This window comes from Mycobacterium sp. NGS24 (genome assembly GCF_059813065.1).
Window position 1 is genome coordinate 57,672 of record NZ_JCALDW010000011.1, and the last position, 56,855, is coordinate 114,526.

Sequence of the window (56,855 nt, forward strand, 5' to 3'; positions counted from 1 at the left end):
AGCAGAGTACGTACAACGACCTCACAGGAATCTTACAATGATCAACCAGCAAGTGCACAGGATCCGGTTCGGGGGCCGTTGGTCATGACGCGAAGTACGAATGGTCCCACCCCGCCGGAGGCGCGCATCCTTGTCGTCGACGACGAAGCCAACATCGTTGAACTGCTCTCGGTAAGCCTGAAATTCCAGGGTTTCGAGGTGCACACCGCATCCAACGGTGCGCAAGCGCTGGACCGGGCGCGCGAAGCCCGCCCGGATGCGGTGATCCTGGACGTGATGATGCCGGGCATGGACGGCTTCGGAGTGCTGCGCAGACTGCGCGCCGACGGCATCGAGGCTCCGGCACTGTTCCTCACCGCCCGAGATTCGTTGCAGGACAAGATCGCCGGGCTGACCCTGGGCGGCGACGACTACGTGACCAAGCCGTTCAGCCTCGAAGAGGTGGTCGCCCGGTTGCGGGTGATCTTGCGCCGCGCCGGCAAGGGCCGCGACGAACCCCGCAATGCCCGGTTGTCCTTCGCCGACATCGAACTCGACGAAGAGACCCACGAAGTGTGGAAGGCCGGTGAGCCGGTGTCGTTGTCTCCCACCGAATTCACCTTGCTGCGGTATTTCGTCATCAATGCGGGCACCGTGCTGAGCAAGCCGAAGATCTTGGATCACGTGTGGCGCTACGACTTTGGCGGTGACGTCAACGTCGTCGAGTCCTATGTGTCCTACCTGCGCCGCAAGATCGACACTGGCGAGAAGCGGCTGTTGCACACCCTGCGGGGGGTCGGCTACGTGCTGCGGGAGCCGCGCTGAGCGTGGCCGGTACCGAGACCGCCAGACGATATCGACGCGCAGTGCCGCTGCGGGTCGGTCTGGTCGCGGCCACCTTGGTGCTCGTGCTCTGCGGTCTGCTGGTGTCGGGTGTGGCGGTGACCTCGATCCTGCGCCACAGCCTGATCAGCCGGATCGACGCGACGCTGATGGATGCGACGCGGACCTGGGCACAGGCACCGTGGAAGCACACCGCGCCGATCGGAGAGGGGCCCGACCCCGCCCGGCCGCCGTCGAAGTTCTACGTGCGGGCAGTGAGCCCCGAGGGCAAGACCATGACAGCGATCAACGACCGCAATGCCGAACCGGCGCTGCCGGCCGACAACGACGTCGGCCCCAATCCGACGACACTGCCATCGGTCAGCGACTCCGGCATCGAGTGGCGGGCGGTCTCGGTGCGCGGACCGCAAGGTGGCCTGACCACGGTGGCCGCGGATCTGTCCGACGTCGACCACACGCTGCGCTCGCTGGTCCTGCTGCAGGCCGGCATCGGGGCCGCGGTGCTGGTGGTGGTCGGCATCGCCGGGTCCGCGGTGGTGCAACGCAGTCTGCGCCCGTTGGGTGAAGTCGAGCAGACCGCCGCGGCGATCGCCGCCGGTCAGTTGGATCGGCGCGTCACCGAACGTGACTCCCGCACCGAGGTGGGCCGACTTTCGTTGGCGCTCAACGGAATGCTGGCTCAGATTCAGCAGGCGCTGGCCGCCTCGGAAGCCTCGGCCGAGACGGCTCGCGGTTCCGAGGAGCGGATGCGGCGGTTCATCACCGACGCCAGCCACGAATTGCGGACCCCGTTGACCACGATCCGCGGCTTCGCCGAGTTGTACCGGCAGGGCGCCGCGAGCGACGTCTCGATGCTGCTGTCCCGGATCGAAAGCGAAGCCGGCAGGATGGGCCTGCTGGTCGACGACCTGTTGTTGCTGGCCCGGATGGACGTACAACGTCCGCTGGAGGCCAACCGGGTGGATCTGCTGGCACTGGCCAGCGATGCCGTGCACGACGGGCGTGCGATGGACTCCACGCGCAACATCGCGATGGCAGTGCTCGACGGCCCGGGCACCCCCGAAGTGGTCGGTGACGAACCTCGGTTGCGTCAGGTGCTGAGCAACCTCGTCGCCAACGCCATCCAGCACACGCCCGGCAGCGCCGACATCACCGTGCGGGTCGGCACCGAGGGCGACGACGCCGTCCTGGAGGTTGCCGACAACGGTCCCGGCATGAGCCGCCAGGATGCCGAGCGGGTCTTCGAACGGTTCTATCGCACCGATTCCTCGCGCGCCCGCGCCACCGGCGGCAGCGGGCTCGGGCTGTCGATCGTCGACTCCGTGGTCAAGGCACACGGCGGCAGCGTCACCGTGACCACCGCCCCTGGTCAGGGCTGCTGTTTCCGGGTCTTGCTGCCGCGGGTGAGCGACGTGCCCGCCCCCGTCGGTTAGCGCACGCCGGTTCCGAGAGTCCAATGGCCCTGCGCTGAGGGTGACGACATCTCGTACGACTGCGCCCTGGACGCAGCGTCAGCGCGGACTCAGCCCAGCTTTTCCAGTGCCGCCTTGATCTTGGCCTGCGCCTCGTCCAGGGATTCCTCGGACGGATTGCGGTCGACGTTGGCGAACCCGAAGTCGCTCAGGTTGCGGGCGGGGAACACGTGCACGTGCAGGTGCGGCACCTCCAGCCCGGCAATGATCAACCCGGCGCGTTCCGCCGAAAACGCCTTGGTCACCGCCCTGCCGATCAGCTGGCTCACCGACATCACGTGGCCGAACGCCGCACTGTCCACGCCCTGCCACTGGTCGATTTCCGCGCGCGGCACCACCAGGGTGTGCCCTTGCGTCATCGGCTCGATCGTCAGGAACGCGACGACGTCGTCGTCCTCGTAGACGAAGCGGCCGGGGAGTTCTCGATTGATGATCTTGGTGAAGATCGATGCCATCGCCCAAGCATAGGTGCGAGCCCGCGGGTGGCTGCACCCATTGACGTTCCGGCGCCGAGCCCGCGGGATGCGCCAAACTCCTGACGCCGAATCGTTAACGCACCGTTGCGGTGTCGTTCCCGGCGATCGCCACACTGCGATGTGACCCGATCCCTGGAGGGCACCTTGGCGCGAAGTCCCAAGACGCTGCTGACGATTCCGCTGGCAGTGCTCACCGCTTGCGCTGTGTCCCTGGTCCCCCTGATCACCCCAGCCCGGGCCGCCGACCCGTTTGGTCCGCTGGGGCCGCCCAACCCCTTCATGGCGCCCAACGGCATCGCGTCCATGCACAACGACGCCGGCTCCGCGGATGCGGGACCGCTGCCCGGGCCCGGTGCCCGGCTGGTTCCGATCTTCGCCTTCCCGCTGCTGGCGGCCTGTCCGACGATCACGCAGGGCACCGACGGCCTGGTGCTGGCGTTGTGCACCACCATCACCGCCCAGTCCCCGGTGCTGCATCTGCTCAACCCTGACGGCGTGCTGCCCCAGATCATCCCACTGGCCAGCATGGATATCGCCAAAGGCGGCCTGTTGGGCGGCGTCTATGCCTACGTGGACAACAACAACCAGATGGTGCTGGTCGACGGGACCAACCATCTGCTGCGTATTGCGCACAGCAAAGACGAGCGGGGTCGCTGGCACTTGTCGGTCACCGAGTCCACCGACCTGTCCACCGCGATAGCGCCGGGCGACAGCTCCGTCGGCGTGGTGCCCGACTATCAGGGCAATGTCTGGTTTGCCACCGCCAACGGGGTGGTCGGTGTGGCGAAAGCGGGCGGTGGCGTCGCCAGCATGCAGTTGCCCGCGGGAGAGCAAGTGGCGAACAGCATTTCGGCATCACCGCAGAACCGCGTCGCGGTGGCCACCACCCATGCGCTCTACGAGATCATCCTCGGTGGCGGCGGTACCCCGCAGCAATTGTGGCGGCAGGCCTATGACCGCGGCTCGGCCCGCAAGCCTGGTCAGCTGAGCTGGGGAACAGGTTCCACCCCAACGTATTTCGGGCCCACCGGCGCCGAGTACCTGACCATCGTCGACAACGCCGAACCCCAGGTGCACGCACTGGTCTACCAAGCCGGCAGCGGTGCCCCGATCTGCCAGCAGACGGTGCTGACGCTGGGCGGTCCGGGTAGCGAGAATTCGCCTATCGGCGTGGGCAATTCGATGTTCATCGCCAGCACGTACGGCTATCCCTACCCGCAGGTGCCGGCCAACGCCGGCCCGGCAGTTCCGGCGACGGCGCCGTTCGTCGGCGGCATGACCCGGGTGGACATCGACAGCCCCGGCCCGGGCTGTCACACGGTGTGGGAGAGCAAGGTCCGCAGTGCCGCGTTGCCACACCTGTCTACCGGGGACGGCCTGATCTACACCATCACCCGCGTCGGCCTCGACCAGACCACACCGGCTGACCTGTTCGCGTACTCGGTCATCGACCCCAATACGGGCAATCTCATCTACCAGCAACTGAAGTCGGCCACTATTCTCAGCGACCCGATTCAGACGTCGTCAATGGTGTTGATGGGCAACAAGATCATGCAGGGCAACATCACCGGACTCGGCCGTATCGGCTGAGCCCGCGTCACTCCTGACCGAACGTCATCATCTCCAGGTTCCAGTACCCGCGCATGCTGTCGATCAGCCCCTCGGCGTTGACGCGATAGGTGAACACCCCGCGCACCGAACTGGTCAGGCCGCCCTCGAACTTACTGTCCAACACCAGGATGTGGGCGATCTCGTTGGGCGAACTCGACGGAAACGTCTCTTCGCAGGTGATGGTCAGGTTGTTGGCGGCGATGTTGGTGTCGTAGAACGTCGCGACACCCGCTTTGCCTTTCACCCCGGTGCCGTCGGGGTTCGTGACGGACTTGCCGATCGGGTCCTCGACGACGACGTCCTCGGCCATCAGCGCCAGCCAGCCCTCCCGATCGTGGGCCTGCACGCAACGCCACGACGACTGCGAGGCGGTCAGGGCCGGGGATTGGGCAGTCTGGGTCATCGCACGGTCACCGATCTGCGTCGGTGTACCGGATGACACCGCGAATGTTCTTGCCGTCCAACATGTCCTGGTAACCGTCGTTGATCTGCTCCAGGCGGTACTGAGTGGTGACCATGTCGTCCAGGTTCAGCTTGCCGGCCTTGTACATCGACAGCAGCTGCGGGATGTCGTACTGCGGGTTGCCACCGCCGAAGATGGTGCCCTGCAGGTTCTTCTGCATCAGGGTCAGCATTGCCAGGTTCAGGGTCACGTTGGTGTCCAGCAGGCTGCCGATCGCGGTCGCGACACAGGTGCCGCCCTTGGCGGTGATGTTGAGGTAGTTGTCGATGTCGGCGCCGTGCAGTTCGCCGACGGTGACGATCACCTTGTGTGCCATCAAGCCGTAGGTGACTTCGGCGATGCCCATCAACGCGGCGTTGATGTCGGGGTAGACGTGGGTGGCGCCGAACTTCAGCGCCTGGTCGCGCTTCCACTCCACCGGGTCGATGGCGAAGATGTAGCGGGCTCCGGCGGCCACCGCACCTTGCAGTGCGGCCATGCCGACCCCGCCGACGCCGACGATCGCGGCGTCCTGACCCGGCCGGATGTCGGCGGTGCGGACGGCCGAACCGTAGCCGGTGGTGACGCCGCAACCGACCAGCGCGGCCACCTCGAAGGGCACCGACGGGTCGATCTTCACCACCGAGCTGCGGTGCACCACCATGTACGGCGAGAAGGTGCCCAGCAGCGTCATCGGGAAGACGTTCTGGCCACGGGCCTGGATCCGGAAGGTGCCGTCGGACACCGCGGCGCCGCCCAGCAGCCCGGCGCCCAGGTCACACAGGTTGCGCAGGCCGGCCTGACAGGTCGGACACTGCCCACAGGACGGGATGAACGACAGCACCACGTGGTCGCCGGGGGCGAGGTCCTCGACGCCGGGGCCGACCTCGGTGACGATGCCCGCACCCTCGTGCCCGCCGAGCACCGGGAAGCCCGCCATGGGGATGCCGCCGGTCACCAGGTGGTGGTCGGAGTGGCACATCCCGGCCGCTTCCATCTGGATCTTGACCTCGTCCTTGACGGGGTCGCCGATCTCGATCTCCTCGATGGACCACGGCTGGTTGAATTCCCAGATCAGTGCGCCTTTTGTCTTCACGATGGACCTGACCCCATTTCGCCTTTGAATTGAGTGTGCCTGGCTCCAGGCCCGGCACTAGTGGGTGACGAGTGCCACACGGGCACCCCTGACGGTCAGCATAGCGCGTGCAACAAAACAAATGCTTGGTTGGGTGCCCGCGGCCACCCCTGGCAGGGCTTTCACCAGATCGGGGAGGGCGCCTTACCCAGCGGGTAGTAACCCGGCAGCTGCTCCCCGGCCAGGCTGCGCTCGATCCGCTTCTGCATGCCAGGTGACAATTTGCCGGCCTTCATCAAATCCAGGTACAACGCCTGCACGTGGCCGAAGTCGAAGAAGTCGCGCTGCCATTCGATCTTGGCGTCGGCGTCGAGCCGGAACCAGCTGCCGCCGATGCCGTAGATCTCCGACGTGGTGCCGTCCGAATCGGTCGCGATCTGCTTCCAGAAACCGACGATCTCGCCCTGCTTGTCGTCGATCAGCACCTTCTGGTATGGGTACTGCCAGTTCTCCAGGCCCTCCATCTCCAGGCCCAGTGCGATGTCGCGGATCTCGTTGACGCCGACGCACATCACGTCTTCTTTGGGTCCGATGTTCCAGCCGTAGGTGGCGTCGTCGGCGTAGAAGTCGGCCAACGGTTTCCAGTCGCCTGCACGCTCGGCCACCCGGTTGGCCTCCAGCCAGCGCTCGACCCAGTCTTCCAGTACCTCGCGGGGATGTGCGGCCATCAGTCTTCCTTCTCTGTGATGAATAGTGCTTGGGTAGGGCACATTTCGACCGCGCGTTCGACTTCGTCGCGGGCGTCTTCCGGGGGTTCGTTGTCCAGGATCTCGACCTTGCCGCGTTTGGGCACCCGGAAGTAGTCCGGCGCCTCGAGTTCGCACATGGCGTGGCCCTGGCACAAGTCCAGATCGACGTCGATCCTGAATGAGCCCATCGGGGTCAGCCCCGGGCGCGCTTGCGGTAGCGGACCCTGGCCGGCCGGGCCAGCTGCACGACCATCTTGGAATGGTCGTTGTGGTAGCTGTCGGCGGGCTGGGCCATCTCGAACTCGTACTCGCGCAACAGAACCGAGAAGATCGCCTTGATCTGCATCTGCGCGAACGCGGCGCCGACGCAGCGATGCCGGCCCGCACCGAAGGGAATCCAGGTCCACCGGTTGGCCATGTCGGCCTGTTCGGGTTTGTTGTAGCGGTCCGGCTTGAAGGCGTCGGGATCGGGAAAGTCCTGCGGGATCCGGTTGGAGATCGCCGGGGACGCGGCGACGAAATCGCCGTCGTGGATCGGGAATCCCTGCACCTCGAACTCGCCCTTGGCGACCCGCATCAGGATGATCAACGGGGGATGCAGGCGCAGGGTCTCCTTGACCACGTTGTCCAGCTTCGGAATCTGGCGCAGCGCATGGAAACTCACTTCCTGGCCGTCGGCGTAGAGTTCCTCGAGCTCGGCCAGCACCTCGGCGTAGACGTCGGCGTGGCGGATCAACTCGATCAGCGTCCAGGCGGAGGTGCCGGAGCTGGTGTGGTGCCCGGCGAACATCAGCGAGATGAACATCCCGGTGACCTCGTCGGCGGAGAACCGTGGATTGCCCTCCTCGTCCTTGATCGACACCAGCACGTCGAGCATGTCGCGGTCGCTCTTGTCCTTGGGCGGGTTGGCCAACCGCTGGTTCATGATCTCCTGCACCAGCGCCACCAGGTCTTTGCGGGCCTGGTCGCGACGTTGGAAGCTCTCGATCGGCAGGTAAGGATCGACGTAGCACAGCGGGTCGGTGCCGCGTTCCAGATCGTGGTAGTACTCGGCGAACCGGTGATCGAGCTGCTCGCGGAACTTCAGGCCGATCAGACACGCCGTCGAGGTGTAGATGGTCAACTCCGCGAAGAAGTCCAGCAGTTCTATTTCACCTTCGTCGCCCCAGTCGGCGATCATCTTCTTGACTTCGCCTTCGATGGTGGCGGCGTGACCCTTCATCTGCTCGCCCCGCAGCGCGGAGTTGTGCAGCATCTCCTTCCGCCGCTCGGGGCTGGCGTCGAACACCACCCCCTTGCCGAAGATCGGCGTCATGAACGGGTAGGCCTCGGCCTGGTCCAATTCCTCGTCGGCAGAACGGAAGAAGAACTCGTTGGCCTCCGCGCCGGACAGGAAGATGACGTGCTTGTCGACGAGTTGGAACCAGCCGACGTCACCGCACTCCTCGCGGATGCGCTTCATCAGCCCGATCGGGTCGGTGCGGAATTCTTCGAGGTGGCCGTGTTCCTCTTCACCGCCGGAGACCCGGGGAACCACTGCTGTCGTCATTTCGGCATCCCTTCTTCGCCGAGCGCGAGCTTCTGGCGTTCTGTGGTGGCGGCCAGCGGCGCCTCGGGCTGGAGCTCCATGTTCGCGACGAAGCCACCGCGCGGCGTCTCGGCGACGAAGGTGATCGCCCGCGCCAGATCGGCTGCCCGCAGGAAGTAGTCGTGCCGGGCCTGACCCCATTTGGCCCAGTCCTCCAGGGCGGGGCCGATCTTCTCGGCGGGCAGGCTCCAGCCCATCGACGTCTTCGTCGGGCCGGGGTGCACGATCGAGGCCCGCACCCCGGTGCCCTCGAGTTCCATCTGGAAATTGGTGACCATCGCGACCAACGCGGCCTTCGCCGCCCCGTAGGCGCCCATGTGCGGCCGTTGCCGTAGGGCCACATCAGAGCCGACGAAGATCAGGTCGCCGCGCTGGCGGTCGAGCATGCCGGGCAGCACCGCGGCGGCCAGCCGGTTGGCGCCGACGAGATGAATCTGTAGCTGCGACTCGAACTCGTCGGTAGTGATCTCGGCCAGCTTGCCGAAGTACGTGTCACCCGCACCGGCGACCAGTACCTCGATGTCGCCGAGGGCATCGACCGACTGTGCGACAAAGGTTTTCACCGAATTCGGGTCGGTGACATCCAGGTGGAAGCCGACCGCCTCACCACCCGCGGCGTTGATCTTGCCGACGATGTCGTTCAGTTTGTCTACCCTGCGCGCTCCCAGGGCGACCGGAAAGCCGTGCGCCGCAAGTTCGATCGCGGTAGCTTCTCCGATGCCGGAGGAGGCGCCGGCGACGATCGCAGGTCGACGGGCGGGTAGCGGATCGAAGCGGGGCATCAGGCGACCTCCACGGACATCGGCAGCTGCGCGAAGCCGCGGACATTGCTGGAGTGCACGCGGACGGAGTTGGCTTCGTCGACTTCGTATCCGCGGATTCGCTTGAACAGTTCGGTGAGCGCAACGCGGGCTTCCATCCGGGCCAGATGCGCGCCCAGGCAGAAGTGCGCGCCACTGCCGAAACTCAGTAGCTTGGAGCCGATCTCGCGTCCGATCAGGTAATCGTCGGGGTTGTCGAAGACCCGCTCGTCGCGGTGCCCCGAGCCGGGCAGCAGCAGCAGCACGTCGTTCTCCGGAATGGTCGTGTCGTAGAGGGTGAGCGGGCCGGATACGACGCGGGCCAGGATCTGGCTGGAGGTGTCATAGCGCAGGGTTTCCTCGACCCACAGCGGTATCCGGGACAGGTCGGCGTACACCGGGGTCAGCTGGTCGGGATTGCGGTGACCCCAGAACGCGGCGTTGGCAAGCAGTTTGGTGGTGGTCTCGTTGCCGGCGATCACCATCAGGAACATGAAACCGAGGACTTCCTCGTCGGTGAGCCGGTCGCCGTCGATCTCGGCTTGCAGCAGCGCCGAGGTGAGGTCGTCGGTGAGCTTCTTACGACGCTCGGCGATCATCTCCTGGTAGTAGACGATGAGGTTGATCGAGGCCTCGATCGCCGATGCCGGAACGTCGTTCACGCCGTCCTCGCGGTGCATCACACCGTCGGCCATGGCGCGGATGCGGTCGCGGTCGGGCTCGGGCACACCCATCAGCTCCGAGATCACGTCCATCGGCAGTTTGCCGGCGAATTCGGCGACGTAGTCGACGGTGCCGCGATCGGCCTTGTCCAGCATCACGTCGAGATGCTGCCCGGCCAGCTCGGTGACCCGTGGTTCGAGTTCGCGAATCCGGCGCGGCGTGAAGCCTTTCGAGACCAGCGTGCGCAACCGCAGGTGCGCGGGATCGTCCATCGCGAGGAACGACATCGTCTTGGACGCATGTGGGCCGCGGGAAATCGGGTCGAGTGCCACGCCGTCGCGATTGGACAGGGTGGTGCTGTTACGGAATCCCTGATGCACGTCGCTGTGCCGCGATAAGGCCCAGAAGCCGAGTTCCTCATTGTGGTAGAGCGGCGCCTCGTCACGCAGTCGCCGGTAGTAGGGGTACGGATCTTCGTGGAAGTCGTAGTCGTAGGGATCCAGGATCAGTTCGGGGTCGTTGACACCAACAGTCATGCCTTACCGCTTTCGGGAGTACCTGGGCTGGTTGATCGTTCGGCGCCGGTGAGGATCAGGTTCACCACGCCGCCCAACCGGTCGGCGATCTCGTGATAGGTGAACTCCCCGCTGCCGGCCTGCACCAGAGCGCCGAAGAATGCCATCTGCAGCGCGGCCACGGTGTCGGCCTCGGCGCCCGGCCCGATCGCCGAGGCGATCCGCCGGTGGATCTCCGCACCGATTCGGTCGCGGGCGGCGCGCACCGCGCCATCCGCATTTCCGCCGAGTAGGGCCGCCGTGCACGCAGCCCCGACTTCGGGCTCGTCGGCGACCACCAACGCCAGATGGCGCAGTGCCTTGTCGACGCGGGTGCGCATGGGTTCGTTGACATCGGTGAAGTAGGGGACCTGGCGCACCAGATCGAGATAGACCTCGGCGATCAGGTGGTTCTTCGACGAGAAGTAGGTGTAAGCAGTGGCCGGAGCCACCTTGGCCCGGGCCGCCACCATGCGCACGGTCAGGTCGGCGTAGGAGTTCTCCCGCATGGTTGCCATCCCGGCGGCCAGCACCTTGCGGAACGTCTCTTCCTGGCGCCGGTTCCGCGGCATTCTCCCGGCCGTTTGCTGGGCCGGGCCGGGTGCCGACACCAGTGCATCGCTGGACACATGTCCAAACTAGTGGATGGGCGTGGCCGGAAGCAAGCCCCGACAATAAACCGGCACGTCAGCGTCGGTTGTCCGGGGCTATCCGGCTGACCTGCGGGATCGGCTCTTGCACCGGTAGGGAGTCGGGAGTTATGGTTCCTGGCAGAGTTATCGGACAGCTGTCCATTCAACTGAGTTTCGGGAGACTATCGATGGCCCTGTTGGCCGACGGCGCAAGCGCACTATTCATCGACGGCAAGGCGTGTGACGGCGGCGCAGGCACTTTCCCGACCGTCAACCCGGCCACCGAGGAGGTGTTGGGCGTCGCGGCCGATGCCGATGCGCAGGACATGGGCCGCGCGATCGAAGCCGCGCGCCGGGCGTTCGATGACACCGACTGGTCGCGCAACACCGAACTGCGCGTGCGCTGCATCCGGCAGCTGCGCGAAGCGATGCAGCAGCACGTCGAAGAACTGCGGGAGTTGACGATTTCCGAGGTCGGCGCACCGCGCATGCTCACCTCCATGGCGCAACTCGAGGGACCGGTCAACGACCTGGCGTTCGCCGCAGACACCGCCGAATCCTATGAGTGGAACCAGGATCTCGGCCAGGCCGCCCCGATGGGCATTCCCACCCGGCGCACGATCGCTCGTGAGGCGGTCGGCGTCGTCGGCGCCATCACGCCCTGGAACTTCCCGCACCAGATCAACCTCGCCAAGCTGGGTCCCGCCCTGGCCGCGGGCAACACCGTCATCCTCAAGCCCGCACCCGATACGCCGTGGTGCGCGGCCGTGCTGGGCGAACTCATCGCCGAGCACACCGATTTTCCGCCCGGCGTGGTCAACATCGTCACCTCCAGCGACCACAGCGTCGGGGCCATGCTCGCCAAAGACTCACGGGTGGACATGATTTCGTTCACCGGGTCCACCGCCACCGGCCGCAGTGTGATGAGCGACGGCGCGGCGACCATCAAGAAGGTGTTCCTGGAGCTGGGTGGTAAATCCGCGTTCGTGGTACTCGACGATGCCGACCTGGGCGCAGCCGCCGGGGTGGCGGGTTTCTCGGTGTGCATGCACGCCGGGCAGGGTTGTGCCATCACCACCCGGTTGGTGGTGCCCCGGGCCCGGTATGACGAGGCGGTCGCCATCGCCGCCGCCACCATGAGCGGTATCCGGGCCGGCGACCCGGCGAACCCGAAAACGATTTGCGGACCGTTGATTTCGGCGCGCCAGCGGGACCGGGTGCAGGGTTACCTCGACTCCGCGGTCGCCGAAGGGGGTACGTTCGCCTGCGGGGGCGGCCGTCCGGAGGGACGGGATGTCGGATTCTTCATCGCACCGACCGTCATCGCCGGCCTGGACAACAATGCCCGCGTCTCACGGGAGGAGATCTTTGGGCCGGTGCTCACCGTGATCGCGCACGACGGGGACGACGACGCTGTCCGCATCGCCAACGATTCCCCATATGGCCTGTCCGGCACCGTGTATGGAGCCGACCCGGACCGAGCCGCGGGCGTGGCGTCGCGGATCAGGGCCGGCACCATCAACGTCAACGGCGGCGTCTGGTACTCCGCCGATGCGCCGTTCGGCGGGTACAAGCAGTCCGGGAACGGCCGCGAGATGGGCCTAGCCGGATTCGAGGAATACCTCGAAACCAAACTTATTGCAACAGCCGCGAATTGACAGGAGACCCGGGTGGGACAGTTCGAGAACAAGGTCGCGATCGTCACCGGGTCCGGTGGCGGCATCGGGCAGGCATACGCCGAGGCGCTTGCTCGGGAGGGCGCGGCCGTGGTGGTGGCCGATATCAACGCCGAGGCCGCCGCGGGGGTGGCCAAGCAGATCACCGCCGACGGCGGCACGGCCATCAGCATTCCGGTCGACGTGTCGGATCCCGCTTCCGCCAAGGCGATGGCCGACCGCACACTGGCCGAGTTGGGTGCCATCGACTATCTGGTCAACAATGCGGCGATCTTCGGCGGCATGAAGCTCGACTTCCTGCTCACGGTCGACCCCGAGTACTACAAGAGGTTCATGAGCGTGAACCTCGATGGCGCGCTGTGGTGCACGCGCGCGGTGTACAAGAAGATGGCGAAGCGCGGCGGTGGGGCGATCGTGAACCAGTCGTCCACCGCGGCGTACCTGTACGCGAACTTCTACGGTCTGGCCAAGGTCGGTATCAACGGTCTGACGCAACAACTTTCGCGGGAACTGGGCGGACAGAACATCCGGATCAACGCGATCGCACCCGGCCCCATCGACACCGAGGCGAACCGCACCACCACGCCCAAGGAGATCGTCGACGACATCGTCAAGGGACTTCCGTTGTCGCGCATGGGTACGCCGGATGACCTGGTCGGCATGTGTCTGTTCCTGCTCAGCGACCAGGCTTCCTGGATCACCGGCCAGATCTTCAATGTCGACGGCGGACAGATCTTCCGGCCATGAGCGAGCACGTGAAACTCGGCTACATCGGGCTGGGCAATCAGGGTGCGCCGATGGCCCAGCGGTATCTCGAATGGCCCGGCGGACTCACGGTTTTCGACGTACGCGACGAGGCGATGGTCCCGTTCGTCGAAGGCGGCGCCACCGCGGCCACCAGTGTCGCCGAAGTTGCCGACGCCGACATCATCAGCGTCACCGTGCTCAACGACGAGCAGGTCCGTGACGTCATCACCGGCGACGGCGGATTGGCTTCGCGGGCAAAGCCCGGCACCATCATCGCGATTCATTCCACGATCGGTCACACCACGGCCGCCGAACTGGCACGCGAGCTCGAACCGCGGGGAATTCACATCGTCGACGCCCCGGTCAGCGGGGGCGCGGCAGCGGCAGCCAAGGGCGAGCTGGCCGTCATGGTGGGTGCTGAGGACGAGACGTTCCAGCGCGTCAAGGAACCGTTCTCCCGGTGGGCTTCGGTGGTGGTGCACGCCGGGAAGCCGGGTGCGGGTACGGCCATGAAGTTGGCACGCAACATGCTGACCTTCGTCGGCTACGCCGCGGTCGGCGAGGCGCAGCGGCTGGCCGACGAGGCCGGCATCGACCTGATGGCGCTCGGCAACGTGGTGCGGCACAGCGACGCCCTCACCGGCGGCGCCGGCGCCATCATGTATCGCAGCGATGCCAAAGACCTTGCGCCCGACCACTTCCTCTACCAGCCGTTCCAGCACACCGTGGGGTTGGGCGAGAAGGACCTGGGTTTGGTGCTGGAACTGGGCAACGCTCTCTCGGTCGACATGCCTATCGCACGGTTGGCGCGCGAGTTGCTGGCGGCCAACCTGGGGGTTCCGCACATAGAGAAAGAGTCGTGATGGACGAACAGCGCCGTAAGGGCCTGGAGAAGATGAACGAGGTCTACGGCTGGGAGATGCCCGACATCGAGGGCGACCCCTATTTCGACCTGACCGTCGACCACCTGTTCGGCTCGATCTGGACCAGGCCGGGTCTGTCGATGCGCGACAAGCGCATCATGACGCTCACGGCGGTCACCGCGGTGGGCAGCCGCGACCTGGCCGAGATCCAGATCAACGCCGCGCTGCTCAACGAGGAACTCACCGAGACCGAACTCAAAGAGATGGCGGTCTTTCTCACCCACTACCTGGGCTTTCCGCTGGGTTCGGCGCTCAATGGGGCAGTCGACACGGTGGTGCGGCGACGCAAGAAGGCAGCGGCCAAGGGCGCCGGGGAGGACAAGAAGGCCAACGTCGAGGGAGCGCTGAAGATGCACTCCGGCGGCGAGCGCGACTGACCCCGCCGAGCAGACACACAATCGCACCGGACACGGCCACTTTGTGCGATTCTCCGTCTGCTCGCGGGCAGGCTAGTGTGACGTGTCGTGCGCATCCTGGTGATCGGTTCCGGTGCCCGTGAACACGCCCTACTGCTGTCGCTCAGCAGAGACCCGCAAGTCACCGGCTTGTTCGTCGCGCCCGGCAACGCCGGCACCGCCCGGCTGGCCGAGCAGCACGACGTCGACATCACCTCCGGTGACGACGTCATCGCGCTGGCCCGCAAGGTGGCGGCCGACCTGGTGGTCATCGGTCCCGAGGTGCCGCTGGTGCTCGGCGTGGCCGACGCTGTACGCGCCGCCGGCATCACCTGCTTCGGGCCCAGCAAGGGCGCAGCCCTGATCGAGGGCTCCAAAGCGTTTGCCAAGGACGTGATGGCAGCGGCCGGAGTGCGCACCGCCGCCAGCGAAATTGTCGACAACCCGGCACATTTGGACGCAGCGCTGGACCGGTTCGGCCCTCCGGCGGGCGACCCCGCCTGGGTCGTCAAGGACGATTCCCTGGCAGCCGGCAAGGGGGTGGTGGTGACGCCGGACCGCACCGCCGCCCGCGCGCACGCCGCCGGTCTGCTGGAGGCCGGGCACCCGGTGTTGCTCGAGTCCTTCCTGGACGGTCCCGAGGTGTCGTTGTTCTGCGTGGTCGACGGCGCGACCGTGGTGCCGCTGTTGCCGGCGCAGGATTTCAAGCGGGTCGGTGACGGGGACACCGGCCCCAATACCGGCGGCATGGGCGCTTATTCGCCGCTGGCCTGGCTGCCCGACGGCATCTACCGCGAGATCGTCCATCAGATCGTCGAACCCGTTGCGGCCGAAATGGTTCGGCGTGGCAGCCCGTTCACCGGGCTGCTCTATGCCGGCCTGGCGATCACCTCCAACGGCCCGGCGGTCGTCGAATTCAACTGCCGCTTCGGCGATCCGGAGACCCAGGCGGTGCTGGCATTGCTGGAATCCCCGCTCGGACAGCTGCTGTACGCCGCGGGCAGTGGCAAGCTGGCCGATTTCGGCGAGTTGCGGTGGCGCGACGGTGCGGCCGTGACGGTGGTGCTGGCCGCCGAGAACTATCCGGGGCGCCCGCGGGTCGGTGACGTCGTCGTCGGCTCGGAAGCCGACGGTGTGCTGCACGCCGGAACCGCGCGACGCGCCGACGGGACGATCGTCTCCTCCGGCGGCCGGGTGCTCTCGGTGGTGGGGACCGGCGCCGATCTCGCCGAAGCCCGTACCCACGCGTACCGGATCCTCGCCTCAGTCAAGTTGCCCGGCAGTCATTTTCGGACCGACATCGGCCAGCGAGCGGCCGAGGGAAAGATCAACGTCTGAGCCGTCCTAGCGCTGGTACTGCGGGCAGTACACGGTGATCGCGGCGTTGACGCCGGCAGCGGCTTGCGAAGGGGTGATTCCCTCGTTGCTGTTCACTGTCGCGTTGGCGGCCTCACCGGGGCTGACGCCGTTCTGCAGCACCGTGCACAGGTTGCGGCCACTGGCGACCGCGACTGACGGGTCGGTGACGGTGACGCCCGGGATCCCCGATACGAGATCGAGGTAGGTCTGGTCGGGGCCGGGGGGCGGTTGCTGCGGGGCGGGTGCCGCAACTGGTTGCGGGGCCGGCGCCGGTGCTTTGGACGCAGGCGCAGGTGCGGGCGAAGCCGGCAGCCGTGGCGCGGCCGCGGGTACCTGCGCAACCGGCGGTCGCGGCGGCGCGGCGGGTGTGCTCGGCGCTGCGGCGGGGGCGGGCGACGGCGGTGCCGCAGGCGACGGGAGTGCCGCAGGCGCAGCCCCATTCGGTACCGGAGCCGCTGATGGTGGTGCAGCCGGAGCTGCTTGCGGCAGTCCCTGCACCGGTGCGGCCGGTGGCGCATCCTTCGCCGCGGTGGTCGGAGCAGTGCCCGGGTAGCCGCTGGCACCCACGGCGGTCAGCCCGATCACCGCGAATGCCGCCGCCACCGCCGCCCATCGGCGTCGCGACTGGTCGGTCGGTGCGGCGGCAGACGACGCCGCAGTGCTCCTGGCCGGCCGGATCGCCAGCGGTCGGGGCATGGTCGACGCCGCGGTGCCCGGGTGCCTTCTGGTGCGCGCGGCCCGCGCGAACGCCTCGGCGAACTCCGAGCACCGGGCGAATCGATCGGCCGGATCCTTCGCGAGAGCCACCGCGAGCACCGGGTCGAACACCCTGAGCATCGGGTGGGTCTCCGCCAGTTTCGGAGGTGGCGAGCTCAGGTGGCGGCTGATCACCACGGCCGGATTGGTGTGCGGGAACAGCGGCGACCCGGTCAGCAAATGGTAGACGGTGGCCGCCAGAGCGTACTGGTCGGCGCGTCCGTCGATGGGTTCGTCCGTCAACTGCTCGGGTGCGGCATAGGGGAAGGTGCCGATGGTCATGTTGGTCGCGGTCAGGCCGCTGGTGTCGCCGACGGTACGGGCAATTCCGAAGTCGCTCAACAGGGTTCGCTGATCGCCGCTGTCGGGTTTGGCCAACAGGATGTTGGCCGGGCTGACATCACGGTGCATCACGTCGTGGTGTTCATGGGCGTAGTCGAGGGCGCGGGCGATGGCTTCCAGGATCGGCAACACCTGATCTGCCGGCATGCCGACCGGGTAGTGGTCCCGTACCAGGGTCGCGGCGTCGGTGCCGTCGACGAAATCCATGGCGAGCCACAGTTGGCCCTCGCATTCGCCGCGGTCGTTGACGCGCACGATGTTCGGATGCCACAGGCCGGCCGCCAGGTCGGCTTCCCTGATGAACCGCTGTCGGTAGTCGTCGTCCGCGGAAACAGCACTACCCAAGATCTTGAGCGCCTCGAGTCGCGGCAACCGAGGATGCTGGGCGAGGTAAACCTCTCCCATTCCACCGGCGCCCAGGAACCGGACAATCGTATAGCCAGCAAACTCGGTGCCGTCGGCCAATCCGCTGCCGGGGACCATGTCAGCCATCCCAACCATGGAACAGTCTCCTGCGATAGACATGGGCCAGCCTCGTTGCTGGCCTGCGAGTAGTGTATGGCCTTCATTTTAGATTTACTACCGAGCCACTCCCAGTTCACCTTTTGTTCACCTATGAATTCAACCAGAGGCCAGCTGCCGCCGCAGTATGCGGCAAAGGTGCCGTCAGAACGCCGCGGCCTGCCCGTCCCGCCGCGGATCGCTGACCGCGAGATAACCGTCGTCCAGCCGCCAGATCGCCTGACAACTGCCGAACGAGTTGTAGTCGTCCACCGCGAGCAGGTCGTGTCCGCGCCGGCGCAGCTCGTCGAGCGTCGAGGACGCGAACCCCCGCTCGCAGCTGACCTGTAGTCCCTGCACCCAACGGAACCGGGGGCCGTCACAGGCCGCTTGCGGGTTCTGTCCATAGTCGGCGATACGGACCAACACCTGCACGTGACCCTGCGGTTGCATCGGTCCGCCCATCACCCCGAAGCTCAGCACCGGTGCGCCGTCCTTGGTGACGAAGCCCGGGATGATCGTGTGGTAGGGACGCTTGCGGGGGCCGACATAGTTCGGATGTCCTTGCGTTGCAACGAAATCGAACCCGCGGTTCTGCAACGCTATCCCGGTGCCCGGTACCACCACTCCGGAGCCGAAGCCCATGTAGTTGGACTGGATCATCGAGACCATCATTCCGGAGGCGTCCGCGGCAGTCAGATACACCGTGCCGCCGCGGGGCGTCCCGGCGCCGGCCGGCTGGGCGCGGTTCGGATCGATCAAGGCCGCGCGCGCCTGCAGGTAGTTGCGGTCCAGGAGTTGGTCCGGGCGCACTCCCATGTGGTCGACGTCGGCGATGTACGCCAGCGCATCCGCGAACGCGAGTTTGAGCGCTTCGATCTGCAGGTGCACGCTATCCGCGGAATCGACTGGCAGGCTGGACATGTCGAAGTGCTCGAGGATGCCCAGTGCGATGAGCGCGACGATACCCTGGCCGTTAGGGGGTATCTCGTGGACGGTGTAGCCGCGGTAGTGGCCGCTGATGGTGCCGACCCAGTCGGCTTGGTGTGCGGCAAGGTCGCCGGCCAGCATCGCTCCGCCATGGGCCCTGGAGTGCGCCTCCAATTGCTCCGCCAGTTCGCCGCGGTAGAAAGCCTCGCCGTGGGTCGCGGCGATCTTCTCCAGCGTGGCCGCGTGATCGGGGAAGCTGAACAATTCCCCGGGCCGTGGTGCGCGTCCGTCGGGCATGAAGGCGTCGGCGAAGCCGGGTTGGAGTGCGAACAGTGGCACCTGGGCAGCCCACTGCGCCGCGACAGTTGGCGAGACCGGAAAACCGTTGCGGCCGTATCCGATAGCTGGTGCGAAGAGCCGCTCGAAGGGCAGCTTGCCGAACCTGGCGTGCAGTTCGGCCCAGGCTGACACCGCCCCGGGTACCGTCACCGCGTTCCAGCCCAGCGCTGGAACTGGTTGTCCGGCAAAGTATTCCGGTGTCCAGGCGGCTGGGGAGCGACCCGACGCGTTGAGTCCGTGCAGTTCTTTGCCGTCCCACACGATGGCGAACGCGTCCGATCCGATGCCGTTGGACACCGGTTCGACGATCGTGAGCGTGACGGCGGCGGCGATCGCCGCGTCGACGGCATTGCCGCCGTCGGCAAGCATTCGCAGCCCGGCCTGAGCGGCCAGCGGTTGCGACGTGCACACCGCGTTGGCGGCCAGGATCGGCATGCGTGGCCAGGTATACGGGAAATCCCACCCGAACGGCGCGTTCACGATCGCGAGCGTAGCGCCGCCGAGCGTAGCGCCGCGAGCGTCACGCTGGCGTGGCATTCACCGCCGAGTGTCACGCTGGCGTGACGGCTGGGCGATCGGCGAGGGTGGCGCCGCCGAGCGTCACGCTGGCGTGGCATGCACCGCCGAGTGTCACGCTGGCGTGACGGCTGGGCGATCGGCGAGGGTGGCGCCGTCGAGTGTCACGCTGGCGTGGCGTTCGCCGTCGAGTGCCACGCTGGCGTGACAGACAAAAGAGTCAGTCAGGTAGCCCGCGGCGTACCCAGCCCATTACGCCGTCAGCAGCGGCGCCATCCACGTCAATTCGGCCGGCAACTGCGAGCTCCAGAATCCGCCGTTGTGCCCGCCCGGCGAGAAACCGCCTGCCGGCGGGTTGGGCAACTGGGCGATGAACTGCTTGGTCGCAGCATAGAACGGGTCGCTGTCGCCGCAGTCGATCCGGATCGGGATCGACGCCAGCGCCGGCATGCCCCACACCGAATTGGCCGCGTAATCCTCGGGTCCGTCGAACGCGCCCGGCGCGGCCGCCCCCGGCGAGGTCCATAAGGCCGGGCTCACCGCACAAATCGCCGCGGTGCGCCCCGCTCCCAATCGCCCGCCGAGCAACAGCGCGCCGTAGCCGCCCATGGACCACCCCAGGAATCCCACCCGCGAGGTGTCCAGTCCCTGCGCGTCCAGAATCGGCATCAGCTCGTTGAGGACCATCGCCCCGGCATCCTCGCCGGAGGCCCGCTTGTGCCAGTAGCCACCGCCGCCGTCGACCGCGACCACCGCAAACGGCGGCAGGCCGGCGTTGACCGCCTGCGCCACGCCCTGCTCGACGCCTCCGGCCATCACCGTGGCGGCGTCATTGCCCTTGCCGTGCAAAGCGATGATCGGCCGCAGCGGCTTGGTCTGGCCCGGCGGCCGGGCGATCGCCCAATTCGTGGACACCCCACCGCGCGCGGCCGACACGAACGACCCGGTCGTCATCGTCGGAGCCACCTGTCCGGACGGCGCCGGATCCAGCGGCCGTGCCGGGGCCAATGGAACGTTTGTCCCAGTCTGGGCGATCGGTGCAGCCGCGGACTCACCAGCCTGAAACAGCATGTCGAACGCATATGCGCCGACTGCGCCGCCTACCGCGCTGACGCCGAGGCCCAACACGGTCCGACGGCTGATGTCAGGCATGCGGGCCATCATGCCATGTCCGTTTCGCGAAAATGGCAATGCAGTACCACTTTGACTGGCAGCATGGGTGGACGTGACAGCAGCAGTTACTCCAAAAGGAGAACGTCGGCGGTACGCGCTGGTGAGCGCTGCCGCCGAGCTGCTCGGCGAGGGCGGGTTCGAAGCGGTACGTCACCGGGCCGTCGCCCGGCGGGCGGGCCTGCCGTTGGCGTCGACCACTTACTACTTCTCCTCGCTGGATGATTTGATCGCCCGCGCGGTCGAACACATCGGGATGATCGAGGTGGCGCAACTGCGCGCCAGGGTCAACGCCCTGTCGCGGCGCCGCCGGGGGCCCGAGACCACCGCCGAAGTGCTGGTTGACCTGTTGGTGGGTGATGTGTCCGGCCCGGGACTCGCGGAGCAGCTGATTTCCCGGTACGAGCGTCATATCGCCTGCACCCGCCTGCCCGCGCTGCGGGAAAGCATGCGCCGCAGCCTGCGGCAGCGCGCTGAGGCGGTCGCCGAAGCAATCGAGCGGTCCGGCCGGTCGGTGCAGATCGAGCTGGTGTGCACGTTGATCTGTGCGGTCGACGGGTCGGTGGTCTCCGCGCTGGTCGAGGGTCGCGACCCGCGAGCGGCGGCATCGGCGACGGTGATCGACCTGATCGACGTGCTCGCACCGGTCGACCAGCCGCCGGTGCGGATCAGCCTCGCGGCCCCGGAGCCAAATCCGCCGGTAGCGACGGCGTAACAATGTGCCCGGTGGCCGCGTCCCCGTAGATGGTGATGTCGGCCGGGCGCCGGCTGGCATACAACGCCACATAGGCACAGACGACGGCGTCCACCGGATCCTCGGCCCGCCGTAGTTCGCTTTTGCGTTCGGCCGCAATGACTCCGCGTCGCAATGAGGTCCACTCGACGTTGCCGGTGACGTGCAGCGGCACCGGCGCGGTCGCCAGCGACTCGACGGCGTCCATCAGCCGCAGCAGTTCGGACTTCAGACCCTCGACGTCGCGCCCGGGCTTTGCCTTGTACTTCAGCGTCCGCGGCAGCCGAAACAACGCCACCGTCGCCGCGTGCGGGTAGACCTCGATCGCACGCCTGGCAGCTGTTGAGTACGGATCCAGGTCCAGCTGCAGCGCCCCGGCCAGGCGCGCCGCGCGCGGACCGTTGGAGAACTCCGGCTTTCCGGTGTTAGCCGGATGCGCACCCGCCTCGAACCTGCGGAAATCCCGGTTGAGTGCGGTCTCGGCGGGGCGCTGGCCCGTCGGGTTGGTCACCACCAGGGGCGCGTCGAAACCGACCAGGCAGTCGGCCTGAACGCAGCGCCCCAGCGCCGCCAGCACCTGCGCGTCGTCGCGGACAGCACCGACGCTCAGCAGGACACCGTCGTCGTCCAGCACCGCCACACCGGTCGGGTTGCGGCCCGCCCAGGCCAGGTCCACGCCGGCGAAGAACATGGTTAGAGGTAACCAGCACGCGTTGGCGCTGCGTTCAGGGTGGCGCTTACTCGAACTTTTGCGCCACCAGCGCAGAGTCAGCCACGAGGCCGAGCGGCCGGCGCCATCAGCGCAGGGTCAACCCCGCACGCGCCACCAGCGCAGCGTCAACCGGGCAGGCGAACCGTAAGCTGTGTGCCTGTGAGCATTCCGAATGTGCTGGCCAGCCGCTATGCCAGCGCCGATATGGTGGCGATCTGGTCGCCGGAAGCCAAGGTGGTCGCGGAGCGGCGCCTGTGGTTGGCCGTGCTGCAGGCCCAGGCCGAGCTGGGGGTGGAGGTTCCCGCCGAAGCGATCGCCGACTACCAGCGGGTGCTCGAGGTCGTAGACCTCGTCTCCATCGCGGAGCGCGAACGGGTGCTGCGCCACGACGTCAAGGCCCGCATCGAGGAATTCAACGCGCTGGCCGGTCATCAGCAGGTGCACAAGGGGATGACCAGCCGCGACCTGACCGAGAACGTGGAGCAGATGCAGATCCGGCAATCGCTGGAACTGGTGTTCGCCCACGGGGTGGCGGTGGCGGCCCGGCTCGCGGAGAAGGCGGTGTCCTACCGCGACCTGGTCATGGCCGGGCGCAGCCACAACGTCGCCGCCCAGGCCACCACCCTGGGCAAGCGGTTCGCCTCGGCCGCGCAGGAGACGCTGATCGCGCTGACCAGACTGCGGGAGCTGATCGACCGCTACCCGTTGCGGGGCATCAAAGGGCCGATGGGCACCGCGCAGGACATGCTCGACCTGCTCGACGGCGACGCGGCCAAGCTCGCCGAACTGGAACGGTCCGTCGCCGCGTTTCTCGGCTTCTCGACCGTGCTGACCAGCGTCGGGCAGGTCTATCCGCGTTCGCTGGACCACGACGTGGTCTCCGCGCTGGTGCAACTGGGTGCCGGACCGTCGTCGTTCGCGCACACCATCCGGTTGATGGCCGGCCACGAGCTGGTCACCGAAGGCTTCGCCGAGGGCCAGGTCGGCTCCTCGGCAATGCCGCACAAGATGAACACCCGCAGTTGCGAACGGGTCAACGGACTGCAGGTGGTGCTGCGCGGTTATGCGTCCATGGCCGCCGAGCTGGCCGGCGCACAGTGGAACGAAGGCGACGTGTTCTGCTCGGTGGTGCGCCGAGTCACCCTGCCGGACAGCTTTTTTGCTGTCGACGGCCAGATCGAGACGTTCCTGACGGTGTTGGACGAGTTCGGTGCCTACCCCGCGGTGATCCAGCGTGAGCTGGACCGGTATCTGCCGTTCCTGGCCACCACGAAAGTGTTGATCGCGGCGGTACGCGCCGGGATGGGCCGCGAGTCGGCCCACCACGTGATCCGCGAACATGCGGTGGCCACAGCGCTGGCCATGCGCGAACGCGGCGCCGAACCCGACCTGCTCGACCGCTTGGCGGCGGACCCCCGACTACCACTGGACCGGCCCGCGCTCGACGCGGCGCTGGCCGACCGGAACGCATTCACCGGCGCCGCCGCTGACCAGGTCGGCGAGGTCGCCGGACTGGTGGACCAACTGGTCGGGCGTTATCCGGAGGCGGCCAAGTACACGCCGGGGGCAATTCTGTGACTGCTACTCGTGCCGACGCGCTGTCCGCGATCGATTTCACCGATCTGGACAACTTCGCCCACGGGTTCCCGCACGAATTGTTCGTCGTACACCGCCGCGAGGCGCCGGTGTACTGGCACGAGCCGACCGATAACACCCCGGACGGCGAAGGCTTCTGGTCGGTGGCCACCTACCCGGAAATCCTTGAGGTGCTGCGAGATCCAGCCACCTACTCGTCAGTGACGGGTGGTGACCGGCCATTCGGCGGCACGTTGTTGCAAGACCTGGCCATCGCCGGCCAGGTGCTCAACATGATGGACGATCCGCGGCATGGGCAAATCCGCCGGCTCGTCAGTTCCGGACTGACGCCGCGGATGATCAGGCGCGTCGAGGACGACCTGCGCGCCCGGACCCGGCGACTGCTCGACGCGGTAGTGCCGGGTGAGCCGCTCGACTTCGTCGTCGAAATCGCCGCCGAACTGCCGATGCAGATGATCTGCATATTGCTGGGAGTGCCGGAGTCCGAACGTCATTGGCTGTTCGAGGCGATCGAGCCGCAGTTCGACTTCGGTGCGTCGCGCAAGGCGTCGCTGGCGCAGCTCTCGCTCGAGGAAGCCGGGACGCGGATGTTCACCTACGGACAGGAGTTGATCGCCGCCAAACGCGCTGAGCCCACCGACGACATGTTGTCGGTGGTCGCCAACGCGACGGCAGCCGACGCCGATACCCCGGTCATGACCGATCTGGAGTTGTACCTGTTCTTCAGCCTGTTGTTCAGTGCCGGCGCTGAGACAACCCGCAACGCGATCGCGGGCGGGCTGTTGGCGCTGGCCGAGCATCCTGACCAATTCCATTCGCTGCGTTCAGATTTCGACCAGTTGCCGACGGCGATCGAAGAGATGGTCAGGTGGACCTCGCCGTCGCCGTCCAAGCGGCGCACCGCCACGCACGATGTCACCCTGGGCGGGCAGGTCGTCTCGGCGGGACAGAAGGTGCAGATCTGGGAAGGCTCGGCCAATCGCGACGACAACGTCTTCGACGCCGCCGACGTGTTCGATATCGGCCGAAAGCCTAATCCGCACTTGGGTTTCGGGCAGGGCGTGCACTATTGCCTGGGCGCGAATCTGGCCCGGCTGGAATTGCGGGTGCTGTACGAGGAACTGTTGTCGCGGTTCGCCGCCGTGCGGATGGTCGAACCCGTGGAATGGACCCGCAGCAACCGGCACACCGGCATCCGGCACCTGGTCGTGGAACTGCACGGGGCCTGATCCGGCTCGCGGTATCGAGTCCGGCACCGGAGCATGACCGGGACCGGCAGCCAGATTTTCAGCCCGTGACCCGGCTAATAACGCCTTTGCCGGTTTAGGATGCCACTGCGGCGTGGGCACGGTGGTGGTGCGTGCGCCGTCGAGAAGTCGCCGGGGCTGGTGGCCGGCGAGCGGTGCCCGGTAGCAGGAGCAGCGATGGACGAGACACGGTTAGAAGCCGGTACGCAGTTCGGCCCGTATCTGCTCAAGCGGGTGATCGGCAGCGGCGGTATGGGGACTGTGTACGAAGCACAGGACACCACCATGGACCGAGTTGTTGCGCTGAAACTCATTTCGGGTCCCTACGCCCAGGATTCGGCTTACCGGCAGCGGCTACAGCGGGAGGCCCGCATTGCCGGACGGCTGCAGGACCCGCATGTGGTGCCGATCCACTCGACCGGCGAGATCGACGGGCAACTCTATGTCGACATGCGGCTGATCAACGGCACCGACCTGGACACCCTGTTGCAGCGTTCCGGTCCGTTGCCGCCGCACAAAGCGGTGTCAATCGTGCGCCAGATCGCCTCGGCACTGGATGCCGCCCACGCCGCCGGAGTGCTGCACCGCGACGTGAAACCGGGAAACATTCTCATCACCGCCGACGATTTCGCGTATCTGGTGGACTTCGGTATCGCCAACGCGGCCACCGAAACCAAGCTGACCCAGATGGGTGACGTGCTGGGCACGTGGACATACATGGCGCCGGAAAGGTTCCGCGGCGACGGGAGCGCAGTCACCCCGCGATCCGACACCTACGCGCTGGCGTGCGTTCTGGTCGAGGCGCTCACCGGGAACCCGCCGTTCTCCGGCGATACCGCGACTCTGGTCGGGGCGCACTTGACCGAACCGCCACCCCGGGTGAGTTCCCGCATGGGACTGCCCCCGGCGCTGGACGAGGTGATTTCGCGCGCTCTGGCCAAGAACCCCGACGACCGATACGCCACCAGCGGCGAGTTCGCCCGCGCGGCGGAGGAGGCTCTCGCGAGCCTGGGCAGCGCGACGGCGACCTTCACCATTCCGGGTAGTTCCGCACCCACGGTGCAGACCACACCCGGACAGCAAACATCATCCACGCAACCGCCGGTTCAGCAACCCTGGGCACAGCCGACTCCCCAGTACTATCCGCCCGGCCCCGCCGGGCTCGGCGGCCCATCGACCTTCGGGCCACAGGCGCTGTCGGGCAAGCGTAATCGATGGCTGCCGATCGCAGCTGCCGTCGTGCTCGTCGTCGCGATCGTGGCGGGACTGGCTATCTGGCAGCTGACCAAAGGTGATTCCACTGCGGATTCCACCGATATCAGCAAACTCGATGTGGGGCGCTACGGCACGAAGCCGCGGTCCCTGCCCGGTCCGGCCACTGCAGATGAAGGCCGCTTCCTGGAGGCTTACCGCCTTGCCGAGGGTGTCACCGACCCTTATGCCGTCGACCCCCTGCTGGACCATGTCTACGGACAGGCGGTCCCAGACCCGGAACAGGCTGCCACCGCAATTTCGGGTACCGGAACGCCACTGACGCAACCGGTTCTGCAGAAGTACGGGATGATCTCCGGATATTTCATCGAAGGGATCTCCAAGCGCTTCCAAGAGTTCGTCCGCGACCGCACCGGGGATCTGGCGGTGATCATGTTGACGAGCTTCCCCAACGACGACGCCGCCGCCCGGGCCGCCGTGGAGATGGACTCAGTGGACTTCGCCGTCAACCCCGAAAACCAGGCCACTCCCATACCTGGCTATCCGCAGGCCAAGGCTCATTATCGGCCCGGGTCCCCGTCGGTCGGCGCCACCATGGCCTCGGGCAGGCTGGTGATGTCCATTGCGGTTCGCAGCGACAACAACCCCGACCTGTCTTATCTGACCAATCGCGTCCAGCGGGTCTTGGACCTGCAGTTGCCGCTGGTGGGCAGACTCATTCCGGGTGCCGGTGTCGACCTCACTTCGATGCCGATCGATCCCGATCGGATGCTCAGCCGACTTTTCTTCGCCGGAGACCAGCCCAGAGTGTCACTCAATTTCGGCAGTATGGGCCCGCATGCTGCCGGTTTCTGTGCAGACAGCCAAGCCCGCAAAGACGGTTTGTACGCTGAAGCCGGAATCGACCGGTGCGCGTTCAGCTCTGACAGCGTCTTGCTGCGGACCAAGGATGAAGAGGCCGCCAAGACGTTGCTGCCCAAGCTGGTCGAGGCCGAGCGGGGGGAGTACATGGACCACGAGGTGCCGCCGCCCAACGACATTCCCGGCGCCCGCTGTTACGAACAGAAACAGGAAATCGTGGCCGACAACGCCAACAGTCGGTTCGAGTGTGCGGTGAATTTCGGACGTTACATCGGGTGGGTGCACAGCAACGAGGACAAGGACGCGCGCCAGCGTGCGGCGGCGCAGTACGCCATCCTCGTCAACAGCGCCTGAGCCTCCCGGAATACGCCTGCGTGCCGAAACCGCAGGACGCCAAGAAATTGTTGAGAATGCTTTGAGGCCCGCCCACCAGATTGCTGTTCAACAGTGCAGCGAATCTGGGGAGTGCGGAGATGGTGGGTCCGGAAGCAACCGGGATAGCACAGGCCGTTCGGCCGCCGTTGCCGGCAACCGCGCACCTTGATCTGGTCTGCTGCCTGCGGTCGCAATTCGAAACCTACGGCGCTAGCCGGCATTTCGTCTTTCTGCGCGAGTCCGGACGAAGGATGATCGAAGAACGCGTCACCTTCGCTGACCTCGACCGCGGTGCCCGTGCGGTGGCGGTCTGGCTGAAGTCCCGCCCGGAGACCAGCCGGCCGGTACTGCTGTTGTTCGAGCCAGGCATCGAGTTTTGGATGACGTTCCTGGGCTGCGTCTACGCCGGTGTCGTGGCGGTCCCCGCGCCGTTGCCGCACGACGAACGCAGCTTGCAACGCGTCGCAGCTATCCTCCGCGACTCCGACAGCAGTCTGGTGCTGACTTCCGCCGAGCTGCGGGCCGTGATCGCCACGGGCATCGGTGCCCTCGGCCTCGATCGCCCGATCACCTGCAGCGCCGACGATGACCGACCACCCGTGAATGCCGATGCGTGGACGATGCCTGAAATCACGCCCGACACAGTCGTCCTGCTCCAGTACACGTCCGGGTCGACCGGTGACCCCAAGGGCGTCGCCGTCACCCATGACAATGTGTTGCACAACGAGGCGGTTATCGCGCACGCGCTGGACGTGACTGACCAAGCCGTAGTGGTCGGTTGGGTCCCGCACTTCCACGATATGGGTCTGTTCAGTGTGCTGCTTTCCTTCGTTACCGGCGCAAACGCTGTCACCATGTCGCCGCTGGCATTCCTCAAACAACCGCTGCGAATGCTGTGGGCCATCAGTGACTACCGCGGAACACATTCCGCTGCGCCCAATTTCGCCTATGACCTGATCGCGCGCCGGGTGACGCCGGAGCAACTCGCCGGGCTGGACCTCGAGTCGTGGCGAGTCGCGTTGAACGGTGCCGAGCCCATCCGGTGGCGCACCATTGAACGGATCACCGGATTGCTTGCCCGGAACGGCTTTTCGCCATCGGCACTACGTCCGGCCTACGGAATGGCCGAAGTGACCCTACTGGCCACCGTCAGTCGCGGCGCACCGCGCCATCTCGACGCCGACACCGATGCCCTCGAACGCAATCGCTATGAAGCCGGCACGGACCACAGTGTGCGTCTGGTCAGTTCCGGTGAGCCGGGGCCGGGAATCGAGGTGCTCGTCGTCGACCCCGACACCCGCACGGTACTGCCCGATGGTCGGGTCGGCGAAATATGGTTGCGCAGTCGAAGTGTCGCCGCCGGCTACCACGGCAAGCCGGTCGAGACCGCAGACAGGTTTGCGGCATTGACCGACTACGGCACCGGCCCGTACCTGCGGACCGGCGACCTCGGATTCCTGCATGACGCGCAGCTCTACGTGACCGGCCGCCGCAAAGATCTGCTGATCGTCAACGGACGCAACCTCTACCCCCAGGACATCGAGGACTACGTCCAGACACTGCACCCGGCGTTGACGGGTGCACGGGGGGTCGCGTTCTCGGTCGACGTGGACGGCGGCGAACGACCGGTGGTGATTCACACCGTCAAGAGCAGCTTGCTCGGTGAGGTCACCTACGCCGAGCTGGCCGCCACAGTGAAGCGGGCCGTGGCAGGGGCTTTCGAGGTTCCCGCGCCCGTCGTGGTGTTCGTCGAACGCGGCGGCATCCACCTCACCACCAGTGGGAAGGTGCAACGAGCTTCGATGCGTACGGCGTTCCTACGTTCCCACCTGTCCCACGTACTGCACCACAGCCACAACGCCATCTGATGAGGAGCTTCGATGACCGCCCAACACCGTAACACCTTGCGCTGGTTGACTATTCGACTGGCTGCCGCCCTCGAAGTCGCACCGGCACTGGACCCCTTCGTACCCCTGGCGGACATGGGTGTCGACTCGGTGCGCGCGGTGAGCCTGGCCGGCGAGATCGAGACGCACTTCGACATCGATGTCGAGCCGACGCTGATCTTCGACTATCCCACCTTGTCGCACATCGCCGAATTCATCGGCACGGCCGTTGCAGAGCGAGTCGGCCACGTCGACGAAGCAGTCGCATGATGACCGACATCGCCGTTGTCGGCCTCGACTGCCGTTTTCCCAGAGCAACTGACCCGGCCGCACTCTGGCAGCTGCTGCTCGAAGGCGGCGACGGGGTGGACGAGATCACCGCGTCCGAGCGCTGGGATGGCGCCGCACTGCAGAACTCCGGAATCCTCAACCACCGCAATGCCGGACTGATCGCCGAGGCCGACGCCTTCGACAACGACTTCTTCGGCATCACGCCGCGGGACGCCGCGGCAATGGACCCGCAGCAACGCCTGCTGCTGCACACCGCTTGGCGGGCAATCGAAAACGCCACGCTGGACCCGCGCGGACAGGCTGGTTCCCACACCGGCGTGTTCGTCGGTGTGATGGCGGCCGAATGGGCACATCTGCAGATGCGCGACTACACCAGGATCACCGCTCAAACCGGTTCCGGCAACGGCCACTTCATGACCGCCAATCGGCTGTCCTACCAGTTGGACCTCAAAGGTCCCAGTCTCGCGGTGGACACCGCGTGCTCATCCTCACTTGTCGCGGTGCACCTGGCGGCTCAGGCGCTGCGGCACCACGAATGTGACCAGGCCTTGGCCGCGGGGGTCAACCTCACCCTCACCCCGGCCATCAACGCGTTCTATACGCAGGCCGGGCTGGCCGCCCCGGACGGTCGCTGCAAACCGTTCAGCGCGGCGGCCGACGGGATCGGGCGCGGTGAGGGCGTAGCCGTCATCGTATTGCGCCGACTGGCCGACGCGGTGGCCGAAAACTTGCCCGTCTATGCCGTGATCAAAGGCAGCGCGGTCAACAGCGACGGCCGCAGCAACGGCATCACCGCGCCGAATCGGTGGGCGCAGCAACAGGTTGTCGAAGCGGCCTGTCGTGCCGCCGGCATCGTCCCCGCCCAGATCAGCTTCCTCGAGGCGCACGGCACCGGGACGTTGCTTGGCGACATGATCGAGGTGAAGGCGCTGGCCCACGCCCATCGGCGGGGACGCGAAGAGCCCTGTGTGATCGGGTCCATCAAGGGCAACCTCGGTCACACCGAAGGCGCCGCCGGGATCGCCGGCCTGATCAAGGTGGTGCTCAGCCTGCATCACCGGATGGTGCCGCCCACGCGCTTCGCCGACGACGAGAACGCTGCGCTACGGCTGGGCGACGGTGGACTGCGATTGCTGTCCGAGCCCATGGCACTGCCGGCGGACGTCGTCTACGCCGGGGTGTCCAGTTTCGGTATCGGCGGCACGAACAGCCACGTGGTGCTCGCCAGCGCCGCTTCCGCGGCGCCCGTCCCGGCCACTACCGGTGGCGGGATCGTGACGCTGTCCGCTGACTCACCGGATGGACTGCACCGCAACGCAGTTCGGCTTGCCGAGGACCTGGAGAACAGCACCGCACCGCTCGCGCAGTTGTGCTGGTCGACGAACAAGATCAAGGCGACCGGCAAGGTGCGCCTGGCATTGGCCGCCCGCGACCGCGCCGCAACCGTCGCGGCACTGCGCGCAGGAGACTTCGACACCGGTGCCGCCGGCGGGATTTCGGCGGGCTGGCTGTTCAGCGGACAGGGCACGCAGTATCCGGGCATGCACCGGGCGCTGTACGAGGACAGTGTCGCATTCCGCGACGCGTTCGACCGGGTCGAAAGCACGATGCTGCCGTATCTCGGCGCGCGCATCGGCCGGCTGATGGATGACGAACGCGTGCATCGCACCGAATTCGCACAGCCGGCGATCTTCGCCGCGCAGTATGCGCAGACGCAGGCGCTCGCCGCGGTCGGTGCCGAACCGGCTTGGCTGCTCGGCCATAGCATCGGCGAGTACGCCGCCGCGGTTGTCGCCGAGGTGTTCAGTCTCGAGGATGCCTGCCGACTGGTCGTGGCACGCGGACGTTTGATGCAGCGGCTGCCCGCCGGCGGCGGCATGTTGGCGATACACGCATCGGTCAACGAACTTCCGTTCCGCACAATGGATGTCGCGGCCGTGAACGGCGACGGCGAAATAGTGCTGTCCGGTGCGTTGGACGCCATCGAGCGCACGGCGGCATGGTGTGCCGAGGCAGGTATCCGCGCACGAAGGCTGGACGTGTCGCACGCCTTCCATTCGGAGTTGATGGAGCCGATGGTCGCGGAGTTCGCGGCCGTAGCCACGCAGTGCCGCTACCAGCTGCCGTTGATTCCGATGTTTTCCACTCTGCGCGGTGGCATTCCCGATCGCGACGAACCGATGGACGCGCAGTATTGGACGGCGCACGTCCGGGCCACCGTCCGGTTCGGTGCCGCGGTCACCGAAGCGCTACAGACGCACCCGACCCACCTGGTGGAGTTCGGTTCCCGGCCTACGTTGGCGCCGATGATCATCCGATCCCATCCGGATGCGCCACCCGTCCTGTCGGTGGCTCGCGGTGTGGCCGAAACCGCCGCGGCGTTGTACCGCGACGGACTGAACCCCGACTGGGACACCCTGTATCCCGCCGATGCCAGGGTGGCGCACCGACTCGGCGGATATGAATTCAGCACCGCGAACCGCTACCGGATCACCGAACAAGCCGGTCCAACATCCCGGCACGACACCGGCACCGACACCGACACCGACAAGGAGCCCACGATGGAAAGTCTGGTGGCACTGTTCCGCGAGCAGGCGGCCGTGCTCGCCGCATACCGCGGTATCGACCTGCCGGCCGAGCTGACTACGCAGCTCGAATCACCGTCGCAGGTGGACACCAGCGCCGTGGTGCGGGCCGAGATCGCCCGCGTCAGCGGGTTTCCCGCGGCGCGGCTACATCTGTCGTCGACCATCGTCGGCGACCTTGGATTCGACTCCATCATGGTGACCGATCTGATCAACGGCTTGAAACGCAAGCTGCCCGGTCGCCAGGTTGATCTGGCGGCCTTCGGACCGGACACGATGATCGCCGATGTGGTCGCCATGGCCGGCGGCAGCGTAGGCGAGCCGGCCGAGGAAGCGACGCAGCCGCCCGCGGTCACCCCACAATTCCGGATCAGCGATTTCGAGGAGGTCAAAGCGCTGGCAGAACGGATCTCACTGGTCGACACCGCCGGCGTCGACAATCCGTACTTTGTGGTGAACGACGGCATCACCACCGACACCTCGATCATCAACGGTGTCGAGGTGATCAACTTCGCCAGTTTCAACTACCTGGGCCTGTCGGGTCACCCGGCAGTGGCTGAGGCCATGGCCGACGCAGTGCGTCGATATGGCAGCTCCTGCTCGGCGTCCCGCATGCTGTCCGGCGAGAAGCCGATCCACCGTGCGCTCGAACGCGAACTGGCCGATCTGCTCGGAACCCAGGATGCGCTGGCTCTGGTCAATGGGCACGCCACCAATGTGACATTGATCGGACACCTGCTCGGCGACCGCGACCTCGTCATCCACGACAGTCTCGCGCATGACAGTATCGTGCAGGGCTGCAAGCTATCTGGGGCCACTCGCCGACCCTTCCCGCACAACAATGCCGCCGCGCTCGACGAGCTGCTGACCGAAATCCGGCACCAGTACCGCCGCGTGCTGATCGTGATCGAGGGCGTCTACAGCCAAGACGGGGACGTCGCCGACCTGCCCGCCTTCATCGAGGTCAAGAAAAAACACCAGGCGTTGTTGATGATCGACGAGGCGCACAGCATCGGTGTGCTCGGAGCCGCTGGCGGTGGCGTCGGGCAACACTTCGGCGTCGACCGCGCCGACGTCGAATTATGGTGCGGCACAATGTCGAAAGCGTTGGCCGGCTGCGGTGGTTACGTGGCGGGAAGCCGGGAGCTGATCGAATATCTCAAATACACCACGCCGGGGTTCATCTTCAGCGGTGGCCTACCGCCGGCCATCGCGGCCGCGGCACTTGCTGCAATCACGGTGATGCGCAGCGAATCAGGCCACCTGCAGCGTCTGCACGAGTCGTCGGCGCTGTTCTTGAGGCTGGCCCGGGAAGCCGGCCTGAACACCGGAGACAGTCAGGGCACCCCGATCATTCCGTGCATCGTAGGCAGCTCGATGACGGCGCTGCGGTTGTCGCACGCACTGCTCAGGCACGGCGTCAACGCCAACCCGATCCTCTACCCGGCCGTGCCCGAGGACCAAGCGAGGCTGCGGTTCTTCATCACCAGTCAACACACTGAAGAGCAGATCCGTTACGCGGTGCGGGTTCTCGCCGGGGAGCTCGCGCTCGTGCCGGCGGCGTGAGGACCTATTCCATCCGGAGCCTGACCCCCGCCGCGCGCAGTTCCAGCACGGCCAGCCCCCGGATCACGACGGGATCCTCGTAGCGCCACCCCCCGACCGGATCCGCGCTGACGGCGGCGAGCTTGGCCGGTGAGCGGTTGGCCAGTGCGCGCAGCGCCAACAGCTGCTGGCCGGCTGCGGTGGCGGCCAGCGCGGTCACGACCCACTTGCGTCGGAAGAACCGGATCCGCAGGTACAGCCACGGCATCGTCACCGCCAGGATCGGTGGCAACGTGACCGCCAGCGCCAGCACCCACGCCAGCCAACTGGCGGTGGTGTCCAGTTCGTGCCCGGCTCCGGCGATGTCCATCGCCGCCTGGCTGGCCGCGTTCAGGGGCTGGCCGAGCGCGTCGCCCAGCAGGGGAATGTTGTGCGCGCTGTGCCCGGCCGACGCCAGGTTGCCCGCCACTCCCTTCGAGCCGACTTCGACCTGCCGCCCGGCTTCGGCGATCGTGGCAATCGCCTCGTGGACGGCGAAACCGACGAAGACCCAGATCACCGTCCACAACGAGATGGTGATGTCGCTCATCAGTTGGCCGAAAAGACGGAAGGGCCGGGTCGAGTAAGGCAAGTACCGCGTCATGACACCGATACCAGCACAGCTCGCAGCAGAATGACATCGTCTTGCCGGGTCTCCTGCGGGTCTGCCCGGCCCGGCCTGCCCGATAGGCTGACCCGATGCGACCCGCATTGTCCGATTACCAGCATCTGGCCAGCGGCAAAGTCCGGGAGATCTACCGCGTCGACGACGACCATCTGCTCCTGGTCGCCAGCGACCGGATCTCGGCGTACGACTTCATCCTGGACAGCACCATCCCGGACAAAGGCCGCATCCTGACCGCGATGAGCGTGTTCTTCTTCGGCCTGGTGAGCGCCCCCAACCACCTCGCCGGGCCACCAGACGATCCGCGCATCCCCGACGAGGTGCTCGGCCGGGCCTTGGTGGTGCGACGGCTGGAGATGCTTCCGGTGGAATGCGTGGCCCGCGGTTACCTGACCGGGTCGGGGCTTGTCGACTATCAGGCCACCGGAAAGGTGTGCGGCATCCCGTTGCCGCCCGGGCTGGTGGAGGCCAGCAAGTTCAGCACGCCGCTGTTCACCCCGGCGACCAAGGCCGCACTGGGCGATCACGACGAGAACATCGCATTCGACCGGGTCATCGAACTGGTCGGCGGGGTTCGCGCCAACCAACTGCGCGATCGCACCCTGCAGATCTACGTGCAGGCCGCCGATCACGCCCTGAACAGAGGAATCATCATCGCGGACACCAAGTTCGAGTTCGGCACCGACGCGCACGGAAATCTGTTGCTGGCCGATGAGATCTTCACCCCGGATTCGTCGCGGTACTGGCCGGCCGCGGACTACCGGCCCGGGGTGGTGCAGACCGCGTTCGACAAGCAGTTCGTCCGCAACTGGCTCACCAGCGCCGAGTCCGGGTGGGACCGGCACGGCACTGAGCCGCCGCCACCCCTGCCGGACGACATCATTGTCGCCACCCGAAACCGGTACATCGAGGCATACGAACGGATTTCGGGTAAGAGCTTCGACGACTGGATCGGTCCCGGCGCATGACCGAACGGCTGGCACCACCCGTGGCCAAACGGGTGGAGACCCGACGCGAGCACCATGGCGACCTCTTCCTCGATCCCTACGAGTGGTTGCGGGACAAGGACAGTCCCGAGGTCATCGCCTATCTGGAGGCGGAGAACGCGTACGTCGACCAACAGACGTCTGACTTGGACACATTGCGGCACCAGATATTCGACGAAATCAAGGCGCGGACCAAGGAGACCGACCTGTCGGTGCCCACCCGCCGCGGCGCCTGGTGGTATTACGCCCGCACCTTCGAGGGCAAGCAGTACGGTGTCCACTGCCGTTGCCCGGCAAGCGATCCCGATGACTGGAACCCGCCCCGGTTCGACGAACACACCGAGATTCCCGGTGAGCAGGTGCTGCTCGACGAGAACGAGGCGGCCGACGGTCACGACTTCTTCGCGCTCGGCGCTGCCAGTGTCAGCCTCGACGCGAACCTGCTGGCTTACTCCGTCGACACCGTCGGTGACGAACGTTATACGTTGCGGTTCAAGAACTTGAATACCGGCGAGCTGTATCCCGATGAGATCGCCGGGATCGGCGCCGGCGCGAGCTGGGCCGCCGACAACCGCACCGTCTACTACATCACCGTGGACGACGCCTGGCGGCCGGATACCGTGTGGCGCTACCGACTCGGCGCGGGGCAGCCCGCCGAGCAGGTCTATCACGAACCCGACGAACGGTTCTGGCTGGGGGTCGGACGCACCCGCAGTGACGCCTACATGATGATCGCGGCAGGTTCATCGGTCACGTCCGAGTACCGCTACGCCGACGCGGCCGACCCCGAAGCGCAGTTCACTGTCGTGTTGTCCCGCCGCGAAGGGGTCGAATACTCGGTGGAGCACGCCGTGGTCGGTGACGAGCAGCGGTTCCTGATCCTGCACAACGACGGCGCGGTCAATTTCACGCTGGTGGAAGCCCCGGTCGACGATCCGTCCCGGCAACGTACTCTGATCCCGCACCGTGACGACGTCCGCCTGGACGGTGTGGACGCCTTCGCCGGTCACCTGGTGGTCAGCTACCGACGGGCAGCATTGCCCCGAATTCAATTGTGGCCGTTCGCCACTGACGGCGGCTATGGTGATCCCGAAGAAATCACCTTTGACTCCGAACTGATGGCGTCGGGGTTGGGCGCCAACCCGAACTGGGCTTCACCCAAGCTGCGGGTGGGCGCCGGGTCGTTCGTGACACCGGTGCGGATCTACGACATAGACCTGCGCACCGGCGAGCGGACCCTGCTCCGAGAACAACCGGTGCTGGGCGGCTACCGTCGGGCCGACTACGTGGAGCGACGCGACTGGGCCATCGCCGAGGACGGGACCCGGGTCCCGGTCTCCATCGTGCACCGAGCCGACATCGAATTCCCCGCTCCGGCACTGATCTACGGCTACGGGGCCTACGAGATGTGTGAGGACCCGCGGTTCTCCATTGCCCGGTTGTCGCTGCTGGACCGCGGGATGGTCTTCGTCGTCGCCCACGTGCGCGGCGGTGGCGAGATGGGCCGGCTGTGGTACGAACACGGCAAGTTGCTGGAGAAGAAGAACACCTTCACCGACTTCATCGCGGCGGCACGGCATCTGGTGGAATCCGGTCTGACCCGCCCGCAGCAGTTGGTGGCACTCGGCGGCAGTGCGGGTGGTCTGCTGATGGGGGCGGTAGCCAATATGGCGCCGGAACTGTTCGCCGGAATCCTTGCCCAGGTGCCGTTCGTCGACCCACTGACCACCATTCTGGATCCTTCACTGCCGCTGACCGTCACCGAGTGGGACGAGTGGGGAAACCCCCTGCAGGACAGCGATGTCTACGCGTACATGAAGTCGTACTCGCCGTACGAGAACGTCGCCGGCCGGCCTTACCCGGCGATCCTGGCGATGACCTCGCTGAACGACACCCGGGTGTACTACGTGGAACCGGCCAAGTGGGTGGCGGCGCTGCGACACAGCAATCCAGACGGAAACCCCATCCTGTTGAAAACCCAGATGAAGGCCGGCCACGGCGGTATCAGCGGCCGCTACGAGCGGTGGAAGGAAACCGCGTTCCAGTATGCGTGGCTGCTGACGACCGCCGCTAACCAGCGGGCGTCTTGGGCAGAAACTTAGCCGGGATGAGCGTGATCAGCACCAACGCGGTCGCGATCACCCATACCACTGTGTAACAGTGCGAAAGGTCGTGCACGAGGTTCGTGCCGAAATTCGGGTCGAGGGTCCGCGGCGGTACCGCTGCCGGGTCCAACGCAGCGTGGCGTCGCACCGCCTCCTCCTGTAGCCGACCGAGTTCGTTTGCCGCGGCGATGTTTTCACTGCGGTTGAACTGGCTGGTGAGCACCATCGACATCAGTGCCGTCCCGATCGAGCCGCCCACCTGCAGATTGACGCTGATCAACGTGGAACCGCGGGCGATCTGATGCGGGGCCAGGGCCTGCACTGACGCCCCCGACAGCGGCATCATCGTGCAGCCGGTGCCCATGCCCATGATGGTCAAACCCACCGCCAGCAGCGGCAGGTAGCCGGCCTGGCGGGCGACACCGAAGGTGAAGATGCCCAGCCCCACCGCAATCAGCGTGATGCCGACCAGCACCGTCTTGCCGGGACCCTTGCGGTCCATGAACACCCCGGCCCACGGCATGGTGAGCATCGCCCCGATGCCCTGGGGGATCAGGTGCAATCCGGATTGCATCGGCGTCTGGTGCAGCACCTGCTGCAGATAGCTCGGGAGCAGCAACACCGAACCGAAGAACGCGATGGCGAACAGGAATGCCGTCACATTGGCATTGGTCACCACGGGGTTCTTGAACAGCCGCAGGTCCACCAGCGGATGCTCGGCGCGGAACCAGGCGTGCAGCAGGAACGCCCCGATCAGCACCAAGCCGGCCACTGCCGGTATCAACACCTGGCGATCAACCACGGTGCCGTGGCCGGGAATGGCGGACACCCCGAAGAGAAAGCTCGCCAATCCCGGGGACAGCAGCAGGGCGCCGACCGTGTCGAATGTCTCAGACGGTGCCGGCTGATCCCGCGGAAACACCAGCGCCGCAAGGACGAACGCGCACAACCCGATCGGCAGGTTGATCAAGAAGATCCACGGCCAGCTGAAGTCACCGATCAGCCAGCCGCCCAAGATGGGGCCGCCGATCGGACCGAGCAGCATCGGGATCCCGAGCACCGACATCAACCGGCCCAGCCGCTTCGGACCGGCCACCCGGGTGAGGATCATGAATCCCAGCGGCATGAGCATGCCACCGCACATGCCCTGTACCGCACGAAAGACATTGAGCAACAGGATGTTGGGGGCGATCGCGCACAGCATCGAGCCCGCCATGAACGCCAGCACCGACCCCATCCACAGCCGTTTGGTGCCGAACCGGTCGGCCGCCCAGCCCGCCAGCGGGATCACCGTGGCCAGCGCGAGGGTGTAGCCGGTCATGGTCCAGCCGACGACGGCCTGGGTCGACTCGAACTCGACGATGAACGTGCGTTGCGCGACGCTGACGACGGTGCTGTCCAGCCCCATCATCAGCGAGGCCAGGATGCACACCCCGGCGGTTCGCAGGGTCGGCGCATCCAGTTTGTCGGGGTAACCCCCGACCTGGGCCGGCCCCGCGGCGGCGGTTCGCAACGCGGGGTCGACTGGTGGGGAAAATGCCTCATCCATGGCGTTGCTGAGCATATCTAACGGCCTGCCTCCGGCGACGGGGCCGATAGACGTCTGCCGTCAGTGTGTCCTTCACCGTCTCGACATCTGGCATCGGCAAACTACCTGCGTGTCTGGAAAACTGATCGTCTCGGTCTCAGGGATTGGCGAGCACACCCTGGCCGACGTGGCCGACTTCTGTGCGCAGATGGATTCCCGCGCTGTTCCGGTGTCCTTCCTGGTGGCGCCGCGTCTCGGTGACCGTTACCGACTGGACCGCGACCCCCGCACCGTGGACTGGCTGACCGACCGGCGCGCCCACGGCGACGCCCTGGTGCTGCACGGCTACGACGAGTCGGCGACCAAGAAGCGGCGCGGCGAGTTCGCGACCCTGCACGCCCACGAGGCCAGCCTGCGACTCAAGGGGGCCGACCGGGTGCTCGAGCACCTGGGGCTGCGCACCCGACTGTTTGCCGCACCCGGCTGGCTGGTCTCGCCCGGAGTCGTCAAAGCGTTGCCGCGCAACGGGTTTCGACTGCTCGCCGACGCCTACGGAGTGACCGATCTGGTTCGGGACACCACGGTGCGGGCCCGGGTGCTCGGTATCGGCGAAGGATATCTGGCCGAGCCGTGGTGGTGCCGGATGGTGGTGATGTCAGCCGACCGGGTCGCCCGGCGCGGCGGGGTGGTCCGAATCGCCGTCGCCGCTCGTCACCTGCGCAAGTCCGGTCCGCGGCAGGCCATGTTGGACGCCGTCGACCTGGCTCTGCTGCAGCAGTGCACCCCGATGGTGTACCGCTGGCAGGCCGACAAGGCGGTCCTGGACGCCGCTTAGCTCGATGCGGGCCGCCCGCACCGGTGGCACTAACGTGTATCGACATGAGCGATGCGAGTCCTGGTTCCGACGGGTTCAACGCCGACGCGATCATCGTCGGAGCCGGGCTGGCCGGACTGGTCGCAGCGTGCGAACTGGTGGACCGCGGGTTGCGGGTATTGATCGTCGACCAGGAGAACAGCGCCAACCTCGGCGGGCAGGCCTTCTGGTCGTTCGGCGGCCTGTTCTTCGTCAACAGCCCCGAACAGCGCCGACTGGGCATCCGCGACAGTCCTGAACTGGCCCTGCAGGACTGGCTGGGGACGGCTGCGTTCGATCGTCCCGAGGACTACTGGCCAGAACAGTGGGCACATGCCTATGTCGACTTCGCGGCGGGGGAGAAGCGCAGTTGGCTGCGCACCCGGGGCCTGAAGATCTTCCCGCTGGTGGGCTGGGCCGAACGCGGCGGTTATGACGCGCAGGGGCACGGTAATTCGGTTCCGCGCTTTCACATCACCTGGGGGACGGGGCCGGCGCTGGTCGAGATCTTCGCGCGACAACTGCGTAACCGGCCGAATGTGCGGTTCGCGCACCGGCACCAGGTCGACCGGCTGATCGTGGAAAGTGACGCGGTGACCGGGGTCCGGGGCACCGTGCTGGAACCGTCGGACGAAGCCCGTGGCTTCCCGTCATCGCGAAAAGCAGTGGGAAAATTCGAATTTCGTGCCTCAGCGGTGATTGTGACCAGTGGCGGTATCGGCGGCAATCACGATCTGGTGCGCAAGAACTGGCCGCGACGCATGGGCCGGGCGCCCAAGCAGTTGCTCAGCGGGGTTCCGGCGCACGTCGACGGCAGGATGATCGGCATCGCGCAGAAGGCCGGCGCGCGGGTGATCAACCCCGATCGGATGTGGCATTACACCGAGGGCATCACCAACTATGACCCGATCTGGCCGCGGCATGGCATCCGCATCATCCCGGGGCCGTCGTCGTTATGGCTGGACGGGGCGGGAAATCGGTTGCCGGTCCCGCTCTATCCCGGCTTCGACACGCTGGGCACCTTGGAGCACATCGCCCAGACCGGCTACGACTACACGTGGTTTGTGTTGAACGCCAAGATCATCGAGAAAGAGTTCGCCCTTTCGGGTCAGGAGCAGAACCCCGACCTGACCGGTCAGAGTGTCCGCCAACTGTTGCGGTCGCGGACCCGATCCGGGCCGCCCGGTCCGGTGCAGGCATTCGTCGACCAAGGAGTGGATTTCGTCACCGCTGACTCGTTGGCGGAGCTGGTGGACGCCATGAACGCGTTGCCCGACGTGCAACCGCTGGACTACGAGACGGTCCACGCCGCGGTCACCTCGCGGGATCGCGAGGTGGCCAACAAGTTCACCAAGGACGGGCAGATCACCGCGATCCGCGCGGCCCGTACCTACCTGGGCGACCGGCTGGGCCGGGTGGTGGCGCCGCACCGGCTGGTCGATCCCAAGGCCGGACCGCTGATCGCGGTCAAGCTGCACATCCTCACCCGAAAGACGTTGGGGGGCATTGAAACCGACCTGGACTCGCGGGTGCTGAGGTCCGATGGCAGCGCGGTGGCCGGGTTGTACGCCGCTGGTGAGGTCGCCGGCTTCGGTGGAGGCGGTGTGCACGGCTACCGGTCCCTGGAGGGCACCTTCCTGGGTGGCTGCATCTTCTCCGGACGGGCCGCCGGCCGCGGCGCCGCCGCGGACATCAGTTAGCCGGAACCCCCGCGCAACTCAGAAGGTGACGCCGTCCTCTTCGCGGAGCACCTGGAAGTCGGTGCTGGTCATCTCGGTGAGCCGGCCGTAGTAGATGCCGCGGGCGTCGGGAGCCACGATGCCCTGATGGATGGGCACTGCCCGCGCGGGGTTCACGGCCCGCAAATAGTCCACGGCCTCCGAGATCTTCATCCAGGGCGCCGCGGCGGGCGTGGCCAGCACGTCCACCGGCTCGTCGGGTACGAACAACGCGTCACCCGGATGCATCAACCTCGCGGGATGGTCACCGTCGCCCACCAGATACGAAATGTTGTCTATCACAGGGATTTCCGGATGGATGACGGCGTGCCGGCCACCGACCGCTCTGATGGTCAGCTGCTCGACAGACAGTTCGTCCCCCACGTGCACGGCGTGGCACGGCTCGCCCAGCTGCGCCGTGGTCTGTGGGTCGGCATACAGCGTGGCGGCCGGGTTGCCCTGCAGCAGTGCCGGCAACCGGGTGACGTCGACGTGGTCGGGATGCTGGTGGGTGATCACGATGGCGGCCAGGCCGGTGATCCCCTCGAAACCGTGGGCGAAAGTGCCGGGATCGAAAAGCACCTTGGTGTCCCCGAACTCGGCGAGCAGGCAGGAATGCCCGAAATGCGTCAGTTGCATGCTTACGATTGTGCCCTGATGGGGGCCGTGCAGTTGAGGATGTTGGTGGCGACGATGATAGTCGCCGGTTGCCTGGTGATCGCACTGGTCGCGGTGCCGGCGGCGAACGCCGAACCGGAAACCTGTCCGCCGATCTGCGATCAGATCCCGGGGACCGCGTGGATCCAACGCGAATCGGTGCCGCTGCACGGCGTGTACCGGTGGCCGTCGTTGGCAGCGGTGGCGGTGCCTCTGACCGGCGGGCCTGCCACGCCCCAGTTCCGGTTCGAGCAGGTCTGTGGCACCGCGGCCCTGCCGCAGGACCCCCGCAATTCCGCCGTGGCGGCCCGCGCGCTGGTCACCCGGGACCACTGGCAGCTGCAGGCGCTGATCCTGCACTGGCGCGGCGACACCGCGCGCGGGGGCGCGAATGCCGCAGCGGTGTTCAGCACTGCGCTCGCAGCACTGCGCGCCTGTCAGCTCGGTGCGCCCGCGCAGTCGCCGTCGGTCACCGACGAGGAACCGACCCGGATGGCCGCCGTCATCAGCGGACCGGTCATCGTGCACACCTACCTGGTCGCACATGTGGCGAGCAGCACGGTCAGCGAACTGACGCTGTGGTCGTCGGGGTCTGACCAGGTGCCCTGGCCGGTGATCTCCGACGCCGGGGTCCTGGACGCCCTCACCGCTCCGCTGTGCGATGCGTACCTCGGCTCCTGCCCGTGACGGACGAAATTCGCTCTGGCACTGCGTATTTGCGGTAGGTTCGGCGGATGGTCACCCTCGATGTCCTCTACAGCGCGGCTCTGCATCCGTGGCCGGAGCTACGGGAGAAGGTGCTGCGCGCAGAGGCGGAGGGCTTCGGTACCGCGTACGTGTTCGACCACCTCTCCGGTGCGATGTTGTCCGGCAGCCGAATGCTGGAGTGCTTCACCCTGGTCGGGGCGCTGGCCGCAGCCACCTCCACGATCCGGATCGGCACCCTGGTGGTGAACGCGGCCAATCGGCCGGCCGGGGTGACGGTCGCGGCCGCCGCCTCGGCGCAGGAGATCAGCGGCGGGCGGTTCGTGTTCGGTCTCGGCGCCGGCGGCGCACCGGACAGTCCGTGGTCACGCGAGCAGCGGCTGGTCGATATCACCCTGGCCGACTCCCTGCGGGCGCGGCACCGGCACCTGGTCGACGTGCTCGACCTGTGCGACAGCCAGTGGGACCCCGCCAGGGCGGCCGCGTGGGCCGGCTTTCCGTTGCCGGTGCCCAGGCCACCGGTGTTGCTCGGCGTCAACAGCGTCGCCCTGGCCGAGATCGGCGGTGACCGCTGCGACGCCGTCAATGTGCGTCTGGACCATCCCCGCATCGGTGAGTTCTTCCAGGCGGCCCGGGCCGCCCGCGCCCGATCCGCCCGGGCCGGGACCCCGCTGGTGCTCAACGCCTGGACGGCGCTGTCCGATGCCGCGCTCGACCCGCACGGTGCGGTGCAGCACCGGATCAGCGACCTGGGCGGCCACGGGCTGATTTTGGTCGGGTGATCACACCTGGTCCATCGCCGGTAGAGTCGCGGGCGGAGCGATCTGAGCTGAGGAGGAGCGCGGTGGCCCGGGTGGTCGTGCATGTGATGCCCAAAGCGGAGATTCTCGACCCGCAGGGCCAGGCCATTGTCGGTGCCCTGGGCAGGCTGGGTCATCCGGGGATCTCAGATGTGCGTCAGGGCAAGCGGTTCGAGTTGGAGGTCGACGACACTGTCGACGACTCGGTGCTCGCCGACATCGCGGAGTCACTGCTGGCCAACACCGTGATCGAGGAGTGGACGATAAGTCGGGACCCGCAGTGACGGCCCGGATCGGAGTGATCACCTTTCCCGGCACCCTCGACGACGTGGATGCCGCGCGGGCGGCACGGAAGGTCGGCGCGGAGGCGATCAGCCTCTGGCACGCCGACGTCGACCTCAAGGCGGTCGATGCCGTGGTGGTGCCCGGCGGCTTCTCCTACGGCGACTACCTGCGGGCGGGTGCGATCGCCAGGTTCGCCCCGGTGATGGGCGAAGTGGTGGCGGCGGCCGGTCGCGGCATGCCGGTGCTGGGCATCTGCAACGGCTTCCAGGTGCTCTGCGAGGCTGGTCTGCTGCCGGGTGCGTTGACCCGAAACGCCGGTCTGCACTTCATCTGTCGCGATGTGTGGTTGCGGGTGGCGTCGACGTCGACGGCCTGGACGTCGCGTTTCGAGAGCGACGCGGACCTGCTGATTCCGCTGAAGTCCGGCGAGGGCCGATACGTGGCACCGCGGGAAACCATCGAAGAACTCGAGGGCGACGGGCGGGTGGTGTTCCGCTACCGCGACAACCTCAACGGCTCGCTCAACGACATCGCCGGCATCAGTTCAGCCAACGGCCGCGTGGTCGGGTTGATGCCGCATCCCGAACATGCCATCGAAGCGCTCACCGGCCCCTCCGACGATGGCCTCGGATTGTTCTATTCAGCGCTGGATTCGGTGCTGGCCGCCTGATATCAGGCCGACAAGACCGCGTAAGGTGCTGCGGCACGGCGCAATTCGTCGAATTCAGCGGTGATCGCGGCAGTCGCGTCATGCACGTCGGCGAAGGTCTGGTCGTCGGTCAGCACCGCGATTCCCAGTTGGTCCGCGTAGCTCCACACGGTGATGTTGACCGGTGCACCCGGCGACAGCACGCCCGTGGAGTAGATCTCGCTGACCGGCGCACCGCCGAAGTGACCCCGCTGTCGCGGTCCCATGACGCTGGAGACAGCAACATTCATGATCTTGTTGTGGCCCTCGCGTCGACCCAGCCAGCGGAACATCGCCGGGGCGATCGCGGCCGGCAGGTAGTTCATCAGCCGGCCGTAGAGCCGGGAGCCGAGTATCTCGTGGTCCTCCTTGGCGTACCTGGACGCCCGTGCTACCAGCCGCACCCGCTCGAGTGGATCGGCGACGTGCACCGGCAGCGACACCGACAGGCCGCTGATCTCGTTGCCACTGATCCGGTCGGACTTGTCGGTGGCAGTGGGGACCGACGCGATGATCGGGCGGTCCGCGATGCCGTCGTAGTCGAGCAGCAGGGTCCGCAGACCTCCGGCGGCCATGGCCAGGATCAGGTCGTTCATCTTGACGCCCAGTTCGGCGGCGGTCGCTTTCACGTCAGCCAAAGGCAGTGCGGCGCTGGCGAAGCGGCGCTGTGGTGACACCACGTGGTTGAGGAAGGTCGGTGGAGCATCGAACGTGTCGGCCAGATCGGGGTGGCTGCCGCGTTCCCGTGCGCGACGACGCATCCGGACCGTGCCCGAGACGGCGTCCCGGATCAATCCGGGCAGCGCGGCCAGTTGCCGCACGTGGTCACGTGCGGCCGCACGCAGCAGGTCCGCGGAAGTCGCTGTGGCGCTGTCGTTCTGAATCGGCGCGACGGTCATGTCGACGAGATCCATGGCCCGGGCCAACAGGTTCGCCGATGCGACACCGTCGGCCAGCGAGTGGTGCACTTTGCCGATCACCGCGAAACGGCCCCCGGCCAGGCCCTCGGCGAAATGGAACTCCCACAGCGGGCGACTGCGGTCCAGCGGTGTGGAGGCGATCTCGCCGATCAGCTGATCCAGTTCGCGGCGCCCGCCCGGCGCCGGAACCTGCACGCGTCGTAGGTGGTAGTCCAGGTCGACCGCGCAATTCTGCTGCCACACCGGGTGATTCAAACGCCAGGGAATCTCGACCAAGCGGTATCGCAACGGCTCCAGCAGGTGCAATCTGGCTTGCAGGTGCTTGCGGAATACCTCGAAGCCGAACTCGCCATCGAATGTCGATGCGTCGACGACGGTGACCTTCAGGGTGTGGGTGTGCAGGTTGGGCGTCTCGCTGTAGAGCAGCATCGCGTCCATCCCGTTGAGTCGTTTCATCTGACACCCCGTTCTCAGCCGACGATGGGCAGTCGGCGCTCGCCGGCCAGGCGGTCGAGCGCGGTCTGCATCACCGCGCGGACATGGGCGTCGACCTCGGCCACGTCGGGATCCGCACCGAACTGGGCGACGACGTCGATGGGTTCGAGCACCTCGGTGACGACCTTGGCCGGCATCGGCAGGTTGGGCGGGAAGAAGACGCTGAAGCCGAAGGGAAAGCCGAAGCTGACCGGCAAAATATCCGACCGCAGCTTATTGAGGCCGAGTCGGCGGGCCAGCCAGTTGCCGCGGGTGAGGAACAACTGTGTTTCCTGCGCGCCGATCGACACCGTCGGCACGATCGGAACCCCGGCTTCGACGGCGGTCCGGACGTAGCCGGTGCGCCCGTTGAAGTCCACAGAGTTGGCCTCGAAGGTGGGCCGGTAGGAGTCGTAGTCACCGCCGGGGAAGACCAACACCACCGCGCCGGAGTGCAGGGCGGCCGCGGCGTTCTCCCGGCTCGCCTCGATGACGCCGAGGCGCCGCAACCAGCCGTCCATCGGCCCCATGAACAGCGCGTTGTGCCCCAGGGTGTAGACCGGCCGGTCGTAACCGAAGGTGTCGTAATACTGCGGCGAGAAGATGAACACATCCGGGGTGAACATGCCCCCCGAGTGGTTGGACACCACCAGCGCGCCGCCGACCGCGGGCACGTTGTCCATGTGGCGCACTTCGGCGCGATGCCACCGCTTGATGACGGGTGCGACGGTGTCGATGACCTGTTTGGTGAACGCGGGGTCCCACTTGGCGATCTCGCGGTCGTCGCTGCTGTTACTGACATCACCCGTCATGGCTTCTCCGATTGCGTTTAGGACCCCGCCTGCGCTGGGGATTCCTGAAGTGAGCGCTCTCTACATCCGTAGAGGATATGCTACTCTCATTTTAAGAGAATGTCATTATCGTGCGGTTGTGGCATACCGCACACATCGCAAGTGCAGGGAGCGAGAATGTCCGAAAAAGTTCTGGTTACAGGTGGATTCGGGTTGGTCGGTGCGCAGACCGTGCGGCGGCTGGCCGCCGACGGGCATCAGGTAGTCGCCACCGACCTCGGCACGAAGCCGCACCGCAGGGCGGCCGCACAACTGCCGGCCGGCGTGGCAGCGCGCTGGGCAGACCTGACCGATCCGGACGCCGTCGCCATGCTGGTCGCACAGGTCGAACCGACCGTGATCATCCACCTGGCCGCGGTGATCCCGCCGGTGATCTACGGCATCCCGGACCTGGCGCGCCGGGTCAACGTCGACGCCACGGTGGCATTGTTGCGGGCCGCCGAAGCGTGCGCCCGACCACCGCGGTTCGTGGAGGCATCGAGCAACGCCGTGCACGGTGCCCGCAACCCGCACCGGCATACCGAGTTGCTCAGTGCCGACAGCCCGGTCGCGCCGTCGGATCTGTACGGAGCCCACAAAGCCGAGGCGGAGCAGCACGTTCGGCTGTCCAGCCTGGACTGGGTGATCCTGCGCCTCGGCGGCGTCATGAGCGCAGACCCGGGTGCGATGCCCTTCACCTTCGATGCGCTGTTCTTCGAGAGCGCGCTGCCGACCGACGGGCGGATGCACAGCGTGGATGTCCGTGACGTAGCGGCTGCGTTCGCCGCGGCGACCATCGCTGCGCGGGAGGACGTAGTGGGTCAGATTCTGCTGGTCGCCGGCGACGAAACGCACCGGTTGCGCCAAGGCGAGGTCGGCGCTGCGCTGGCGGCCACCCGCGGTCTGAAGGATGTGCTGCCCGGCGGCCGGCCCGGTGATCCCGCGAGCGACGAGGACTGGTTCGTCACGGACTGGATGGACACCACGCATGCCCAGCAGGTGCTGGCTTTTCAGCAGCACAGTTGGCCGGACATCCTGGCCGAGATGCGTGCTGCCGCAGGGTGGCGGCGGTACCCAATGCAGTTGGTGGCTCCGCTGGCGCGACTGGTGCTCAAGCGGCGCGCAGCCTACCGGGACGCGCCCGGCCGCTACGCGGATCCGTGGGGTGCTTTCCGTAGGAAGCTGGGCGAGCCACGGCCGGACCGGGTGCTTGCCGGCCGGATCGGGTAGCCGCTACTCAGCCCGCCGCGCGCAGCAACGGTGCCGAGGGCAGCTCGGCGACGGGGTTCAACCTGCTGAAGAGATCGACCGCCGCGGCCAGCGCGCGGTCGACGTACGCGGCGAAGTCGTCGAAACCGACCCGTTCGCCGATCCATCGTGACTGTTCTGCGGTGACGCCGACGCGCCGCGGATCTGACGATCCGTGCACCGTCGCGGTGACGTCGCGGTTCTGCTCGTTCCACGTGTCGGCGACGTGCACCAGGCGCTCGTGTTCGGTGCTGGGATAGAAACACGCAGGCGTGATGCGCACGGTGACGACATCCGGGTGCAGCGTGGGGATTTCGAGGTGCACATGCAGGCGGCGCTCGGCGTTCAGGACGAAGAAGAATTCGGCATCGTGGCGGCCGCGGAAATACCGCCGCCCGCGGGTGCGCAGGTAGCGCTCGATCAGGTCGGCGGTCAGCGGCTCAGTCATAGTTCTCCATGCTCCGGCAGGTGACTATGCGGGTCCTGGTTCCAGAGACAGGAAAACTGAAGAATCAGTTGAGAATTGGCTGAGTGACGGTGCCGTCAGACAACGACGAAAAACGAATCCCGGTACGCCTCGAGTAGTCGCAGCCACAGCTCGCTGATGGTCGGGAAACAGGGCACCGCGTGCCACAGCCGATCGATCGATACCTCGCCGGCCACGGCGATGGTCGCCGCGTGCAGCAGTTCGGTCACGCCCGGGCCGACGAGAGTCACCCCGAGCACATGACGGCTGTCGACGTCGACCACCATGCGTGCCCGCCCGGCGTACCCGTCGGCGAAAAGCTTGGCGCCGGTGACGACGTCGCCGATCTCGATATCGATGACTTTGGTGCGGTGACCGGCCTGCGCAGCCTGCTCGGCGGTCAGGCCCACCGCGGCGACTTCGGGGTCGGTGAAGAACGCCTGCGGCACCGCGTGATGATCCGCGGTGGTGGCGTGTGCGCCCCACGGCTCGGTGTCCAGCGCTCGACCGGCGGCGCGGGCACCGATGGCGGCGCCGGCGATTCGCGCCTGGTACTTGCCCTGATGGGTCAGCAGTGCGCGGTGGTTGACGTCGCCGGCGGCGTAGAGCCAGCCGTCCTCGACCGCCTTGACCCGGCACGTGTCGTCGACCTCCAGCCAACTGCCGGGGGTGAGCCCCACCGTTTCCAAACCGATGTGGTCAGTGAGGGGTTTGCGGCCGGTGGCGAACAGGATCTCGTCGACCTCGAGGCCGGTGCCGTCGCTCAATGCCAGCGATACCGGGCAGTACGGGTAAGCCCGGCTCAGTTCCTGCACCGAGACGCCCAGGCGCACGTCGACTCCCGCGTCGGTGAGTCCGCGGCCGACGAGTTCCCCCACGAAGGACTCCATCCGCGGCAGCAATTGCGATCCGCGGGCCAACAGGGTCACCTTTGAGCCCAATCCCTGCCAGGCCGTTGCCATTTCAACGCCGACACCGCCGCCTCCGACGACGGCCAGCCGATTGGGCACGTCGCTGCTGTCGGTGGCTTCGCGGTTGGTCCAGGGCCGGGCGTCGTAGAGGCCGGGCAGGTCGGGCAGGGCGGGGCGGGTGCCGGTGCACACGACGACGGCATGCCGCACGGTCAGCACCATTTCGGCACCGCCCGGGGTGGTGACCACGACCCGCCGGGGCCCGTCCAACCGTCCGTGTCCGCGGATCAGGGTGGCGCCGATGCCGTTCACCCAGTCGACCTGGCCGCTGTCGTCCCAGTCGCTGACGTACCGATCGCGGCGGGCGAAGACGCCACCCGGGTGGATCGGACCGATGATCGCCTGACGGGCACCGTCGACGCGGCGGGCCTCGGAGACGGCGATGACCGGACGCAACAATGCCTTGCTCGGCACGCAAGCCCAGTAGGAGCACTCGCCGCCGACGAGTTCGCGCTCGACGACGATGACGCCCAGGCCCGCAGCGCGCGCCCGGTCTGCGACGTTCTGCCCGACCGGACCCGCGCCGAGCACCACGACGTCGCATTCCTGCTGCTCTTCCGGCATGGTTCACACAATCCTTTCGGCTCGGTTCTGCCAACGAAGCTACTCGGGCCGCAGCAGCCCGCTGACCATTCGCGCGCCGCGCTACGCCGGCGGACTCAACGCCACCGACGCCTCAGCGGTGTAGCACAGGAAGGTCAGTGTCTCCTGCAGGTAGAGCTGCACGGTGTCGGCGTCGTGGCGCAGGTAGCCGATCGACACGTCGGTTCCCAGTTGCAGGTCGAAGTCGCCGCCCCGGGTGGTCAGCACGAACGCGCCGTCGATGGCCGGCGCCCAGATGATGTCGCCGTCGACCAGGCGGTTCAGGTGTTCGAGGATCGGATAGCCGCCGGCGGTGGTCTCGCTGACCTGGGTGTAGGTGTCGGCCGACAGCAGCACCGAGTACGGTCCGTCCACGCCGGCCAGCCGCAACGACGTCAGAGCCTGCGTGATCACATCGGGAATGTCGCGGGGGTCGTCGGGCAGGGTCAGGGGCGGATTGGAGCTGGACTTGCGGATGCCGTCGATCGAGGCCGGCGCGTAGCCCTCGAAGATGCCACGGTCCTCCACGAAGGCGAGCTTCTTGGCGGCCGCCTTGACCGGCTCCCAGTCGGGGTCGTTGGATCCGCGCTCGACATCGTCGATCTCGTTGCGGGACAAGGTGAATGGCACGCGCAGCCGTACCAGCGGTCTGCTGTCGCGAAGATGGGCGATCACCCCGTCGGCGGGCGACGCCAGGTCGATCAGCCGGCCGGTGCTGACCGAGGCGGTCACCGGGCCGCCGGGCTCGCTGACGTCGACCACCCTGCGGCCGGCGATATGCCGCTTGAAGGTGCGGGTGGCCTCCAATTCGATGTCCGCCCAGGCGACTTCGGTAACGGGTGCCAGATCGCGGTAGAGATTGTTCATCCGGAGTGTCCTTTCAGGCTGCCGATCGAAAGTGAACCGTCCTGGCGCGCCGGGGCCGGCGGCGCGTCGGCGCCGGGTTCGGGCAAGGGCGGCGGGTCGTCGAGGAAATCGACCGTGGGGGAGAAGAACAAACCCCCGGTGACCGCGGTGGAGAAGTCCAGAATGCGATCGGTATTGCCCGGCGGGTCGCCGAGAAACATGTTGCGCAACAGCCTTTCGGTCACCGCGGGGGCGCGGGAGTAACCGATGAAGTAGGTGCCGTATTCGCCCTTGCCGACCTCCCCGAACGGCATGTTGTGCCGGACGATCTTGAGTTCGGTTCCGCTGTCGTCGGTGATCACGTTGAGCGCGATGTGCGAGTTTCTCGGTTTGACCTCGTCGGCCAGTTCGATGTCTTCCAGCTTGGTGCGCCCGATCACCAGCTCCTGCTCGGTGACCGACAATGACTCCCACGACGTCATGTCGTGCACGTACTTCTGCACGTGCACGTAACACGAGCCCGCGAAGACGGGATCCTCGTCGCCAATCGCCGTGGCGCTGCGGGCAATCGGTCCGTCGGGATTCTCGGTGCCGTCCACGAAGCCGAGCAGGTCGCGGTTGTCGAAGAATCGGAAGCCGTGCACCTCGTCAACGACGGTCACCGCACCTGCCATCGCCTTGAGGATGCGCCCGGCGAGCTCGAAGCACACGTCGAGGCTTTCGGCGCGGATGTGGAACAGCAGGTCGCCCGGTGTCGAGGGGGCGTGGTGGCGCGGTCCGTCCAGCGCCACGAACGGATGCAGCTGCGCCGGCCGTGGCCCGGCGAACAACCGGTCCCAGGCCTGGGAGCCGATCGAGGTAATCACCGACAGGTGCTTGGCCGGGTCGCGGAATCCGATCGCGCGGACCAGCCCGGAGATGTCGGGCAGCGCGTCGTGCACCGTCGCTTCGCCGCCATCGTCGATGGTCGCGACGAGGAAGATCGCGGCGGGCGTCAGCGGTGCTAGTACGGGTTGGGGCTGTACCGGCGGCACTCTGCTGACCCTATCGTCATCAGTGGCGTTCCGAACAGCGATGATGGTGGACATGTCCGGCATGTCGGCAACCGCAGCAGGTCTCGGCCAGTTCATCGACGCTTCTCCCTCGCCCTTTCACGTCTGCGCCACGACGGCTGCGCGGTTGCTCGCAGCCGGCTACACCGAACTCGACGAAACCGATCGCTGGCCGGCGCAACCCGGCCGGTACTTCACCGTGCGCGCCGGATCGCTGGTGGCCTGGCGTGCTGGGGAGTCCGTGACCGCGTTCCGCATCGTCGGCGCGCACACCGACAGCCCCAATCTGAGGGTCAAGCAACACCCCGACCGGGTGGTCGCCGGCTGGCAGGTGGTGGCACTGCAGCCCTACGGCGGCGCGTGGCTGAACTCCTGGCTGGACCGGGATCTGGGCGTCAGCGGACGCCTGTCGGTGCGGGACGGCACCGGAGTCGGGCACCGGCTGGTGCGGATCGACGAACCGGTGCTGCGGGTGCCGCAGCTGGCCATTCATCTGGCCGACGACCGCAAGTCGCTGACGCTGGATCCGCAGCGACACCTCAACGCGGTGTGGGGGGTGGCCGACGAGGTACCGACGGGCGGGTTCGTTGAATTCGTTGCGCAACAAGCCGGGATCGCGGCCGTCGATGTGCTGGCCGCCGACCTGATGACGCACGATCTGACCCCGTCGGCGGTGATCGGGGCGGATTCGAGCCTGCTGAGCGCGCCGCGGCTGGACAATCAGGCCAGCTGCTATGCGGGTCTTGAGGCGTTGCTGGCCGCCGAGCCCAGCGATGTGGTGCCGGTGCTGGTGTTGTTCGATCACGAGGAGGTTGGCTCGACGTCGGATCACGGCGCCCAGTCCAACCTGCTGATCACCGTGCTGGAACGCATCGTGCTGGCAGCCGGGGGAAGTCGGGAAGACTATCTGCGGACGCTGCCCGCCTCGCTGCTGGCGTCGGCGGATATGGCGCACGCGACGCACCCCAACTATCCGGAGCGACACGAGCCGGGCCACCTGATCGGGGTCAACGCGGGACCGGTACTCAAGGTGCACCCCAATCTGCGCTACGCCACCGACGGACGCACCGCCGCCGCCTTCGCGATGGCCTGCCGGCAGGCCGGAGTTCCGTTGCAGCGCTACGAGCATCGGGCGGACCTGCCGTGCGGCTCGACGATCGGGCCCATGACGGCAGCCCGCACCGGTATCCCGACCGTCGACGTCGGGGCCCCGCAGCTCGCCATGCACTCGGCGCGCGAACTGATGGGCGTGCACGACGTCGAGACGTACGCGGCTGCCCTGCACGCGTTTCTCTCGCCGCGCTGAGCACGCTGAGCCGACGCTTCGCCATCAAGTCGGCCCCGTTTCCGGGGTGAACCTAGAATGTGTCCGTGACGAGCCCTGTGACTGACACCGTCGAGCACGCCGCAACCACCCCCGACCAGCCGCAACCGTTTCACGAGCTGGGCCTCAAGGATGACGAGTACCAGCGCATCCGGGAGATCCTGGGCCGCCGGCCCACCGATGCCGAGCTGGCGATGTACTCAGTGATGTGGAGTGAGCACTGCTCCTACAAGTCCTCCAAGGTGCACCTGCGTTACTTCGGTGAGACGACCACCGATGAGATGCGCACCGGCATGCTGGCTGGAATCGGTGAGAACGCCGGCGTGGTCGACATCGGCGACGGGTGGGCGGTCACCTTCAAAGTGGAGTCGCACAACCACCCGTCCTACGTCGAGCCGTACCAGGGTGCGGCCACCGGTGTCGGCGGCATCGTCCGCGACATCATGGCGATGGGCGCGCGGCCGGTCGCTGTGATGGACCAGCTCCGGTTCGGGGCCGCCGAGGCGCCCGACACGCGCCGCGTGGTCGACGGAGTGGTTCGCGGTATCGGTGGTTACGGCAACTCACTGGGCTTGCCCAATATCGGCGGCGAGACCGTCTTCGACGCCTGCTACGCCGGCAACCCGTTGGTCAATGCGTTGTGCGTCGGCGTATTACGCCAAGAAGACCTGCACCTCGCCTTCGCGTCCGGGACCGGCAACAAGATCATCCTGTTCGGTGCGCGCACCGGCCTGGACGGGATCGGCGGGGTGTCGGTATTGGCCTCGGACACATTCGACGCGGAGAACTCCCGCAAGAAGCTGCCGTCGGTGCAGGTCGGCGACCCGTTCATGGAGAAGGTGCTCATCGAGTGCTGTCTCGAGCTCTACGCCGGCGGGCTGGTGATCGGCATCCAGGACCTGGGTGGTGCGGGATTAGCCTGCGCCACATCGGAATTGGCGTCCGCTGGAGACGGAGGCATGGCGATCGACCTGGACGCCGTCCCGCTGCGAGCCAAATACATGACGCCCGCCGAGGTGCTGTGCAGCGAATCCCAGGAGCGGATGTGCGCGGTGGTGGCACCGGAGAACGTGGATGCGTTCATGGCGGTGTGCCGCAAGTGGGAAGTGCTGGCCACGGTGATCGGCGAAGTCACCGACGGTGACCGGTTGCGCATCACCTGGCACGGCGAGACCGTCGTCGACGTGCCGCCGCGCACGGTGGCCCACGAAGGTCCGGTCTATCAACGTCCGGTCGCCCGGCCCGACACACAGGACGCCCTGGTCGCCGACACCTCCGCCGGGCTGCCCCGGCCCCGGACGGGCACCGAGCTGCGCGCGACTTTGCTTGCGCTGCTTGGCAGCCCGCATCTGTGCAGCCGCGCGTTCATCACCGAGCAGTACGACCGCTACGTGCGCGGCAACACCGTGCTCGCCGAACATGCCGATGGTGGCGTGCTGCGCATCGACGAGGCGACCGGGCGTGGTATCGCGCTGTCCACCGACGCGTCGGGGCGCTACACCCAATTGGATCCCTACACCGGCGCGCAACTCGCACTGGCCGAGGCCTACCGCAATGTCGCCGTCACCGGCGCCACCCCGGTTGCGGTGACCAACTGCCTCAACTTCGGCTCGCCGGAGGATCCCGGGGTGATGTGGCAGTTTTCCGAAGCAGTGCGCGGACTGGCCGATGGCTGTGCGGCACTGCGGATTCCGGTCACCGGCGGCAACGTCAGCTTCTACAATCAAACCGGGTCGTTGCCGATCCTGCCGACACCGGTGGTCGGCGTGCTCGGCGTGATCGACGACGTGACCCGGCGCATCCCCACGGCGCTGGGCACCGACCCCGGCGAATCCCTGATCCTGCTGGGCGACACCCGCGACGAATTCGACGGCTCGGTCTGGGCGCAGGTCACCGGCGATCATCTGGGCGGGCGACCGCCCGCTGTCGACCTGGCACGCGAGCAACTGCTGGCCGAGATCCTGAGCGCGGCATCGCGGGACGGGCTGGTGACCGCCGCCCACGACCTGTCCGAGGGTGGCCTGGCCCAGGCCGTCGTCGAAGCGGCGTTGGCCGGTGAAACCGGTTGCCGTCTGGTGCTTCCCGAGGACGCCGACCCCTTCGTGACGCTGTTCTCCGAGTCATCGGGCCGGGTCCTGGTCGCGGTGCCGCGCACCGAGGAGAGCCGGTTCCGGTCCATGTGCGAAGCGCGCGGGCTGCCCGCCGCCCGCGTCGGGGTCGTCGACCCGGCCTCGGACGCGATCGAGGTGCAGGGGCTGTTCACCGTGTCGCTGGCCGAACTGCGGGAGACGTCGGAGGCGGTGCTGCCCCGATTCTTCGGGTGAGCCTCAGGGATTGATGGTGTAGTCGCCGAGCTGACGTCCCCACACGTAGTCCAGCACCAGCGGCGACGGCAGCTCGAAGTGATTGTAGGGCGCCAGGCTGGCACCGACGTCCATCACCAATAATGGTGCAGGCCACAGGTTTCGGGTGATCGTCTGCCAGCAGCCCGGTTTGCCGCCCGGCCCGCCGCGGGCGTTGACCCTCGGCAGGTTCTCCGGATAGAAGTACGGGGGCGGGGCCCCGGTGATGGCGCCCGCGGACGTCGCGCCGAGCGAATATCCGTTGGAGCCCAGGGCGGCCTTGATCCGCGGCGCCACCTGGTTGTAGTTGCGCAGCGTGCAGAAGACCTCCGGGCTGTACTCGTCGAGCAGCTCCGCGGTGGGTCTCAGATCGACGGCGCCGCGGGCCAGATACGGTCCCGCGCGCTCGAACACCGGGGCGCCGGTCTGGCCCAGCCCGGCGGCCGCCAGCAGCGCCGCGTCCAGTTCGCTGCGCTGCCGGTCCACGGTGCGTGCGGTGGTGGCGACCCGGTTGAGCGCATCGAGCAGATCGGGCGCGGCGTCGGCGTAGACATCGCCCAGCGCCGCCAACCGCTGAACGTCCAAACGCGCCTGCGGCAGTTGCGGATTGAGGTCCGCGAGGATGGCATCGCCGGTGGACAGCGAGGCGCCGAACTTGTCGCCCAAGCCGGTCAACCCCTGGGCGGCCGCACTCAGCGTCAGGTTGAGCTTGACCGGATCGACCTTGTCGGCGAGGGCGCTCAGCGTCTCGAACAGGCTGTTGAACTCGGTGGTGACATGCGTGGCGTTGATCACCGTCGAAGACGTGATGTGTTGTGGCGATGGGGTTTTCGGTGAACTCAGCGCGATGTACTTGTTGCCGAAGACGGTGGTCGCCTTGATCTCGGCGGCCACATTGGCCGGGATCTGCGGGATATAGCGCGGGTAGATGTCCAGCGTCACCTGCGCCGCCGGTCTCCCGTCGCGGGTGATCTCGGAGATCGCCGCCACCCGGCCGATCTGCACACCGTTGTAGGTGACCTTCGCGCCGGGGTCCATCACCAGGCCGGCCCGCGGGGCGATCATGGTCAGCTTGGTCTTCGCGGTGAAGTTGCCGCGGAACTGCCAGTACAGCGCCCCGAAGACGAGCATCAGCACCACCAGCGTCAGCAGGCCGATGGTCTTGAACGGCGGTCGCGCGCCCGAACGACGACCCATGACTCTGAGACCCTAAGGTATGACCGCCCGGAA

At 66.9% G+C, this 56,855-nt stretch carries 50 protein-coding genes (1 of these 50 only partly in view); 27 read left to right on the forward strand and 23 right to left on the reverse strand.

The genetic code is table 11. From position 1 onward, the window contains the following. Positions 1-84: 84 nt before the first annotated feature. Positions 85-804, forward strand: a complete 720-nt coding sequence (locus AC5Y6Y_RS15745; RefSeq protein WP_463828412.1) for a response regulator transcription factor — start codon at positions 85-87, stop codon at positions 802-804. Between the two features lie 2 nt (positions 805-806). Continuing rightward, on the forward strand, positions 807-2,255 hold the full coding sequence (locus tag AC5Y6Y_RS15750; protein ID WP_463828413.1) for a sensor histidine kinase: 1,449 nt from the start codon (positions 807-809) through the stop codon (positions 2,253-2,255). Between the two features lie 89 nt (positions 2,256-2,344). On the opposite strand, the gene AC5Y6Y_RS15755 is transcribed toward AC5Y6Y_RS15750, so the two are convergent. Then, positions 2,345-2,749 (reverse strand): HIT family protein, encoded by a 405-nt coding sequence (locus tag AC5Y6Y_RS15755; RefSeq protein WP_463828414.1) that lies wholly within the window; start codon positions 2,747-2,749, stop codon positions 2,345-2,347. A 141-nt stretch (positions 2,750-2,890) separates the two neighbouring features. On the opposite strand from AC5Y6Y_RS15755, the gene AC5Y6Y_RS15760 reads away from it, so the two are divergent. Continuing rightward, entirely contained in the window at positions 2,891-4,360 is a 1,470-nt protein-coding gene (locus AC5Y6Y_RS15760) for a hypothetical protein (protein ID WP_499919055.1), read from the forward strand. Between the two features lie 7 nt (positions 4,361-4,367). Here AC5Y6Y_RS15760 and AC5Y6Y_RS15765 read toward each other — a convergent pair whose 3' ends face one another. From AC5Y6Y_RS15765 to AC5Y6Y_RS15800, 8 genes are all read right to left on the reverse strand, one after another. Next, positions 4,368-4,784 carry a ketosteroid isomerase family protein gene (locus AC5Y6Y_RS15765; protein WP_463828416.1) on the reverse strand — a complete coding sequence of 139 codons (417 nt, stop codon included), beginning with the start codon at positions 4,782-4,784 and terminating at the stop codon, positions 4,368-4,370. Between the two features lie 7 nt (positions 4,785-4,791). Then, entirely contained in the window at positions 4,792-5,919 is a 1,128-nt protein-coding gene (locus tag AC5Y6Y_RS15770) for an NDMA-dependent alcohol dehydrogenase (protein WP_463828417.1), read from the reverse strand. A gap of 161 nt (positions 5,920-6,080) precedes the next feature. Then, complete coding sequence (locus AC5Y6Y_RS15775) at positions 6,081-6,626, reverse strand: Cif family virulence factor (protein WP_499919052.1); 546 nt, start codon at positions 6,624-6,626, stop codon at positions 6,081-6,083. After that, entirely contained in the window at positions 6,626-6,835 is a 210-nt protein-coding gene (gene fdx, locus AC5Y6Y_RS15780) for a ferredoxin Fdx (protein ID WP_463828419.1), read from the reverse strand. The genes AC5Y6Y_RS15775 and fdx overlap by 1 nt, the downstream gene beginning before the upstream one ends. A 5-nt stretch (positions 6,836-6,840) precedes the next feature. Beyond that, positions 6,841-8,196 (reverse strand): lanosterol 14-alpha demethylase, encoded by a 1,356-nt coding sequence (gene cyp51, locus AC5Y6Y_RS15785; RefSeq protein WP_463828420.1) that lies wholly within the window; start codon positions 8,194-8,196, stop codon positions 6,841-6,843. After that, positions 8,193-9,017, reverse strand: a complete 825-nt coding sequence (locus tag AC5Y6Y_RS15790; RefSeq protein WP_499919051.1) for an SDR family oxidoreductase — start codon at positions 9,015-9,017, stop codon at positions 8,193-8,195. Before AC5Y6Y_RS15790 ends, cyp51 begins: the two co-directional genes overlap by 4 nt. Next, a complete protein-coding gene (locus tag AC5Y6Y_RS15795; RefSeq protein WP_463828422.1) occupies positions 9,017-10,234 on the reverse strand; it encodes a cytochrome P450 in 1,218 nt (405 codons plus the stop codon). Before AC5Y6Y_RS15795 ends, AC5Y6Y_RS15790 begins: the two co-directional genes overlap by 1 nt. Then, a complete protein-coding gene (locus AC5Y6Y_RS15800; RefSeq protein WP_463828423.1) occupies positions 10,231-10,881 on the reverse strand; it encodes a TetR/AcrR family transcriptional regulator in 651 nt (216 codons plus the stop codon). Before AC5Y6Y_RS15800 ends, AC5Y6Y_RS15795 begins: the two co-directional genes overlap by 4 nt. 191 nt (positions 10,882-11,072) lie before the next feature. Here AC5Y6Y_RS15800 and AC5Y6Y_RS15805 point away from each other — a divergent pair, with 191 nt between their 5' ends. The 5 genes from AC5Y6Y_RS15805 to purD all read left to right on the forward strand — a co-directional run bounded on the left by AC5Y6Y_RS15805 (position 11,073) and on the right by purD (position 15,963). Beyond that, on the forward strand, positions 11,073-12,542 hold the full coding sequence (locus tag AC5Y6Y_RS15805; protein WP_499919050.1) for an aldehyde dehydrogenase: 1,470 nt from the start codon (positions 11,073-11,075) through the stop codon (positions 12,540-12,542). Positions 12,543-12,554: 12 nt separating this feature from the next. Further along, the gene (locus AC5Y6Y_RS15810) at positions 12,555-13,307 is read left to right on the forward strand and encodes an SDR family oxidoreductase (RefSeq protein WP_499919048.1); all 753 of its coding nucleotides are present in this window, start codon (positions 12,555-12,557) and stop codon (positions 13,305-13,307) included. Further along, a complete protein-coding gene (locus AC5Y6Y_RS15815) occupies positions 13,304-14,170 on the forward strand; it encodes an NAD(P)-dependent oxidoreductase (RefSeq protein ID WP_463828426.1) in 867 nt (288 codons plus the stop codon). Before AC5Y6Y_RS15810 ends, AC5Y6Y_RS15815 begins: the two co-directional genes overlap by 4 nt. Further along, entirely contained in the window at positions 14,170-14,607 is a 438-nt protein-coding gene (locus tag AC5Y6Y_RS15820) for a carboxymuconolactone decarboxylase family protein (RefSeq protein WP_463828427.1), read from the forward strand. Before AC5Y6Y_RS15815 ends, AC5Y6Y_RS15820 begins: the two co-directional genes overlap by 1 nt. Before the next feature lie 87 nt (positions 14,608-14,694). Then, the gene (gene purD / locus AC5Y6Y_RS15825) at positions 14,695-15,963 is read left to right on the forward strand and encodes a phosphoribosylamine--glycine ligase (protein ID WP_499919047.1); all 1,269 of its coding nucleotides are present in this window, start codon (positions 14,695-14,697) and stop codon (positions 15,961-15,963) included. Positions 15,964-15,969: 6 nt separating this feature from the next. Here the strand turns inward: purD and AC5Y6Y_RS15830 are convergent, their stop codons facing one another. From AC5Y6Y_RS15830 to AC5Y6Y_RS15840, 3 genes are all read right to left on the reverse strand, one after another. Next, complete coding sequence (locus AC5Y6Y_RS15830; RefSeq protein WP_499919045.1) at positions 15,970-17,574, reverse strand: serine/threonine-protein kinase; 1,605 nt, start codon at positions 17,572-17,574, stop codon at positions 15,970-15,972. 174 nt (positions 17,575-17,748) lie between these two features. Then, the gene (locus AC5Y6Y_RS15835) at positions 17,749-19,332 is read right to left on the reverse strand and encodes a gamma-glutamyltransferase family protein (RefSeq protein WP_499919043.1); all 1,584 of its coding nucleotides are present in this window, start codon (positions 19,330-19,332) and stop codon (positions 17,749-17,751) included. A gap of 288 nt (positions 19,333-19,620) precedes the next feature. Further along, complete coding sequence (locus tag AC5Y6Y_RS15840; RefSeq protein ID WP_499919042.1) at positions 19,621-20,532, reverse strand: alpha/beta hydrolase-fold protein; 912 nt, start codon at positions 20,530-20,532, stop codon at positions 19,621-19,623. A gap of 55 nt (positions 20,533-20,587) precedes the next feature. Between AC5Y6Y_RS15840 and AC5Y6Y_RS15845 the strand changes: the two genes are divergently transcribed. Further along, positions 20,588-21,253 carry a TetR/AcrR family transcriptional regulator gene (locus tag AC5Y6Y_RS15845; RefSeq protein ID WP_463828431.1) on the forward strand — a complete coding sequence of 222 codons (666 nt, stop codon included), beginning with the start codon at positions 20,588-20,590 and terminating at the stop codon, positions 21,251-21,253. Here AC5Y6Y_RS15845 and AC5Y6Y_RS15850 read toward each other — a convergent pair. Continuing rightward, positions 21,207-21,962, reverse strand: a complete 756-nt coding sequence (locus AC5Y6Y_RS15850) for a DUF429 domain-containing protein (RefSeq protein ID WP_499919040.1) — start codon at positions 21,960-21,962, stop codon at positions 21,207-21,209. The genes AC5Y6Y_RS15845 and AC5Y6Y_RS15850 overlap by 47 nt on opposite strands. Before the next feature lie 180 nt (positions 21,963-22,142). Between AC5Y6Y_RS15850 and purB the strand changes: the two genes are divergently transcribed. The 6 genes from purB (at position 22,143) to AC5Y6Y_RS15880 (ending at position 33,602) form a co-directional block, all read left to right on the forward strand. Continuing rightward, the gene (gene purB / locus AC5Y6Y_RS15855; protein ID WP_499919039.1) at positions 22,143-23,561 is read left to right on the forward strand and encodes an adenylosuccinate lyase; all 1,419 of its coding nucleotides are present in this window, start codon (positions 22,143-22,145) and stop codon (positions 23,559-23,561) included. Then, positions 23,558-24,808 (forward strand): cytochrome P450, encoded by a 1,251-nt coding sequence (locus AC5Y6Y_RS15860; RefSeq protein ID WP_499919038.1) that lies wholly within the window; start codon positions 23,558-23,560, stop codon positions 24,806-24,808. The genes purB and AC5Y6Y_RS15860 overlap by 4 nt, the downstream gene beginning before the upstream one ends. A gap of 195 nt (positions 24,809-25,003) precedes the next feature. Further along, on the forward strand, positions 25,004-27,253 hold the full coding sequence (locus tag AC5Y6Y_RS15865; protein ID WP_499919036.1) for a serine/threonine-protein kinase: 2,250 nt from the start codon (positions 25,004-25,006) through the stop codon (positions 27,251-27,253). Between the two features lie 119 nt (positions 27,254-27,372). After that, positions 27,373-29,142: a fatty acyl-AMP ligase gene (locus AC5Y6Y_RS15870; protein ID WP_499919035.1), complete on the forward strand. Its 1,770-nt coding sequence runs from the start codon at positions 27,373-27,375 to the stop codon at positions 29,140-29,142. Positions 29,143-29,154: 12 nt separating this feature from the next. Next, positions 29,155-29,430, forward strand: coding sequence for an acyl carrier protein (locus AC5Y6Y_RS15875; RefSeq protein WP_499919033.1), 276 nt, complete (start codon positions 29,155-29,157; stop codon positions 29,428-29,430). Then, entirely contained in the window at positions 29,430-33,602 is a 4,173-nt protein-coding gene (locus AC5Y6Y_RS15880; RefSeq protein ID WP_499919032.1) for an aminotransferase class I/II-fold pyridoxal phosphate-dependent enzyme, read from the forward strand. The genes AC5Y6Y_RS15875 and AC5Y6Y_RS15880 overlap by 1 nt, the downstream gene beginning before the upstream one ends. A gap of 4 nt (positions 33,603-33,606) precedes the next feature. On the opposite strand, the gene AC5Y6Y_RS15885 is transcribed toward AC5Y6Y_RS15880, so the two are convergent. Beyond that, on the reverse strand, positions 33,607-34,224 hold the full coding sequence (locus tag AC5Y6Y_RS15885; RefSeq protein WP_499919030.1) for a hypothetical protein: 618 nt from the start codon (positions 34,222-34,224) through the stop codon (positions 33,607-33,609). Positions 34,225-34,319: 95 nt separating this feature from the next. Between AC5Y6Y_RS15885 and AC5Y6Y_RS15890 the strand changes: the two genes are divergently transcribed. Then, positions 34,320-35,213, forward strand: a complete 894-nt coding sequence (locus tag AC5Y6Y_RS15890) for a phosphoribosylaminoimidazolesuccinocarboxamide synthase (RefSeq protein WP_463828440.1) — start codon at positions 34,320-34,322, stop codon at positions 35,211-35,213. Then, positions 35,210-37,333, forward strand: a complete 2,124-nt coding sequence (locus tag AC5Y6Y_RS15895) for a S9 family peptidase (protein WP_499919026.1) — start codon at positions 35,210-35,212, stop codon at positions 37,331-37,333. Before AC5Y6Y_RS15890 ends, AC5Y6Y_RS15895 begins: the two co-directional genes overlap by 4 nt. Here AC5Y6Y_RS15895 and AC5Y6Y_RS15900 read toward each other — a convergent pair. Then, a complete protein-coding gene (locus AC5Y6Y_RS15900; protein WP_499919023.1) occupies positions 37,302-38,900 on the reverse strand; it encodes a DHA2 family efflux MFS transporter permease subunit in 1,599 nt (532 codons plus the stop codon). The genes AC5Y6Y_RS15895 and AC5Y6Y_RS15900 overlap by 32 nt on opposite strands. 94 nt (positions 38,901-38,994) lie before the next feature. On the opposite strand from AC5Y6Y_RS15900, the gene AC5Y6Y_RS15905 reads away from it, so the two are divergent. Beyond that, a complete protein-coding gene (locus AC5Y6Y_RS15905; protein WP_463828443.1) occupies positions 38,995-39,699 on the forward strand; it encodes a DUF2334 domain-containing protein in 705 nt (234 codons plus the stop codon). A 23-nt stretch (positions 39,700-39,722) separates the two neighbouring features. Then, complete coding sequence (locus tag AC5Y6Y_RS15910) at positions 39,723-41,417, forward strand: FAD-binding dehydrogenase (protein WP_463828444.1); 1,695 nt, start codon at positions 39,723-39,725, stop codon at positions 41,415-41,417. A gap of 18 nt (positions 41,418-41,435) precedes the next feature. Here the strand turns inward: AC5Y6Y_RS15910 and AC5Y6Y_RS15915 are convergent, their stop codons facing one another. Further along, on the reverse strand, positions 41,436-42,074 hold the full coding sequence (locus tag AC5Y6Y_RS15915; protein ID WP_463828445.1) for an MBL fold metallo-hydrolase: 639 nt from the start codon (positions 42,072-42,074) through the stop codon (positions 41,436-41,438). On the opposite strand from AC5Y6Y_RS15915, the gene AC5Y6Y_RS15920 reads away from it, so the two are divergent. The 4 genes from AC5Y6Y_RS15920 to purQ all read left to right on the forward strand — a co-directional run bounded on the left by AC5Y6Y_RS15920 (position 42,051) and on the right by purQ (position 44,552). After that, positions 42,051-42,779, forward strand: coding sequence for an ATPase (locus AC5Y6Y_RS15920; protein ID WP_499919021.1), 729 nt, complete (start codon positions 42,051-42,053; stop codon positions 42,777-42,779). The two genes, AC5Y6Y_RS15915 and AC5Y6Y_RS15920, sit on opposite strands and share 24 nt — an antisense overlap. 47 nt (positions 42,780-42,826) lie before the next feature. Next, a complete protein-coding gene (locus tag AC5Y6Y_RS15925) occupies positions 42,827-43,579 on the forward strand; it encodes an LLM class flavin-dependent oxidoreductase (RefSeq protein ID WP_473140093.1) in 753 nt (250 codons plus the stop codon). Between the two features lie 62 nt (positions 43,580-43,641). Next, a complete protein-coding gene (purS, locus tag AC5Y6Y_RS15930) occupies positions 43,642-43,881 on the forward strand; it encodes a phosphoribosylformylglycinamidine synthase subunit PurS (RefSeq protein ID WP_463828448.1) in 240 nt (79 codons plus the stop codon). Beyond that, entirely contained in the window at positions 43,878-44,552 is a 675-nt protein-coding gene (gene purQ / locus AC5Y6Y_RS15935) for a phosphoribosylformylglycinamidine synthase subunit PurQ (protein ID WP_463828449.1), read from the forward strand. Before purS ends, purQ begins: the two co-directional genes overlap by 4 nt. A 2-nt stretch (positions 44,553-44,554) precedes the next feature. Here purQ and AC5Y6Y_RS15940 read toward each other — a convergent pair whose 3' ends face one another. Both AC5Y6Y_RS15940 and AC5Y6Y_RS15945 read right to left on the reverse strand, forming a co-directional pair. Continuing rightward, positions 44,555-45,946, reverse strand: coding sequence for a WS/DGAT/MGAT family O-acyltransferase (locus tag AC5Y6Y_RS15940; RefSeq protein WP_499919019.1), 1,392 nt, complete (start codon positions 45,944-45,946; stop codon positions 44,555-44,557). Positions 45,947-45,960: 14 nt separating this feature from the next. After that, complete coding sequence (locus tag AC5Y6Y_RS15945; protein WP_463828451.1) at positions 45,961-46,776, reverse strand: lysophospholipid acyltransferase family protein; 816 nt, start codon at positions 46,774-46,776, stop codon at positions 45,961-45,963. Between the two features lie 156 nt (positions 46,777-46,932). Between AC5Y6Y_RS15945 and AC5Y6Y_RS15950 the strand changes: the two genes are divergently transcribed. Then, entirely contained in the window at positions 46,933-48,024 is a 1,092-nt protein-coding gene (locus AC5Y6Y_RS15950; RefSeq protein ID WP_499919017.1) for an NAD-dependent epimerase/dehydratase family protein, read from the forward strand. Positions 48,025-48,031: 7 nt separating this feature from the next. Here AC5Y6Y_RS15950 and AC5Y6Y_RS15955 read toward each other — a convergent pair whose 3' ends face one another. From AC5Y6Y_RS15955 to AC5Y6Y_RS15970, 4 genes are all read right to left on the reverse strand, one after another. Next, positions 48,032-48,490 (reverse strand): YbjN domain-containing protein, encoded by a 459-nt coding sequence (locus AC5Y6Y_RS15955; RefSeq protein WP_499919014.1) that lies wholly within the window; start codon positions 48,488-48,490, stop codon positions 48,032-48,034. A 95-nt stretch (positions 48,491-48,585) separates the two neighbouring features. After that, positions 48,586-50,043: a dihydrolipoyl dehydrogenase family protein gene (locus AC5Y6Y_RS15960; RefSeq protein ID WP_499919012.1), complete on the reverse strand. Its 1,458-nt coding sequence runs from the start codon at positions 50,041-50,043 to the stop codon at positions 48,586-48,588. A gap of 81 nt (positions 50,044-50,124) precedes the next feature. Continuing rightward, on the reverse strand, positions 50,125-50,928 hold the full coding sequence (locus AC5Y6Y_RS15965; protein WP_463828455.1) for a family 1 encapsulin nanocompartment shell protein: 804 nt from the start codon (positions 50,926-50,928) through the stop codon (positions 50,125-50,127). Further along, positions 50,925-51,941, reverse strand: coding sequence for a Dyp-type peroxidase (locus AC5Y6Y_RS15970; RefSeq protein WP_463828456.1), 1,017 nt, complete (start codon positions 51,939-51,941; stop codon positions 50,925-50,927). The genes AC5Y6Y_RS15965 and AC5Y6Y_RS15970 overlap by 4 nt, the downstream gene beginning before the upstream one ends. Before the next feature lie 61 nt (positions 51,942-52,002). On the opposite strand from AC5Y6Y_RS15970, the gene AC5Y6Y_RS15975 reads away from it, so the two are divergent. Further along, positions 52,003-53,265, forward strand: coding sequence for a M18 family aminopeptidase (locus AC5Y6Y_RS15975; protein WP_499919083.1), 1,263 nt, complete (start codon positions 52,003-52,005; stop codon positions 53,263-53,265). A gap of 77 nt (positions 53,266-53,342) precedes the next feature. Continuing rightward, positions 53,343-55,607 (forward strand): phosphoribosylformylglycinamidine synthase subunit PurL, encoded by a 2,265-nt coding sequence (purL, locus tag AC5Y6Y_RS15980; RefSeq protein ID WP_499919082.1) that lies wholly within the window; start codon positions 53,343-53,345, stop codon positions 55,605-55,607. Positions 55,608-55,610: 3 nt separating this feature from the next. Here the strand turns inward: purL and AC5Y6Y_RS15985 are convergent, their stop codons facing one another. Next, complete coding sequence (locus AC5Y6Y_RS15985; protein WP_499919009.1) at positions 55,611-56,822, reverse strand: MCE family protein; 1,212 nt, start codon at positions 56,820-56,822, stop codon at positions 55,611-55,613. A 19-nt stretch (positions 56,823-56,841) separates the two neighbouring features. Here AC5Y6Y_RS15985 and AC5Y6Y_RS15990 point away from each other — a divergent pair, with 19 nt between their 5' ends. Next, positions 56,842-56,855: the 5' portion of a sterol carrier family protein gene (locus tag AC5Y6Y_RS15990; protein WP_499919007.1), read on the forward strand. The gene runs 385 nt beyond the window's last position; 14 of the gene's 399 nt are visible here — the first part of the coding sequence; it begins with the start codon at positions 56,842-56,844; its stop codon lies beyond the right edge, outside the window.

What these genes read in the sequence shown, in the direction of transcription:
- AC5Y6Y_RS15745 (WP_463828412.1), top strand. Translation starts at nt 85, where the DNA reads ATGACGCGAAGTACGAATGGTCCCACCCCGCCGGAGGCGCGCATCCTT.
- AC5Y6Y_RS15755 (WP_463828414.1), bottom strand. Translation starts at nt 2,749, where the DNA reads ATGGCATCGATCTTCACCAAGATCATCAATCGAGAACTCCCCGGCCGC.
- AC5Y6Y_RS15765 (WP_463828416.1), bottom strand. Translation starts at nt 4,784, where the DNA reads ATGACCCAGACTGCCCAATCCCCGGCCCTGACCGCCTCGCAGTCGTCG.
- AC5Y6Y_RS15775 (WP_499919052.1), bottom strand. Translation starts at nt 6,626, where the DNA reads ATGGCCGCACATCCCCGCGAGGTACTGGAAGACTGGGTCGAGCGCTGG.
- fdx (WP_463828419.1), bottom strand. Translation starts at nt 6,835, where the DNA reads ATGGGCTCATTCAGGATCGACGTCGATCTGGACTTGTGCCAGGGCCAC.
- cyp51 (WP_463828420.1), bottom strand. Translation starts at nt 8,196, where the DNA reads ATGACGACAGCAGTGGTTCCCCGGGTCTCCGGCGGTGAAGAGGAACAC.
- AC5Y6Y_RS15790 (WP_499919051.1), bottom strand. Translation starts at nt 9,017, where the DNA reads ATGCCCCGCTTCGATCCGCTACCCGCCCGTCGACCTGCGATCGTCGCC.
- AC5Y6Y_RS15795 (WP_463828422.1), bottom strand. Translation starts at nt 10,234, where the DNA reads ATGACTGTTGGTGTCAACGACCCCGAACTGATCCTGGATCCCTACGAC.
- AC5Y6Y_RS15805 (WP_499919050.1), top strand. Translation starts at nt 11,073, where the DNA reads ATGGCCCTGTTGGCCGACGGCGCAAGCGCACTATTCATCGACGGCAAG.
- AC5Y6Y_RS15815 (WP_463828426.1), top strand. Translation starts at nt 13,304, where the DNA reads ATGAGCGAGCACGTGAAACTCGGCTACATCGGGCTGGGCAATCAGGGT.
- AC5Y6Y_RS15820 (WP_463828427.1), top strand. Translation starts at nt 14,170, where the DNA reads ATGGACGAACAGCGCCGTAAGGGCCTGGAGAAGATGAACGAGGTCTAC.
- AC5Y6Y_RS15830 (WP_499919045.1), bottom strand. Translation starts at nt 17,574, where the DNA reads ATGGCTGACATGGTCCCCGGCAGCGGATTGGCCGACGGCACCGAGTTT.
- AC5Y6Y_RS15840 (WP_499919042.1), bottom strand. Translation starts at nt 20,532, where the DNA reads ATGATGGCCCGCATGCCTGACATCAGCCGTCGGACCGTGTTGGGCCTC.
- AC5Y6Y_RS15850 (WP_499919040.1), bottom strand. Translation starts at nt 21,962, where the DNA reads ATGTTCTTCGCCGGCGTGGACCTGGCCTGGGCGGGCCGCAACCCGACC.
- AC5Y6Y_RS15865 (WP_499919036.1), top strand. Translation starts at nt 25,004, where the DNA reads ATGGACGAGACACGGTTAGAAGCCGGTACGCAGTTCGGCCCGTATCTG.
- AC5Y6Y_RS15870 (WP_499919035.1), top strand. Translation starts at nt 27,373, where the DNA reads ATGGTGGGTCCGGAAGCAACCGGGATAGCACAGGCCGTTCGGCCGCCG.
- AC5Y6Y_RS15875 (WP_499919033.1), top strand. Translation starts at nt 29,155, where the DNA reads ATGACCGCCCAACACCGTAACACCTTGCGCTGGTTGACTATTCGACTG.
- AC5Y6Y_RS15880 (WP_499919032.1), top strand. Translation starts at nt 29,430, where the DNA reads ATGACCGACATCGCCGTTGTCGGCCTCGACTGCCGTTTTCCCAGAGCA.
- AC5Y6Y_RS15885 (WP_499919030.1), bottom strand. Translation starts at nt 34,224, where the DNA reads ATGACGCGGTACTTGCCTTACTCGACCCGGCCCTTCCGTCTTTTCGGC.
- AC5Y6Y_RS15890 (WP_463828440.1), top strand. Translation starts at nt 34,320, where the DNA reads ATGCGACCCGCATTGTCCGATTACCAGCATCTGGCCAGCGGCAAAGTC.
- AC5Y6Y_RS15895 (WP_499919026.1), top strand. Translation starts at nt 35,210, where the DNA reads ATGACCGAACGGCTGGCACCACCCGTGGCCAAACGGGTGGAGACCCGA.
- AC5Y6Y_RS15900 (WP_499919023.1), bottom strand. Translation starts at nt 38,900, where the DNA reads ATGCTCAGCAACGCCATGGATGAGGCATTTTCCCCACCAGTCGACCCC.
- AC5Y6Y_RS15920 (WP_499919021.1), top strand. Translation starts at nt 42,051, where the DNA reads ATGCCCGAAATGCGTCAGTTGCATGCTTACGATTGTGCCCTGATGGGG.
- AC5Y6Y_RS15915 (WP_463828445.1), bottom strand. Translation starts at nt 42,074, where the DNA reads ATGCAACTGACGCATTTCGGGCATTCCTGCCTGCTCGCCGAGTTCGGG.
- AC5Y6Y_RS15925 (WP_473140093.1), top strand. Translation starts at nt 42,827, where the DNA reads ATGGTCACCCTCGATGTCCTCTACAGCGCGGCTCTGCATCCGTGGCCG.
- AC5Y6Y_RS15940 (WP_499919019.1), bottom strand. Translation starts at nt 45,946, where the DNA reads ATGAAACGACTCAACGGGATGGACGCGATGCTGCTCTACAGCGAGACG.
- AC5Y6Y_RS15945 (WP_463828451.1), bottom strand. Translation starts at nt 46,776, where the DNA reads ATGACGGGTGATGTCAGTAACAGCAGCGACGACCGCGAGATCGCCAAG.
- AC5Y6Y_RS15950 (WP_499919017.1), top strand. Translation starts at nt 46,933, where the DNA reads ATGTCCGAAAAAGTTCTGGTTACAGGTGGATTCGGGTTGGTCGGTGCG.
- AC5Y6Y_RS15955 (WP_499919014.1), bottom strand. Translation starts at nt 48,490, where the DNA reads ATGACTGAGCCGCTGACCGCCGACCTGATCGAGCGCTACCTGCGCACC.
- AC5Y6Y_RS15960 (WP_499919012.1), bottom strand. Translation starts at nt 50,043, where the DNA reads ATGCCGGAAGAGCAGCAGGAATGCGACGTCGTGGTGCTCGGCGCGGGT.
- AC5Y6Y_RS15965 (WP_463828455.1), bottom strand. Translation starts at nt 50,928, where the DNA reads ATGAACAATCTCTACCGCGATCTGGCACCCGTTACCGAAGTCGCCTGG.
- AC5Y6Y_RS15975 (WP_499919083.1), top strand. Translation starts at nt 52,003, where the DNA reads ATGTCGGCAACCGCAGCAGGTCTCGGCCAGTTCATCGACGCTTCTCCC.
- AC5Y6Y_RS15985 (WP_499919009.1), bottom strand. Translation starts at nt 56,822, where the DNA reads ATGGGTCGTCGTTCGGGCGCGCGACCGCCGTTCAAGACCATCGGCCTG.